We start from the raw sequence: 53,821 nt of genomic DNA, 5'->3' as shown, positions 1-53,821 counted from the left end.
CGCCTTCGGTGACGCGTGCGGTCACCAGCGTGCCACCCCGTCGCACGCCTTCGGCGTAGACATGGGCGTCTTCGGCGGGGACGCCGGAATCGGTCAATGCCCCGATGAGACCGCCCGTCGCACCGCCTGCGAGTGCACCGGCCGCAGCACCTGCGGCGGTCGCCGCCAGCCAGCCGGCTGCCACCACCGGGCCAACCCCGGGGATTGCCATGACGCCGAGGCCGGCGAGCAGGCCGCCTGTGCCGCCAACAAGGGCGCCGATGCCCGCGCCGGTGCCGGCAGCGTCTGCCGTATCCGACGAACGGGCGTCATATGAACCGTCGACATTGCTCGCCACGACACTGATGTCGTCATGCGAAATGCCGGCTCGGTGCAGCTCTTCGACCGCTGCCTGTGCGTCGGAATAATGGTCGAACAATCCTGTCACACTTACCATGGTGATCTTCCTTCTACGTCCTGAAATGGGGTGAAAATGTTGGGCCCGGATTACTGGGCGACGACGTTGCCCTGGTAGTCGAGCGAAACGGCTGTTTCCTTGCCGTCCTTGGTCGCCTTGCCCTGCCAGATGCCGCTCTCGGCCTTGACCAGCGCCGTCACGTTCTGAAAGCCCGCCTCTTCGATCTTGGCCTTGGCTTGCGCTTCGGTGAAGCTGTTGGCGCCGGCTACCGGAGCCGTCGGATTGACAGTATCAGGCGTGGCGATGGCCGGCGTCTGAGGGTCGCTCGACGGCTGGGTCTGCGCCTGGGCATGGAAAGCCGTGGCAGCCAGAATGGCCGCGCTAAGTATAAGATTTTTCATTATTTTCTCCTGACTTGCGACAATAAAACCGTTGGCAGGACGATTGGTTCCCAAAAAGTGCCGGCACAATTTCGGCGCGCCGGCTCAGTCGGCCGCCTGGCATCCATGGCCGCTCGGACATATCAGCGGGGCGGCTCGGCGGGGCGGCCGGGATGTGGCCAATGCCGGCTCAGCCGGCGGGCGGCAGTGCCCACGCCAATTTCATATGTTGCGGCCAGACTTCATTTCGCGAGCCCCCGTTTCATTTCGTGAGCCCCAACTTCATTTCGAGAACCAAGGGAACCGCACCGGCGTCGCGGCATTGAGGGTGATGTGCGCACCCGCACCCCCTCTCCAAGGAATGAGCAATGGCCAAGTCAACGAACCGCGGCAAGATTGCCACGATCCATGACCAGAAACTCCAGCGCGGCGAAGGCGGCGAGCTGCACCAGCTGGCCGAAGGCGCAACCCCCGTGCTGACCACCGCCCAGGGTGGCCCGGTCTCAGATGACCAGAATTCGCTGAAGATCGGCGCACGCGGACCCACCGCGCTGGAAGACTTCCACCTGCGCGAGAAGATCTTCCATTTCGACCATGAGCGCATTCCCGAGCGCGTGGTGCATGCCCGCGGCTACGGCGCGCATGGCTATTTCGAGACCTACAAGTCGCTGGCAAAATACACCCGCGCCGACATCTTCCAGCGTGCCGGTGAGAAGACCCCGGCCTTTGTCCGCTTCTCCACCGTCGCCGGCAGCAAGGGTTCGGTCGACCTGGCGCGCGACGTCCGCGGCTTTGCCGTCAAGCTCTACACCCAGGAGGGCAACTGGGACATCGTCGGCAACAACATCCCGGTGTTCTTCATCCAGGATGCGATCAAGTTTCCCGACATCATCCATGCGGTGAAGCCCGAGCCGGACAGCGGCTTTCCACAGGCGCAATCGGCCCACGACAATTTCTGGGACTTCATTTCGCTGACGCCCGAGAGCATGCACATGATCATGTGGGTGATGTCCGACCGGGCGATCCCGCGTTCGTTCAGGTTCATGGAGGGTTTCGGCGTCCATACCTTCCGGATGGTCAACGCCAGGGATGAATCGACCTTCGTCAAGTTCCACTGGAAGCCGAAGCTCGGCCTCCAGTCCGTGGTCTGGAACGAGGCGGTGAAGATCAACGGCGCCGATCCCGATTTCCATCGCCGCGACCTCTGGGACGCGATCAAGGCCGGCAATTTTCCGGAGTGGGAACTGCAGGTCCAGCTGTTCGACCAGGAGTTCGCCGACAGCTTCGACTTCGACGTGCTCGACGCCACCAAGCTCATTCCCGAAGAGCTGCTGCCGCCTGTCCCGGTCGGCCGCCTGGTGCTCGATCGCATGCCCGACAACTTCTTTGCCGAGACCGAGCAGGTGGCGTTCATGACGCAGAATGTGCCGCCCGGCATCGACTTCTCCAACGACCCGCTGCTGCAGGGGCGCAACTTTTCCTATCTCGACACCCAGATCAAAAGGCTGGGCAGCACCAACTTCACCCATATTCCGATCAATGCGCCCAAATGCCCGTTCCACCACTTCCAGCAGGACGGTCACATGGCCATGCGCAACCCGGTCGGCCGCGCCAACTACCAGCCGAATTCCTGGGGCGAGGGACCGCGCGAATCCCCGCAAGCCGGGTTCCGCTCCTTTGCCGACGTCGAGAGCGGGCCCAAGCAGCGGCTGCGCGCCGAAAGCTTCGCCGATCACTACAGCCAGGCCAGACAATTCTACCTGAGCCAGACCCCGCCGGAGCAGGCCCATATCGCAGCGGCGCTGACCTTCGAACTCGCCAAGGTCAAGACGCCGGTCATCCGTGAGCGCATGGTGTCGCATCTGGTCAATGTCGATCGCGGCCTGGCCAACGGCGTCGCCGCCAATCTGGGCTTGCAGTCGATGCCCAAGGCGGCCGACGCTGCAATGCCAACGCGCCAGGATCTCGAGCCGGCAGCCTCGCTCAGCATTCTCGCCAAGGGACCCGAGCGCTTCGAAGGACGAAAACTCGGCATTCTCGTCACCGACGGCACCGATGCCGCCCTGCTTTCGGCGCTCAAGGACGCGATCGCCAAGGCCGGGGCCAGCTGCGAGATCATCGCGCCGAAGGTCGGCGGGGCCAAGTTGAGCGACGGCAGCCTGGTGCCGGCGGACCAGATGATCGCCGGGGCGCCCTCGGTGCTCTATGACGCGGTCGCGCTGCTGCCGGACGAGAAGACGATGCCAGCCTTGTCGGACAATCCCGATGTTCGTGACTTTGTGTCCGATGCTTTCGCACACTGCAAGTTCATCGGCCATGTCACGGCTGCCAAGGGGCTGGTTGAGAAGGTTTGCGGCAACGGCGCACTGGAAGATGAGGGCGTCATCCGCCTTGCCACGCCGCAGGACATGCCGGCTTTCGTCGAGGCTCTGGGCAGATTGCGGGTGTGGAAGAGAGAAGCGCGCTGACGCATGTCAGACGCAGGCGAGCGCGCCCCGTTGGCCCGCTCGCCTTGGCCGCTGCCGGCGCGTATCCTCTAGAGCGTTTCCGCTTTTCTTCGAATCGCGGAATCTCTCTATCTTCTTGTTTTTGCGCAATTCCTGACGGAAAACCGCTGCACACTTTTCCTGGAATTGCTCTAGCGCAGAAGCCCGGCCGATCGCAGCGCATCCTCGATTGTCCTGGTGATCCCCTCGGCGCGGGCCGGCTTGTCGGGAGCCGCTGCTCTTTCTCGTTTTTGCGGCAGCAGGATCTCGACCTGCGGATCTGCGATTTGCCAGAATTGCGCGATGCGCTGCGTCGACGAGATGCCGGCGTCGATCATGAACGGGCCGGGGGTCCCGATGCCGTTTGCAGCCAGCGGCGTGCCGTGCCCCATGCCTTTGATGCGATACTGTTCGATCACCTCCCGTCCCGAGCCGTCTTTCCAGACGCGACGGCTGTGGCCGTCGACCATGGTCGTCGACGGCGGCGCTTCATCGTCGATGCCGTGAATGGTTCGCCATTGGCCGATGATGTCGTCGGCGTTTGATCCGACGACGATCTGGTCGGCCGAGCCGTGCCAGACGGAGAGCGTCGGCCATGGGCCCGTGTGGGGCGAGGCGGCGCGCAGCAGCTGCTGAAGCCGCGCCTGCGAGCGGCTGCCATGGCCGCGCATGCGGTCGAAGGCCGTCGGGATCGAATTGGCCGTGCCAAAGGGCAAGCCGGCGATGATGGCGCCGCCGGCAAACACCTCCGGGTAGGTCGCCAGCATCACCGACGTCATCGCGCCGCCGGCCGAAAGCCCGGTGATGAAGATCCGGCTGCGATCAAGCCGATGCGCCAGGACCATCGCCTCGATCATCTGGCGGATCGACAGAGCTTCGCCGCCGTTGCGCATCATGTCGCCCGGCTCGAACCAGTTGAAGCAGAGATTGGCATTGTTGGACCGCTGCTGCTCCGGAAACAGCAGCGCGAAGCCCTGGCTGTCGGCAAGGGCGGACCAGCCGGTGCCATGGTCGTAGCCCGACGCGGTCTGGGTGCAGCCGTGAAGCACGACGACCAGCGGCGCTGACCCAGGCAGGTTCTCCGGAACATGGCTTCTGGCTCGCAGGGCACCGGGGTTCGAGCCGAAGTTCACCAGATCCCTGAGCGGGTCGTCATGCCGCTCCGGCGCGACCGTTTGCGCACGGCGTGCTGCCAGGCGCGAGATCGTATCAGAGAGGTTTCTCATGGCGGTGTCCTGTTTCCGCAGCCCTGACCGGACCGCGCGCCCTCCACAACGCCGATGAGCGCCTATCGTTGCTGCACTGCACAATAAATCGCGCGGCGCAGTTTCCAGCCGGGCAGGCGCGACAAAGGCCTGCTGAGGCCGCCGCCTCAACAGGCCTTGGCCGGGCAGGCTGGCTGGCTGATGCTGATCTGGGTGGCGGGCAGGGCTGTTCGCGACCTCTGTCTCCCCGAACGCGCCCCGCACGATCCGGAATCCGAAGACCTTGTGGGCCTGGCCGCTGGTGGCAGCGGCCAGACGGCTTGGCGGTTTCTCAGGGTCTGGTGTTGTCGGCGCCTGCGCCACCTTCCGCTCGCGCTGGCCACGTCCACAGGTGGAAGTCGCCAGAAGACCTGTCCTGCACGATGCGCTGCCAGAGCCGGTCGACCGCCCGCTGGATGCGCGCTTGGGTCAGGCCGAGATGTTGTGCCGCCTGCGCCGGCGATGCCGGGTCCCAGGCAAGGCGGTCTTGCGTGTTCGACATCAGGACGTCGACGAGCGCGTCCCTGACTTTATGCATCGGTCATCCCAAGGCTTTGGTGACAAGCACCTGGGGCCAAGGCGCAGCCTCAGACCTGGGCCGACGCCCGGCCTCGCAGCCATGTGCGGCAACAGCTCCAACACAAGTCCGATTGCTCCGGCATCGGCAAAGACCAGGCCGATGTTCTCCACGATCCCAAAACCGCCGTCGAACGGCCGAGGGCGAAACAACGGTCGTTGCCCCCGGGGGCGCCGCCAGGCGGATCATGTCTCCGGCACCATTTCAGTTTCACGGCGGCGCCAGCCGATGCTGGCAAAGGCGATGGCCGCGGCGATGCCCAGCACAATGGCGATGGCCAGCGCAGGCCAGGTGCCGAAACGCGCCATCAGCACTGAAAAGACAAACGGAGCCAGTGCCGATACGATCAACCGGATCGACGATATCTTGCCCAGCAACGCGCCATATCCCTCGGAGCCGAACAGGGCGAGCGGCAGGGACCCCTGGACGATGCTGGTCAATCCCGACCCGAGGCCGAAAAGGATGGCGAAAGCCGCCGCACCCCAGATCCAGGGAGCCGACACCAGCAAGGTCGACAAGCCGGCGACGAGGAAAGCGGCGGAGATCACCGCCAGCACCAGCTGCGACAGCCCGCGGCCGGCCAGCATGTTGATGAAGCGGCTGAACACCTGGGCAGGGCCGAACAGCGTGCCCACCAGCACAGCACTCGCCCCAAGCCCGACGGCGCTGAGCAGCGGAACCATGTGGACGAGCAGCGCCGACAGGACGAAGCCTTCGAGCGCGAATCCCAGGCCCATCAGGGTGAACGCCCGGCGCCGATCCCAGGAGGCGACGCTTCCTGCGATCGCTGCCACGGCTCTGGCCCTGTCCTTGCCGCCGCGGCGATCGGCGTTCATCGCGCGTGCCAGCCAGCAGTGAAACGGCAGGCACGCCACCAGATGCAGGACGGCGAAGGCGAGATAGACCTGCCGCCATGTCAGATGCGCGTGCAGTTCGGTGGTGATCGGCCAGAACAGGGTCGAGGCAAAACCGGCAATCAATGTCAGATGGGTGATGCTCTTCTGGCCGCTTTGCGGCGTGATCTGCACCAGGGCCGCAAAGGCCGCGTTGTAGAGGACGAAGGCCGAGGCGATCTCCATGACGATCATGCCGGCGACGAAGGTCAGGCGATCGGGTGCGAGCCCGCACAGGACCAGCGACAAGGCCGCGACCAGCGAGCCCAGGGCCATCATCGCACCCGCGCCATGGCGATCGATGCGGCGGCCGATGGACGGCGCGGCGAGACCGCCGATCAGCAAGGCGGCGGAAAAGACTGCGAATACCCATTCCTGCGTCCAGCCGAAATCCCTGGCCATCCCGGGCGCGAGGATGCTGAAGCTGTAATAGAGCGTGCCGTAGCCGATGATCTGGGTCAGGCCGAGGCCCCAGATGACGGTGCTGCGGCGCTGTTCAGTTGAAACGGGCGGTGCCATTTTTCCATCTTTCCGGGATTATCGAAATAGCTGTCAAAAAACTATGCTGCGTTGTCTTTCGTCTGGGGGGAGCGAACGTCGGCGCAGCATTCGTCGGAGAGGAAACCGAGAAGGCCGTTCATTGCGGCGTAATTGGCACGGCAGATCAGTGTTGTTGCCTGGCGCTCCTGCCCAACGAGACCAGTGGCGATCAGTCGATGCAGATGATGGGAGAGGGTCGATGCGGCAATGCCGATCCTCTCCTGCAGATGGCCGACAGCGAGCCCCTGTTCGCCGGCGCGGACGAGGGCTCGGTAAATCCGTAGTCGCGTCGGGTTGCCGAGCGCTTCGAGCTGGGTAGCTGCTGTTTCGAGTTTCATGGAAATAGCTAGCGCCCACCGCGTGGCAACGTCAATGGGTATTTCGAGAATGATAGAAATATGCCGTTAGGACGACGACCTTGCCGACGACCCCAACGGCGGGACCAGATGCTCTAGATCGCCTTGAGCTTCATGCGCGCCTCGAGCTTTTCGGCATCTTCCTTGCGTTCGCTGTAGCGGCTGGTCAGGTAGTCCGAGACATCGCGGGTGAGCAGCGTGAACTTGACCAGCTCTTCCATCACGTCGACGACGCGGTCGTAGTAGGATGACGGCTTCATGCGGCCAGCCTCATCGAACTCCTGGTAGGCCTTGGCCACGGAAGACTGGTTCGGGATGGTGATCATCCGCATCCAGCGGCCGAGGATGCGCATCTGGCTGACCGCGTTGAACGACTGCGAGCCGCCCGAGACCTGCATCACCGCCAATGTGCGCCCTTGCGTCGGCCGGATCGAACCTGTGGCCAGCGGGATCCAGTCGATCTGCGATTTCATCACCCCGCTCATCGCCCCGTGCCGTTCCGGGCTGGTCCAGACCTGGCCTTCCGACCAGAGCGACAGCTCGCGCAGTTCCTTGACCTTCGGGTGATCGGTTGGCGCGCCGTCCGGCAGGGGAAGGCCGGAGGGATCGAAGATGCGGGTCTCGGCGCCGAAGTGCTCCAGCAGGCGCGCAGCTTCCTGGGTCAGGAAGCGACTGTATGAGCGTCCACGAAGCGATCCGTAGAGAAGCAGGATCCGCGGCTTGTGGGTCGACAATTCGACGGACAGCTTGCTGCGGTCAGGCAGGTCCAGCGCGTTGCTGGCGATGTTGGGCAGGTCAGGCAACGCGGTTTCCCCAGGCATCGATCAGCACCTCGCCGTCTTCCTTGTGAAACGGCCCTTTTTGCGGAAGCGGCAGGATGTCGAGCACGATCTCGGAAGGTCGGCTGAGCCGCACGCCCCAGGGCGTGACGACGAACGGCCGGTTGATGAGGATCGGATGCGCCAGCATGGCGTCCAGCAACTGGTCGTCGGTCAGCTTCGGATCGTCCAGGCCCAGTTCCGCATAGGGCGTGCCCTTCTGCCTGATGGCTCCGCGCACGCTGAGGCCGGCCTTGGCGATCATGTCCTGCAGCACGGCGCGCGCGGGCGGCGTTTTCAGATAGTCGATCACAGTGGGCTCGACCCCGGCATTGCGGATGAGCGCAAGCGTGTTGCGCGACGTGCCGCAGGCGGGGTTGTGGTAGATGGTGACGTCCATCAGGCGGATCTTTCAGCTTCGTTGGAGGATTTGACGGCCACGCCGCGCTCGTACCAGCCCTTGCTGCGGTTCACGATCCAGACGACCGACAGCATCACCGGAACCTCGACAAGCACGCCGACGACGGTTGCAAGTGCTGCACCCGAGCTGAAGCCGAACAGGCTGATGGCGGCGGCGACCGCCAGCTCGAAGAAATTGGAAGCGCCGATCAGCGCCGACGGACCGGCGACGCAATGCTGCTCGCCCGAGATGCGGTTGAGCAGATAGGCCAGGCCCGAATTCAGATAGACCTGGATCAGGATCGGCACCGCCAGAAGCGCGATGATCGCCGGCTGGGCGATGATCTGCTCGCCCTGGAAGCCGAACAGGAGCACAAGCGTCGCCAAAAGCGCCACCAGCGAGAGCGGCTGCAAGGTGTGCAGCAGTCGTTCGAGCGCGGCCTGGCCGCCTGAGGCGAGCAGCCGGCCCCGTATGACCTGTGCGATGATCACCGGAATGACGATGTAGAGCACCACCGACAGGACCAGCGTGCCCCAGGGAACGGTGATCGCGGACAGGCCGAGCAGCAGGCCGACGATCGGCGCAAAGGCAACCACCATGATGGCATCGTTGAGCGCCACCTGCGACAGGGTGAAATGCGGTTCACCCCTGGTCAGGTTCGACCAGACGAAAACCATGGCCGTGCAAGGGGCGGCTGCCAGGATGATCAGACCCGCAATGTAGGAATCGATCTGGTCGGCGGGCAGAAGCGGGCGGAAGAGCCAGCCGATGAACAGCCAGCCGAGCAGCGCCATCGAGAACGGCTTCACCGCCCAGTTGATGAACAGCGTGACGCCGATGCCGCGCCAATGCCTGCCGACCTCGCCCATGGCGGCGAAATCGATCTTCAGCAGCATCGGGATGATCATCAGCCAGATCAGCACGGCGACCGCAATGTTCACCCTGGCGATCTCGGCGCCGCCGATGGCCTGGAAGACAGCTGGCAGCAGATGGCCAAGCGCGATGCCCACGACGATGCACAGCGCGACCCAGAGGGTCAGATAACGTTCGAATGTCGACATGATTTCTGGCCGTCCCTTAACAGCAAGCGGGCGCAAGGGCCGGCTGGCAGATGGCCGGGTTGCCGGCGCAGCAGTCCTCCATCAGAAACCGGATCAGGCCGCTCAGCGCCTGGTAGTCGGCCGAGTAGACGATGGAGCGTGCGTCCCGGCGGGCGGTGACCAGCCCGCCACGCTCCAACTCCTTGAGGTGGAACGACACATTCGATGCCGTAACCCCTGCGGCCTCCGCAATGATGCCAGCGGCCATGCCGTCCGGCCCGGCCTTGACCAGCAGCCGGACGATCTTCAGCCGCGTTTCCTGGGACATCGCCCCGAAGGCGATCAGCGCTTGACGTTCATCCATATTTCAACAATCCTAGAAATGTCAAAATGAGGAATAACCGAGATGCCGACCCCTGACAACCGCGAATTTGCCGGCTCGAACGATTTCCCGGGCGACGACATATCGATCGGTGAGCTGTTGTCCGTCCTCGCCGGGCACAAGGACAAGCCGTTGCTGTTCAGCTATGGCGGCCGCACGGTGAAGCCGGGCTATCATGTCACCGAGGTCAAGGCGGGAGCCTTTGCAGCACTTGATTGCGGCGCAAACCCCGAGGCCTGGACCGAGCTCTTCATCCAGCTCTGGGATGTCGACGAAGACGGACGGACCCATATGACCGCGGGAAAATTCGCGGCCATCATCGGCAAGGTCGGCGCGCATGTGGCTCTTGATCCCGGGGCCAGGCTGACCTTCGAGGTCAGCGACGGCATCGCTGCGATACAGCTGCACAAGGCATCCATGCCGCTTGTCCAGGGCGGCGAGGTCCATATCCAGCTCTCCGCCCGGGCGTCGAGCTGCAAGCCGCGCGACCGTTGGCTTGTCGAGCAGGCGAAGGCCAGCTGCTGCGGCCCCGCCAAAGGCGATGGCCAGCCCTGCTGCGGCTAGGGCGGTTGCCTCTGTGCGGCCCTGAGCTCAGACCTTGCCCTCTTTTTGCGCCTTTTCGAGCTTTTCGTGGGTCTTCTCGAACAGCGTCTTTTCGACAGGCTCCGGCCGGAACTGCTTGTCCATCTCCTTGACCTGTTCCATCGCCTTCTGGTGCGCTTCGGCTGCACCGACGATCTTTCCTTCGTTGGCCATGGTTATTCCCCCTCTTCTCCGGTTGATGACATCGACGCGTCTAGCGAACGTTCCAGTTCGTGATGGCAAAATCCACGATCATCCATCCCATGGTCAAAACCAGCGCAGCGCCCAAAGCCGCATCGACATAGTCGCCATATTTGCCGGGCAGGATTTCATCGAGAAAAACGGCAACGAAAAAGCCGAGTATCGCCCCGAGCGCGCCCAGGGCAGCAGCGCCGCCTTGCCCCCAAAGAACATGTCCGGTCACGACCAGCAGTAAGAAAATCAGTATTCCAACGGCGCCGGCAGCGTGGTTCATTGTCTTTCGACCCGCGATCTCCCGTATAATACGGCACGAAATCTCGATTGCTGCAAGTTGTCGACAGTGTTGAGTGCGGCTAAGCTTTGCCACATGCTATCTCGTTTCAGATTCGCCTCGAGCCTTGGATTTGCGCTGGCCGTTCTCGCCTCCAGCGCGGCGCATGCCGCGGGCGCTTGCCCTCCCGTCAGCCGGGCGTCCGAACGCGGCAAGCTGCAACAGCTGCTTGCATCCAGGCGGAGAGCGAGCGGACCTTCCTGCTGGCTGGTGCCGAACAGCGGATCGAGCAGATCCCATCGAGCGCCCTCAACGCCGATGGCGCGATTTGCGGCATCTCAGCCGTTCGTGCCTATGTGCTCAGCTGCATGAACGCCACTCTTGGCGAGCCGTTGCGCGCGATGCCGGCGGACAAGGCCTCAGGCAAGGCGCTGTGGGGCCGGGCCGGGCTGTCGGCCCGCGGTGCCGTGTTCATCGGCATGTTCGAAGCCTGCCGCGGCGGCGCCGCGGAGGCGTTTCTGTCGCGGTGAGTTGATCCGTCGAGGTGCCCGGATCTGCCCAGCCGCCAAGATCTGCCCAGCTGCCATGCGCACGGGGCGAGCAACAAGCAGGATTTCCGCATGAGCCTCTTTGTCATCACCGGCGCGATGGCCGCCGGCAAGACCACCGTCGCCAAGGCGCTGGCGCAACGTTTCCCCCGCTCGGCCGTCGTCGGCGGCGATGTCTTCCGTCGCATGATCGTCAACGGTGCGGCCGTCATGGGGCCGACGCTCGACGCCGAAGCGCGCGCGCAACTGACGCTGCGCCAGGTGATCGCCACCGATGCCGTGCGTCGTTACCGCGACGCCGGCTTCACCGTGGTCTATCAGGACATTCTCATCGGGCAGGATCTTGTCGCCGCCGTCGAGCGCCTGGCCGACCTTGATCCGCGCGTCGTGGTGCTGGCGCCTTCGGCCGAGGTGCTGGCGCAGCGCGACAGGGACCGGGCGAAAACCGGCTATTCCGACCATTTTCCGCCCGCAATCCTCGCCGAGGCACTTGCCCGCGAGACGCAGCACCTCGGCCGGTGGATCGATTCATCCGCCATGGCTGTCGAACAGGTGGTCGACGCCATACTCGACGACTGACGCCTCAGGCCGCACCAGCGTTGCGAAAACGGCGTCCTGATCGTCGAGACCGGCGACATGGTGACGTTCGCGGTGCCGACAGTCCAGCCGGAGATCACCGACAAGCTCGTCATTGATAGGGCTGGACGCCTCATCACGGACCTGACGCCGATACAGCCGACCGGCACTGTCGTGGCGTACAAGGCTTGGTGTGCGGGTTAGTTTGCTGGCGGTGCCCCACATATTTTGTATGTGACCACCTGAAGCGCATGGGTAGCGGGTTTGGAGAGGTAGCCGGGATCTGACCTGATCTCTCGCATCACGCTGTCGTACAAGACTCTGGCAGTCATGCCAGCATCGTAAAGGCACTTGGCTCGGTGCATTGTCAGGCGATTTCCAACGTCATCGTTGAGGGCATAGTCCTCAACCATGTAATTCGCGGCTCCCCATACAAAGCCAAGCCCGTACATTTCATTGTCTTGGAGTAGCTCTGCGCCTGTTTTTGCATAGGCATTCGAGCCTTGAAGGAAGAGTATTACCAAGGTGGCTGTGAAACACCGAAGCATGCCTTCGTCTCCCCCTACGATGCGGCACTATCCCCATGCTTAAACGACTATCACCTCGCGAGCGCCTCGAACAGCTTGTGGCGGATCTCACGCCTGTGCTTCGCGCGGCCTTCATGGAGGCGATCGACGACATCCGCTCGAACATCGTCCTGCGGCGCGTTGTGGAGCGTCTGGAGCGCGGCGACATCAATGGCGCTATCGCCGCCATGCATCTCGAAGAGGCGGCATTCCGGCCGCTGGATGAGGCGATCCGGCACGCCTTCAACGGCGGCGGCGTGGCCACTATCGAACAGATGCCGACCCTGCGTGACCCGAACGGCCACCAGATCGTCATCCGGTGGGATGCGCGGAACCTGGCTGCGGAGGAATGGCTGCGCGAGCATAGTGCGACACTGGTCAGCAACATCGTCGCGGATCAGGAGGCGGCTATCCGGGCAGCCTTGGCCGAGGGGCTTGCTCGAGGCGACAATCCGACCAGGAGTGCGATAGACATCGTGGGTCGGGTCAACCGTGTCACAGGCAAGCGCGAGGGTGGCATCCTTGGGCTGACGGCTCAGCAGGCCGCCTATGTCGACACTGCGCGTGAGGAACTGCTCTCTGGCGATCCTGTGGCCATGCGGAACTATCTGGAGCGTGCTCGCAGGGATAAGCGCTTCGACCGGACTGTTCTCAAGGCGCTCGCAGAAGGGAAACCGCTGCCGGCTGATGCCGTGGCCCGGATCGTCGGAAGGTACTCGGACGGGCTGCTGAAGCTCAGGGCCGACACCATTGCCCTGCATGAGACCTTCTCGGCTCTCGGCTCATCCAGGGACATCGCTTTTCGCCAGCAGATCGAGGCGGGCAGGGTGCAGGCCCAGCACATCACCAAGACTTGGCGCCACACGCCGCAAGTGCATCCCAGGGCGCAGCACGTTGTCATGCATGGCCAGGTTGTCCCGTTCGATCAGCCGTTTATCGCGCCAGATGGAACGACGATTCGCTATCCGCATGCTCCGGGCACGCCAACGCGCCACACCATCGGCTGCAAATGCTTCGCCGAGTACAAAATCGACTATGTTGCTAAGCTCACAATATGATGGGCTTCTCTACGAAACCACACCAGCTCGCTATCTGATCCTTGGCTAGGTCGTACATGAGCACTGTCTCTGTGCGCAGATAGAACATGATGATTTGCAACCGAGCGCCTCCGTCCTCGTGAGCGACGCAGAAGTCTGCAACCTTGGAGCCCGACAAGTTTCGAAGCATGAAGGAAGCGCGGACGTGATAGCCGTAATATGGGCTGAAGGTTCGCCCAAAATCTCGACCAATCTTCCCCAGAAGACCGATCTCACGGAACGGGGGCTTTTCTGCTTCGACTTTTCTCGAAGCCTCAGTGAGAAACGCACAAAGGTTCGTAGCTTCGCTAGGGTTGATAAGGTCCTCGGTGTTCTCACGGTCGTGGCTGAAGAGATAGAGGAATTCTCCATCTTTCTGTACTGAGCTGAACGTCATGATCGGCTTGAGGGCGGGGATGATCGTGATGGTGTCGATGACATCGTATTGTTTCATACCCCACATGCCGAAGGTCTCATCAACAACTCGATATTGCGAACTGCTCTGAGATTTTGGTTCTGGTCAATCGAGAAATTCAACAGAGACACACGCGTGGCCAGCTTTTCAGCAACAGTCGGTCAGTGGGCCCAAAAGGTCGAAGGAGCGCTTGAGGCGGTGTTCAAGGAAGCCGCCCAAGAGTTGGTGTCACAACTGAACCAACTCGTACCTGTCGGCGAGACGGGGTTTCTCCGGTCCTCGCTGATGGCCTCGACAACAGCGATGCCGACCCTGACCCGTGCCAATCCAGGAATGTCAGTGCCTGCCGATATCGGGGATATCCTGCTGGTCATCAACAGCGCTGATCTCGGTGACACGATCTATCTCGGCTACACCGCGAACTACGCCGCATTCGTCCACTTCGGAGCGCAGGGCAGGACACCACGGCCATGGGTGACAATGGTTGCCCAGCGGTGGGAAATGATCGTGGCAGAGAAGGCCACGGAGGTTAGGCGCCGGCTCGGGCTATGACTGCGCCGGGGATCATTCGCCAGGTGGACTCTCTCGCCCTCGTCATCAGCTCGACGATTAAAGCCAAGCTTAAGATCGATCTTGCAGGCGTTGCAAAGCTTGCGCAATATCCGGCAATGTAACCCGGTGGAATTCGGTGTGAGAGGGTGAATTGCTTCGTAAAAGCCTTTCAGTTTTTTGCAACCTTTGTCTCTTCGCAATCATATTCTCAGTAGGGTCATTCGCTTTGGCTGGAGATCTCGCGAAAAATGAAGAGGTCCGAAAGGTTTTGCTCGAGCACGGCGATGATGGCCGATCGGTCAGACTGATCCAGCATTATGCGTATTTTGCCACAGCGGAAGCTGCATCGCAGTATCGTGAATTCGTGTCGGCGCGTGGCTATCAACTTGACCGGGAGGCAAACGATGCTTTTCAGCCAAGGCCGTGGAGCATCGTGTTTTCAAAGTTGCAGGCTCCAAAGGACATCGATAGTGAGACTGGGCTTCTCGATTTAAGTGCCGTGAAACTTGGTGGAGAATACGACGGTTGGGAGACCAAAGTGAATCGGAACTGATGTCCGGTTGGAACCTAGGAAGGTAACAACCCGCGCCACGACCAGTCAAAAGACTGATAGCTCCTCACCCAACCCGGTTGAAACAATGCCATCAATCGACACATCGATCTGGCTCGCTTTGAAGGCGAGGGTGCAGGCGCTTGTCCTGTCGCCTGTGCGGAGGTCGATCTTGCGGAAGTCACGACACCTCTATCCGATCTGAAAGACATGTCGTCGTTCGATAGCAACGTTGCCGACCCGCCGGTCCCGCTACGTCCACATCGAGCGCATCTTGCCCTTGATGTCGACCGAGGTGCGCGGCCGCGTCGCCTTGTCCTTCTGGAACGACTGGCTGGTCCAGGAGGTCGCCTCGAAATGGGTAAGCAGATGCTGCGCAATGAAGCGGCTGCGGGAAGCATAGACATGCCTGTCGCCGCGCGCCGCCTGGCCGGAGGTGAAGAAACGCTGCGGCGTGATCAGGTGCAGCGAATCCTTGGCCCGGGTCATGGCGACATAAAGCAGCCGGCGTTCTTCCTCGAGCTCCTTGCGCTCGCCGGCGCTGAGGTCGATCGGCATGCAGCCGTCGACCGCGTTCAAGACGAACACCTTGGTCCACTCCTGGCCCTTGGCCGAATGGATCGTCGACAGGATGAGATAATCCTCGTCGAGATGCGGCGGTCCGGCCTCGTCGCTGGTTGCCGAGGGCGGGTCGAGTGTCAGCTCGGTGAGGAAACGCTCGCGGCTGGGATAACCGGAGGCGATCTGTTCGAGTTGCAGCAGGTCGGCCCGCCGTGTCGTCGCATCCTCGTGCTTGCGCTCGAGATGCGGCTCGTACCACAGCCGCGCCCGCTCCATCTCGGCCGGCCAGCCGGGGCCGCGCCGGAGGTCCGAAAACAGCGCGACAAAACCGGGCCAGTCGCTTGCCGCCCGGGCCGGCGGGGAGAAGCGCGCCAGCCCCATTTCGAGGTCGAGCGACTGCTCCATGCTGTCGATGGCGTTCGACGCCGCCGACGGGCCGACGCCCGGCATCAGCTGCATCACCCGGAAGCCGGCGATGCGGTCGCGCGGGTTCTGGGCAAAACGCAGGATGGCCAGCACGTCCTTGACATGGGCGGCATCGAGAAACTTCAGCCCGCCGAACTTGACGAAGGGGATGTTGCGCCTGGTGAGCTCGACCTCGAGCGGCCCCGAATGGTGCGCTGCCCGAAACAGCACCGCCTGCTCCTTCAAAAGCGTGCCGGCCTCGCGCTCCTTCAAGACCTCGTCGCAGACATAGCCGGCCTGTTCGGCCTCGTCTGCAACCGTCACGATGCGGGGCTTTTCCAGCGACCGGCGTTCGGTCCACAGGTTCTTGGTGAAACGCTCCTCGGCCTCGCCGATGACGGCATTGGCGGCGTTCAATATGGCGTCGGTCGAGCGATAGTTCTGGTCGAGCGTCACCACCTGGGCAGGTTCGGCAAACAGGCCGGGGAAATCGAGGATGTTGCGCACTTCGGCGGCGCGGAACGAATAGATCGACTGGGCGTCGTCGCCGACCACCGTCAGGCCGCGGCCGTCGGGCTTGATCGCCGTCAGGATCGCCGCCTGCAGCCGGTTGGTGTCCTGGTATTCGTCGACGAGGATATGGTCGAAACGCTGGGAAAGATGGGCGGCGATGTCAGGCTCGGCGGCCATCTGCGCCCAGTAGAGCAGGAGGTCGTCATAATCGAGGATGTTCTGCGCCTGCTTGGCCTCGACATAGGCGCCGAACAGCGCCTTCAGCTCGTCGCTCCAGCCGACGCACCAGGGAAAGGCGTGGCCGAGCACCGCCTCGAGCCTGTCCTGGGAATTGACGACACGGGAATAGATGGCAAGGCAGGTCGCCTTGGTGGGAAAGCGCTTCTCCGTCTCGGAAAAGCCGAGCTGGTGGCGAACCAGGTTCATCAGGTCGGCCGAATCCTCCCGGTCATGGATGGTGAAGGCCGGCTCGAGCCCGATGTCGAGCGCATAGTCGCGCAGCAATCTCGCGCCGACGGAATGGAAGGTGCCGGCCCAGCTCAGCCCTTCCATCAGGCTCGCCGCGCGCTCCTGCAGCACGTCGGCGGCGATGCGCTCGACGCGCCTGCTCATCTCGGCCGCGGCACGGCGCGAAAATGTCATCAGCAGGATGCGCCGGGGGTCGGCGCCACGGACGATGAGATGGGCAACCCGGTGGGCGAGCGTGTTGGTCTTGCCCGAGCCGGCGCCGGCAATGATCAGCAAGGGGCCCGACACCGCGCCGTCGCCATGCAAGACGGCCGCACGCTGGCCCGGGTTCAGGCGGGCGAGATAACCGGAAACTGCTGCCGAATCACGGATGGCGATGTTCATGCCGGCATGAAGCATCGTTTCCGTTTCGTTCGCAACGGCCTGCACCGGCGGGGCGAAGCCTGCGGCGCGCGCCATTGCCCTTGCGTTGGCATTTTGTGAATTGACGCCAGGAGGTATTTGTTCCTATTTTGTTCTCATGCCGATGTTATCCGAATTTCCCTCCGACAAGATCATCGTCTCCTGCGACAAATGCGGGATGCGCAAGCAATACGACCGCGACGCGATGGTGCGGGCAGGCGGCGACCGCACGCTGGCGCTTCTGCTGGACGCGATCGTCGCGCGCATCGGCTGCACGCGGACCAACACGTTCAACATCTATGACCGCTGCGGCGCCAAATATGAGGAACTGGTGCGGCTGCTGGGGATGTCGACGTCGCATCGCGCGCCGGACCGATGAGCGTCGTGGATGGGCTCCCGTATCGCCTCGGCGATCAGGGGCGCGCGCCAGGCGATGGCGAGGGCGCCGGCCTGGTCGCATCGCGGCCGCGTCGCAGTCCGGTCAGACAGGAGCAAACATGTCGCGCAGGCACCACAGAAACGACAGACTGACCGAGAGCGAGATCGAGGCGATCGTCCTGGCGGCGATCCCTTTGCGTATGGCGATCCAGAAGTGCTTCATCAGCCTGAAGCCCTTCAACGAGACCTATTCGCTGCTGCATCACCACGTCGCCGGGCTGGACGCCGTTCTGGAGAGAATTACCGGCCGAAGCCTCGATTACCGCAGTCGGGATCTCGGCCTGGTGCCGCGTCGCGATGGCTAGGCACATAGCTCTCCGACATCGCTCTCACCGGCATCGCCCTCACTGGCAGGCTTGAGCAACGCGCCCGCATTCGGCCGGCCCGCGCTTCGCGTCATCGATGGCTATTTGAGCAGTTTCGCATATCATGGCAAAGGCCTTTCGGTTGATCAGGGGCGACGAGGCCTACGCCGCCTGGCGCGCCAGGATCCGGTCGGCGAAGCGGCGGAAGAATCGGAGATGGAGGCGCATCGCCTTGGCCTTGCGGAGCGCCTGGGCGTGGTTGTGCCGGCGCCATGTCGGCATGGCGCGGGTGCGGAGGATGAAGGCTTTGATGTCTTCGAGCGCCTCGTCGACCGTGTCGGCCGGATGGATCATCGCCTGACACAGCGCGGGATCCCGGGCGAGGGCGTCGGTGAGCTTCTTGCGGGCAAAATGCGCCGCCCGCGCCTCGGCGATGCCGGAGCGGCGGATGGTTTCGAAGGCGGCGAGCATGGCAGGGCTCTGGCCGGCATAACCGCATTGTTCGGCAAAGGCTCTGCTGGCGTTCATCGGTCGCTCCATCCCCTGGGGTGATGGAGCAAGTTTCCATTATGGAAACATCGCTGTCAATCAAAAGTTTCCAAAATGGAAATTCACCGGGTCATCATCTCCCGGATGTTCGAATCGCCCTGGCGTATCGCTGATCCGAACGCTGGGGCAGGGGCGCCGCTAGTTGGCGGCCAGGCCGTAGGCGATATCGGCGCGCACGCGCCGCCCGGCCGGCCCTTCGACTGCCAGCACGGCGCGGAAGAAGCGTATCGTTGCCCGGCACAGATTTTCGTCCTTGGGGTCGAGGGCGGTGAGCGACTGGAGATCGTCGCTCGTTCCGCCCTGGGCAATCAGGGCATTGCCGACTTCCTCCCAATCGGCGTCGGTGACCGCTTCGATCGGCTGCGGATTCTCTCGCGCCGCACCGATCGCCCCGAACACGTCGACGGCATTGGCATCGAAGGCCCTGAGATATTGCTTGTCCGGCTCGACCAGTGCTGCCGGCCCGCTGATGATGAAGCGGGCGCAGCTTGCCGCGGTCTCCCTGGCGGCGACAAGTTGCATCAGGTCGAGTTGCGAGGTGAGCGCAGCATGCAGGCTCTCGTCCGGCGCCTGATGCATCGATTTCGCGTGCTTCTTGCGGATCGCCGCGGTCGCCTGAAGGGCCTGGTCCCTGGCCTGGGCGGCTGTCGGCCGCCTGGCGACGATCGCCGCTATTTCCTGTGTCAGCGCGGCATAGTCTTCCGGCAGTTGCTGCTCCATCACGTCGTACATGCGGTAGCCCTGGCCTCGGAGCTCGGAGATGATTTCCGCGGCGGAGGGGCCGGCGGCGAATTGATCCACCAGATACGTGCCGCCGACAGCGCCGAAACCACCTGCCAGAAGCTTGACCAGAAGGAAGGACCCTGTGTGTTGCGCTTGGTGTAGAATGAATGCGGGAAGGAGGCCGTCAGGATCCTGGTCGTCGTGCTGAACACGACAGACCGCGGCTTGGCTCGGCTCCCTTCCCGCACCACCTGCCGTCAACCTGCACAGTTGCACGAGGCCGTTGGCGCGGACCTCGCACCACAGGAAGAGGTTCCATGACGATACACCACACTTATGTCGGTTGCGACATCGCCAAGGCGGTGATCGATGTCTTCGATCCGCTCAGCCGCCGTTTCAGCCGCGTGGCCAACGAGGCTGCGGCTCTGGCCCGCTTCGCTGCCGGCCTAGCGCCAAACAGCTTCGTCGTCCTCGAGGCGACGGGGCACCATGACCGGGCCTTACGCCAGGCGCTCGCCAAGGCCGGCATCGCTTGCGTCCGCATCAATCCGATGACGGTGCGCCGTTTCGCCCAGGCGCGCGGCCACCTGGCCAAGACCGACCGCATCGATGCCCGCATCCTGAGCGAGATGGGGGCGATGTTCTGCCCCGATGCCGACACGCCGCCATGCCCCGGGCGTGAGCGGCTTGTTGCCCTGGCCCGCCGCCGCGACCAACTGGTCGCAGCGCGCGCGCTCGAGCTGCGCCATCGCGACGAAACCACCGACATCACCGTGCTTGCCGACATCGAGGCTGCAATCGTTGGCCTGTCCCAGCGCATCTCGGCCCTCGAGGCCGAGATCGCCAGCCATATCGAAACCCTGGACGAGCTTGCCGAACAGGCCGAGCGCCTGACCTCCGCTCCAGGCATCGGCAAGGTGACCGCCATCACCCTCTTGGCCCACATGCCCGAACTCGGAACCATCTCGCCCAAGGCCATCGCCAGCCTCGCGGGCCTTGCGCCTTGCAACAACGACAGCGGCACAAGGACCGGCCGGCGCAGCATCCGGGGCGGCCGGCCAAGGCTACGCCGGGCGCTCTACATGGCAGCCCTCGGCGCAATCCGCGCAAACCAGCGCTTCAAGGCCTTCTACCAGGCCATCGCCCAACGCTCCGGATCAAAGAAATGCGCTATCATCGCTGTCGCGCGAAAGCTCATCACCATCCTCAACGCCATGATTCGCGACCAAAAACACTTCGCTTGAACACAGTTGCCAGGCCGGCCGCAACAACGATAACGCTCTTCCACCTGGACATTTCGAGCTTTGCCCTCAAATCAGCCGGCTCGATCCAATCACCTTTCCATATCAGTCACAATTGGGGGCAAGGGGAATATTTTCCTCTGATGTTCTTGACTCTGTCTCAAGGAAAATGTTCCTATCCGCTGATAAAGAGGAGCCGGGATGGCGATCAGACATCAGATCAAGGCGCGCTACCGATCCCGCAATGACGAGATCGTCGCCGGGCTGCGCGATGCCGCGCACGCCACAGCCCCGCTTGATCCGATGATGGTGGTCAAACGCAAGTCAGCCGAGATCTCTACCGCGATGGCTCTTTTGCACGGCGGCGACTGGCGGGTGCAGATCGATCACCGGGAAGGGCTTGTGCTGATCGTTCGCCGTCGTCATCGAGGAAACCCTTGACCACGGCAACCGCCTTGCCGAGGTCGTCCTTGTCGACACCGAAGGCCAGCAGGGCGGCGCGCAGCTTGCTCTCCGGCGAGGTCACGGCAGCAGCCGCCGTCGGATCGCGGTAAAGCTCGATCGGGCTCGCAAGCTCGAGCGCTGCCGCAAACTGCGCCAGCCAGACGCCGTCGATGTTTTCAGGCCTGGCGAGCTTCTTGCTGATGGTGCCGCCGGCGACCTTCATGCGCTCGGCCAGCCGCTTCCTGTCCAGGCCGGGAATGGTCGCCATCCATTCTTCGATATAGAGCCGCGGCGCCTCGAAATCCGTCATGGCTAACTCTTTCATGGCCAAAATGTAGCTTTCCAGAACGGAAAGCGCAAAATTTCCAAAATGGAAATAATTGCTTGACGAATGATTTCCGTTATGGAAATCATTCGCTCATGTTCACATCCAACAAAAACCGGCTCCGCGCGGCGCTGAAATCGGCCGACCGGGCAGCGCCGTCGCGCCGCCTGTGCCGCCCTCGGCACGCTGTCCGCCCCGCGGGCGGCTTCGAGATCGACACGCCGGCCGGCACGGCACGACAGGCGGAGACCGTCCGATGATCCGGCTCGAGCTGGACATCACCAGGGGCAGGGGCCGCGTGCCGTCAGCGCGCGACCGGCGCGCTGACCTCGAGGCCGCCCTGTCAGGCCAGCGGCCGCGCCGGCTCAAGGGGCCGGTCGCCGTCTATGTCCGCCTCGCGGCATCAGGCGCCCGCGCTGAGGCCAGCTGCGGCGACGCCGCCGATTTTGGCCGGTGCATCCTCGACACGCTCACGGCGCATGGCCTGATCGACGGCCTGGTTCGCCGGCTGACGGTTGAATGGGTTGCAGACGACAAACCGGCTGAAGACGGCCCGCGCTGCGTCGTGCTGGTCCAGCCGGAGGTGGCCGCATGAGCGACATGCCCTGGGTTCGTTTTTTTGCCTCGGACTGGCTCGCCGGCACACGTGGCATGAGTGCCGCTGAAACCGGCATCTACATCACGCTGGTGGCCTCGATGTATGAGCGCGGCGCGCCCGTGCCGGAAGACCATCTCCGCCTTGCCAGATTGTGCGGCGCCTCGAGCGCTGCCTTCAAGGCAGCACTCGAAAGCCTGATCAGTGACGGCAAGATCCGCCGCATCGACGGCGGGCTGTGGAACGGGCGTGTCGCCAGGGAATGCGCCATCCGTTCGGAAAAGTCGCTGGCCGGCAAACAGGCGGCCCGGGCGCGCTGGCGCAAAGCCGAGCAAGATCAAGGGGCCGCCGATGCCGATGCTGTGCCGCCGCACAGCGTTGGCACTGCCAGCCAGAAGCCAGAGACCAGATCCAGAGAAACGGAAGCTTCTTGCAAAAGGCGCGGCAGCCGGCTGCCCCGGAGCTTCAGCCCTGATTTCGACGACGCGGCCAAGGCAGGGCTTTCGCCTGATGAGGCGGCACGCGAGGCGGAGAAATTCCGCGACTACTGGAATTCGCAGGCCGGGCAGAGGGGCGTCAAGCTCGACTGGCCGGCGACCTGGCGCAACTGGTGCCGCAATGCCGCCGAGCGCCGCCCGCGCCCGCCACCCCAGCGCAAGCGCACCTTCGTCGACGTGGCAATGGACCGACTAGGAGCTTCCCATGGACCAGAGAGCCTATTTGGCACTCACCGCAATGTTGAATTCTTTCCCCCAGACATCGGGCAATGCCGACCTGACGATGCAGACCTATGAGGCGGTGCTGGCCGATGTCGCGCCGCAGGCGGTGGTCGAGGCGGCCCAACGCTTCACCACGGGCGCCGTCGACGGCCAGAACCGGACGTTTGCGCCGTCGGTGGCCGAATTCGTCCAGGAGGCGCGCCGCATCGCCGGCATCCTGCCGCATCGCGGCCGCAAGGCCCTGCCTGTGCCGTCCAGGGTGCTGCGGCGCGAACCCCGGCCGGACGAACGCGCCCGCATGTGCCTCAAGCTGCCCTTGCTGCAGGCCGCCATCCGCAACGGCCGCGCCGATCTGCTGGCCGAGGCCGAGCGTAACGGCCTCGATGAGCTGGTGGCTCTGGCCCGGAGCTGGCGCGTGCCGGTGTCGGAAACAATCCTGATGCAGCTGAAGAGGGCACAATGAAACACCAGCAAGCCGAGCCCATGACATCTCGACCCATGACATCCCGACCCATGGCCTGGGACCTCGATCTCGCCGGCCGGATGCGTGAATCCGGCATGAAGTTCAACCAGATCGCCGTGATCTTCGGCCTGTCGCCCGACACTGTGCATTGCCGGCTCGACCCTGATTACCGGCGCAAGCGCGCCGACGCCAAGCTTGCGCGCTGTCAACCGGTGGCCCCCGGCTTCCGCCGCCAGGACGACAGGGTGACCCGGGCCGAATTTGCCGCGCGCCTGGCCGAGCTGCCGGACGACGACCGCGACCTCACCGCCCGTGTGCTCGGCGACCCGGTCTTTGCCCGTTCCGCCGCCGCCAAGGCAGCACTGCGGCCGGCCGCAAGCAACAACATCACCCTGCCGCGCCTCTCGTTCCTCGGCGACAGGATCTGCGGAGAGAAGACCCCAGGAGACAAGATGCCCCGAGACGACATCCCCCGAGGCAATATGGCAGGAGGCAGGCGATGAACCATTTCCATGCCAAGGCCGAATGGATCGACGGCGCCTGGCGCGCGCTGGTCCGCTACAGCCACAAGGCCAACTACTGGCCGGTGATGTCGGGCGCGCGGCCGGCGGGCTACCCCTCGCACGACAAGGCGCTGATCGCCGCCTACCAGGCCCAGGAAAAACACCTCAACGGCACCATCCGCGGCTTCGGCGACAAGGTTTGCGCGGCCCGCGCCGAGGCGGAGCGGCTGTTCCGGCCCGGCCGCAAACCTGTCGTCGTCGAACGCGCCCGGGCAAGACCACTATGAGCAGGGCCAATATGAGCAAGGGAGGCGAGGCAGGCATGGGCAAGGCGGGCATGGCGGGTACGAGCATGGGCACGGTGGCCACGAGGAAGGGCACGGGCATGGGCCAAGCGGGCACCGGCAAGTCGGGCACCAGCAAGTCGGCCAAAAGCATTTCGGGCACGGGCAGGGCGAAAAAACAGCCGAAGCCGCCGAGCCCGCTGGTCACCGTCGAGGTCGAAAACCCCGACTGGCGGCCGGCGCGTGACGGCGAAAAGGCGTTTCCGCGCCTCATCACCGCCCAGAAAAACATCAGGGAAAGTGCCGTCGAGACCTTGTTTGCCCGCGGCTTCCTGGCGCGCGCGCAAAAACAGGCGGCCGACCGCTTCCGCGCCTGTTGGGAAAAGGCCGGCGGCACGGTGCGCAGCCTCGACCATGCGCTCGACCGCGTCGACGGCGGCCGCGGCGACCCGCTCGCCGCCCGCATCGTCGCCGCCAACGAACTTACACGCTGCCGCCATCTCGTCGGCCACCGCGGCTACCAGGTGCTCCAGCTCGTCTGCGCCGAGGGCCGGGCGCTCGCCGAAATCACCCCGCACAAACGCGAACGCCTGACCATGGCGGATAATTTGCGCGCCGACCTGGATGACCTGGCGGCGATGTGGGGGATCCAGACGGCGCGGCGGCGGGTGGGTGGGTGAGGGGGATGGCGGGGAGTTTGGGTTGGCCCCGGCGGGTCTTCGATCAGCCAACATAACGACAAGGGGCACGACAATGCACCTCCCCCGTGGTCGTCATGACGCCGGAGCTGAGCGGGTAAGGTATCACATAGTCAGGGACTTTAGTGCGGCTGTGTCCTTTAGCAGACCACTGCGATTGGCCGACTTCAAGGCGGGCAAATCTAGATTGGCTACCGCTGGTCGCGTGCGAAGTGGCTTTCTGCGCTCGCCGCATTAGGTAAAGGTGAGCACCTCGGATTCAGAAGCGGTCCTGCTCATTCAGTGGAAGCGCGTATGCGGCACTGGGTTGATCCCTCACAGAAAGCTGCGAAACTAGGCAATGCTCGACTTGGCTCTTGCTGCTGCTGAAGCCGCAGAGGGGGCAAGGAAATAGCCCTCGTACTTGCTGCGACCGAGCGAGAATTGGAACCTCCGTGGGGCTTCAGATGGATCACCTTTCGGCCGCCGCTCGCCGAGACTTGATGCGACGAATTCGGGGGCAGGATACCGCTCCGGAAATGCGGGTGCGCCGGGCGCTTCATCGACTAGGATTCCGGTTTCGGATTCACCGTCGCGATTTGCCAGGCACACCCGACGTGCTCCTTCCTCGATACAAGACCGCCATGTTTGTCCATGGTTGCTTTTGGCATCGGCACCCGGGCTGTAAGCGCGCTAGCCAACCTGCCACCAATGCAGAAAGGTGGAAACAGAAATTTGCACGAAATATCGAGAGAGACCGTATCGTGGAGCGTGAGCTTTCCGCTCTTGGCTGGACGGTTGCAGTCATTTGGGAATGCGAAGCAAGGAACGAAGAGGCACTATCAAAGAGAATTGTTGATCTGCTAAAAGGGAAGAGTTGACTGTCCGAACTTTCAGTTAAACAGTCGACAAACATCTCGACACTCATGGCCCGCGGCGCTAGTATGTGCCGCCGGGGATGGGGGATTTTGCGTGATGTTCAATATGTTGGCGGCAAAGCCACTACTTGGCTGGTCCGAATTTGATGCTTAGTTGCGTCGATCTGTTTGCTGGCGCTGGGGGGTTTTCGTTGGCTGCGAGGCAGGCAGGCTTCGCAATAAAGCTGGCAATTGAAAACAACCGGCACGCGGCATCCACCTATCGAAACAATCTTTGCGATGTTGAGGAACCTCCAGTTCTGCGCGAAGGTGACATTTCAACTATGCCGCCTGAGGCAGAGCGCGAACAGGTTTTTAAGGACGGGGAGAACTGCGATCTCTTGCTCGGGGGGCCTCCGTGTCAAGGATTTTCCGCACATAGAATTAAAGATGCTGGTGTTGCGGACGAGCGTAATGACCTCATACACATCTACTTCAATTCCATGCCGAATGTCAGGCCGCCGGATGGGACGGCGTTCAAGAACGTCTAGTTTTGTGCAGGTTGTTGGCGTCGATCGAGCAAAAACTCAAACGTGATTTCAGCAAGACTTTGTTTGAGCGTCTACATTGGGCCAGCGAAGGGGTGCACTGGATTAAGTCCGAATCCCTCTTCATTGCCTTCTCCAATAAGGCTGATCGCGAAGACCTAATCTCCGAGCTTCAGGCCGCTTTGTATGCTTGGAATCCGCAACCATCTAGACTGTTGTTGGCTCGCATACGCGCAGAGATGGATGAATTGGGAGTACTTGCGCAGACCAAGGCACTTAGCAATCAGCACGCTCTCGCTCATTGGTACAAGCGTCTGTTGACGGCGAATGGCGTAGAGCGGCGATGGCTTATTGCTGAGGCTGTGTCGCGCCATTCAGAGCGGCTAATGGGTGCTGTTCTGCAACCTGTCCAAAAATTCGCGGACAAGTTGATTGAGATGGAGGCCCAGAGGGACGCCGGAGAGATCTGCTTTGGTCATTTCAAGATCGACCTTACGGATGCAGCTACGCGATCAAAAGCCGAGCACGAACACAATGCTTTTGTGTGTAGCAAAGATCCTGAAGGATGGCATTTAAACACTGGTCATGTTTTTAAAGCCAAAGATGAATATTGGATCTGTCTATCTCCTGCTTGTGATATGGTTCCTGCGCAATTGTCGGAAGAACGTCGATCAGTATTTGGCGGGAGGCTTCCATTTGTTGCGGTAAAACTTGTACCATTGAAGGATGGTAGGTCTACGCCAAAGGATATTCAATCAAACAGGTATATATTTATTCAATCACAGAGTTCGGTTTCCGGCTTCTGTTTCAATAAGCCAGAAGGGGAAAATTCCGCACCTGATTGGCAAATACTCTATGCTGATAAGCTCGGTGAATTTGGTGTTGATTTTGAGTTTGACGTGTTCGTCACAAAGATGGGTAAGACACGACTTGTATCGGAAAAACAACATGCCAAGGTTGTTGGGCAACTTCGGTATGAATATGCATTGAATTTGACCCATCGACTTGGTGCCACAATGACCCGAGTTGGACTTGATTTTGCTGGAACGCCAGCCCCGCCAACAAAGCGAGATCGGTGACGCGTCGATGATTGATGTCTAACCAGTATGCCAAGCCATTGGTGGGTAAATCATAAGCAGACAGCTCGACAAGAAATCGAAGGTCGCTACTTGTGGTCACCGAAAACAGAGAGTGATGGAAAGCGGAGCGAATTCTACAATAATATGCGCCGTGCATCACCTGGTGATCTTGTGCTTTCCTATGCTAATCAGGAGATCCGCTACGTTGGTCGCGTGACCGAATTTGCGTTCACTGCACCTAAACCGGAGGAATTCGGCAACGCGGGCGTTTATTGGAATCGTGAGGGGTGGCTGCTCCCCGTCTATTGGGTTCCCCTCATTCCAGCCATACGGCCGAAAACACTCATTGGCGCTTTGGGGAGACATCTGCCCACCCGATATTCGCCAATTCACCCGATGACAGGAAACGGGAATCAAAAGGCGTACCTCGCCCAGATTCCCCAAGCTGCATTCGATGTGATTGTTGCCAGTGCTGTGTTCGACCAGATTGCCCTTGCGCGGGGTGGATCAAACAGCCTGAGTTTCGAGGTGGTGAGCGAACTACTCGATGATGTTGCAGAGCGAAGTATTGCGCTCGACTTGGCACTAGACGACACGGTACGGAGAAGTGTCGTCATGGCGCGTCGAGGGCAAGGTGTCTTCCGATCAAATGTAGAACGGATAGAGCGATCTTGTCGCCTCACGGGGGTTACTAACCCCTCGCTGCTTATCGCGAGTCACATAAAGCCGTGGCGTAACTGCAGCTCAGCGGACGAGCGACTTGATGGACACAACGGCCTTCTTCTCACGCCCGACGCCGACCTTCTTTTCGACCGCGGGTTCATAAGCTTCTCAAACGACGGCGGCATATTAGTATCACAGCGCGTAGATCACGCTGACATGCGTCGACTTGGCTTTGAGCATCTGGTTCACAAGCAATTTGGCTTTGCGGAGGCTCCCATGCCTTGGGGGAGCGCAGGACTAAATGAAGGGCAGCGTTGGTACATGGAGCACCACCGGGCCGAGGTCTTCATCACATAATTTTTCGACAGAGATGCCACGTTTTGACTAATCAGGTTTTGCAGGGAATGCCATAGCTGCCACATCCGGCACTACCTGGGAGGCTATCACGATGGGAGACGAGTTGGAGGACTGGAAACGCTATGAACGCTTGGTTGCTCGGCTGATGGCCGACCAGTTGTCGACGGAATTCTGCGTGACGCCAAACGCTTCGGTCCTTGGGCGCATTACGGGCATCCCGCGTCAGATCGACGTTTTAATCGAAGCGCGGCACGATACCGACAACAGTCGGCGGATCATAGTCGACGCAAAGCGACGGAAGCGGAAGATCGATGTAAAGGAGGTAGAATCCTTTCGAGGGATGATGGAAGACGTCGGGGCCACTCATGGCTATCTCGTTTGCCCCAATGGGCATACGGCTGCGGCGGAGAAGCGCGCCCAATCGGCAGTGAGCATCCGCCTTTTGCCGCTCGATCGTCTTGAGAGTTTCGATCCGAGAACTTGGCCACGCTGCGTTCGCCTCGGCTGTAAATATGGACGCGTCTTCTGGGACGGTTACCCGGAGATCTCTCTCGGTCTTGTGGCGCCTGACGGTACCCCAACCCGCATGACGTTCGTTCACAGCGTGGGCAAATGTGATCGTTGTCGGAAGTTTCATGTTTCTTGCGCTACCTGCCGTCAGATTCTCTACGTCCCCGAGGATGACGACAGCGACATAGGCCATCAGTGCGCGTGCCGCCTGCCCTGGTTCTGGCTGGCTTCGATCGAAGAGGATGAGCGAGGAGCGAGGTCTGCCGAGCTTCATCTCGCAATAGGTGTTAGCGAAGTTAGAACCGTGAACCGACGATCATTGTCGACGGCGTGATTGCACGACGCGTGTGTCGTGTGCCATGTATGCCGAGACATTCTAGCGTCACGCAGTTCGGGAGCTTCGCGCGAGTTGCGACGAGATGTTCAATCCGATCGAAGCAGGCCCCAACATTAGCATAATCGCAGGCCATGTGTGGAGGTCTCTGGCCGGCTTGGTGCGCGCTGCCGTCCCCGACAATGGTGGCAGTCTTCAAGACTGCACCGAGCGGTTTGCTCAGGATGCGGTCGGGTCACAGATAGACCACCGAACGTGGAACACTATCGACGTTCCATGCAGAGCGATCCCAGATGGCATAGCAGCCAAAATGCTGTGTCATTCAAAAACATAGTCCGACGTGGTGAAGTATTCGGGCGTCTCATAACTCACACGGGACAGCGAGGCGACAAGCGCCTGTGATCGGCCGGCTATCATCTCTGACTGTCTTGTCATGGCCTCGTTCATCGTCCGCAGCTGCGGTCTGGTAAGCTGCTCCAGGTGCACTGTCCTGGGTTGCCAAGAGTAACCGAGCGCAACGTCGCTCGCGATCGGCATGAACGAGAGCTTGCCACCAAACGCCCCTTCGGTTGCGGATCCAATCTTGGCCACTGCCGTGGGGTGATCGCCGAGCACGAAGGAGGCGGATCGAGGTGCTATGTATATCGCCAGTCCGCGGCCGCGCATCGCCTCAAGGAGCTCTTCCGTGGGACCAGTTGCTTGCGCGGCGATGCGAGAGTTCCTCTTGATCCTGTCGACATCCTTCGGGTTGGCCAACCACGCGCGGTCGGCATCCGTCACGTGCGGCTTATTGGCGACCTCTTCCAAGACGGCATTGAACTCCTCGTCGCTTAAGAAGCGCGAGTGCCAAGCTGCAGAGCGCTTGTCCGAGTAATATCGGAACAGCTGGAGGAACTCCCAGACGTCCTCTCCCATATGCGGTTTCTTGCCGGACCTGACGATATCAAGGAGTTGCCGGAGAAAGTGTGCGCCTGCAGCCTCCAGCTTCGAGAAGCCATGCTCCAAAGAAGAGTCACGTTCGCCCTCATCGCCGATGACGGTGTAAAGGTCATCTTCAAGGAACAGGTTCGCCGGTGTAGTGGTCCTTACGTGCCCAACAGGAAACTCACGACGCCAAAAGTACAGGCCACCGCGATCATTAAGAAAATTCTTCAGGATCATCCGGGGAATGTAATGGTGCCGGTGAGGTGCTCTGTTGCTGGACATTTCGATAGCTGAGCAGATTCGCGCCAGATCGCACAACGTTGTCTCAACGTTGAACCAGCGGAGAGCATTAGGAAACGGCAGCTTTCAGTAAGTGTCAGAGGCTGACGGAACATCCGAAATAGTGCGCAAAGCGTCCCCTCCGACTTCGATCCCCGCAATTTCGGCTTCCGCAAGCTCAGCGATCTCGTCCGCGGAACCAATGTCTTCGAGATCGAAAATCCGGAAGGGCGGGGCATGCGCATCCGCAAGAAGCCGGCACCAGCGAAGCCCAAGCAGAAATCGTGACAGCTTCCCATTTGAACTAGAGCGCCGCTTGCCGGCTGTCGGCTTACGGATCTGCATGTCGCCGCCGTCTGGACCGGCCATGCCGGTGACACACGGGCCGTTCGGGAAACCTGCAGCGCGTTCGCATTTCAGCCTGTCAGCCACTCACTTGCCGGGAAGCGGCAGCGGTGTCTCGCTCAGGGTGCGGAGATAGGCGATGAGATCGGCGCGCTGGTTTTCGTCGGCCAGGCCGGGGAACGACATGTCGGTTCCAGGCAAGGTGAGGGCGGGGTTGGCGATGAAGGAATTGAGCTCCTCGAAGCCCCAGACGCCTCCGGCCTGCTTCAGGCTCGCCGAATAGGCGACGTCGCTCTCCGAACCCTTCGGCCGTCCGACGATGCCCCACAGATTGGCGCGTTTCGGAATCTTGAGCCCAGGTGCTGCCAGATGGCAGGCCGCGCAGGTCGTGGCGAAAATGTCCTTGCCCGATTGCGCATTTGCCGAGGCAAGTCGTGGCGAAATCGCAGCGATATCAGGTCCGTGGGCGCCGTGACTGGTGAGATAGGCGACGACGTCGTCGTGGCCGGCGAGCTTGGCCAGATGGATGGGCGGACTGCCGTTCGAGGTCAGTGCATTGACCTCGGCGCCGGCCTCGACGAGCGAGGTCACGCAGGCAAGGCAGCCGGCCTCGGCCGCCACATGCAGCGGGGTCTGTGCTTTCGCCAACTGGTTGGGATCGGCGCCATGGCCGAGCAGCAGCTTGACGATGTCGGCAAAGCCGGCCTTGGTGGCGGCGTAGAGCGGCGTTCTTTGCCAGCTGACGGGGAGATTGACGTCGGCGCCACGCGTGATCAGCAGCTCGGCCAGCGCGGCATTTCCGGTTTCGCAGGCGATGTAGAGCGCTGTCACACCGTCGATTTCGTCGATGGCCGCACCCTTGTCCAGGGCCGAGGTCACCGCCGCGACGTCGCCGCTCCTGACAAGATCGCCCAGCTCGTTCGCCTGGGCCGGCAGCGCAACAAGCCAGAGGGCCGCCGAAGCCCCTATCATCCACATGCGTGCCTGCTTGATCATCGCATCCTCTGAGCTGAGGAGTTCCATGACGGGCTCATCTTAGGCCAAGGGCCTGCCGGCGACAACGCCGGTGCCGGCGGACGAGGTTGCCTGGAGAGCGACCGTTCCGGGGCCGCAAGCCGAACGACCACGCGTCTGATCCTGAAATGCGGAACTGGCCGGGCCTGCCGCGCGCTCGCCGGCATCCCGTCGCCGAACGAGCTGCCGGCCGGATGCTCATCGACCAGGCGTTCGGCCTGTCGGTCGCGACCGTCCCATTCCAGACAGGAACGTTTGCGCAAAGAGCGGCCCACCCGCTGAAAGGGGCTGTGCTGGCTCAAGCCGCAAACCCGCGCTGTCGCATTGGTTTTGCGCAAGGGGTGAGTGTCAATTCCGGCAAGCTGTTGCCGCCTCATGCAGGATCGAACCGAAGCGGCTATGGTCGTGAGGTGGGGAGCATGGTGGTCGCAGCCTCCGGAGCCGACCGGCCGTCATGACTAGCATGACCAGAAGCGGGAGACGTTCGAATTGACCCTGACCAATCACGACCTTGTCGAACTGACGGCCTGGCGCAGGCTTTTGCATCAGCAGCCCGAGATCTCCAACGAGGAAGAAGACACCGCAGCAGCGGTGGTGGCGTTTCTGCGCGACAGCGGGCCCGACACGGTGCTGACCGGGATCGGCGGACATGGCGTCGCTTTGGTCTATGACGGTGCAGCACCGGGGCCGACGGTGCTGTTTCGCTGCGAGCTCGATGCGCTGCCGATCGAGGAGCTGTCTGAGGTGGCGCATGCCTCGCTTGTGCCTGGCAAGTCGCATATGTGCGGCCATGACGGGCATATGGCGATCGTTGCCGGGCTCGGCCGGCGCTTCGGGCGGCAACGCCCGGCACGCGGCCGTGTCGTGCTGATGTTCCAGCCGGCCGAAGAAACCGGCGACGGGGCGGCCGCCGTCGTCACTGATCCGCGTTATCAGGAGATCGCGCCGGACTTTGCCTTTTCGCTGCACAATCTGCCCGGCGTGCCGCTTGGCGAGGTCCGCCTCAAGGCCGGCACCGTCAACTGTGCCTCGCGCGGCATGCGGGTGCGGCTGACGGGCAAGACCGCGCATTCCTCGATGCCCGAGACCGGCACCTCGCCGCGCCTCGCCGTGGCGGAGCTGATCACCGCATTTCCCGGCCTGGGCAGCGAGACATTTGCCGACGACGGCTTTCGCATGGTCACCGTCACGCATGCGACGATGGGCGAGGCGGTGTTCGGCATCGCCCCGGGCTATGCCGAGGTGTGGGCGTGCCTGCGGACCCGGCAGGACGACGCCATGGCGAGCCTGTGCCAGGCTGCCGAACAGCTGGTGGCGACGACGGCAGCGGCGTCTGGCCTCGACCACGCCGTCAGCTACCACGAGATTTTCGTCGCCAGCGTCAATGCCGAAGACGCCGTCGAACATCTCAGGCAGGCGCTGGACGAGGAGGGCATAAGCCACAGCGAAGAGGCGCTGCCGATGCGGGCATCGGAAGATTTCGGGCTGTTCGGCCGCTCGGCCAGTTCGGCGATGTTTTTCCTCGGCGCCGGCACCACCCACCCGTCGCTGCACAATCCCGACTACGACTTTCCCGACGATTTGATCCCGATCGGGGCGCGTGTCTTTGCCCGCGTCGCCGACAACCTGCTCGGCTAGGCGCAGGAAAAGCGCGCAGCGCCTTTCGCAGGAATTGCGTCAAAACAAGGAGATAGAGAGGTTTTGCGATTCAAGGCATGAGCGGGATGTCTGGATGACGAAGGGGTGGGGCACAAACTTGGTGATGATTGCCGAGCGCGTGCTATCCGCTTCGTCGCCGAGCACAGCCTTGGCCCGCAAGTAAAACGGTGCCGTTCGACATGGTCGTGGGGCAGAGGCTGCCGGCATTTCTTCTCGACTGTGGCCTGACCGGCCTTGCCGTTCGGCCGGGCCGTCATGCCGCTGCCCGGGATTGTCAGGCTCTTCTCCGTTGGCGCTGGGATCGGCGACCTAACGTTATGTTAAGCCGGTGCTGATATAGGCAGGCGGATCAATAGCCTGCGGACGCCATGGTCGTACAGAACCACCCCCGACCGCTGACCTTTCAAGTGACGCTGACGGTGTTGGCGCTTGCCGTTCTGGGCCTGGGCCTGGCGGCAGGTTTCGGATTGCTTGCCACCCTGCAGGTCGACCGCACAGCCCTCGACACTGAGCGCACTTTCCTCGTCAACGGCCTGAAGGAAGAAGGCCTGGCGCTCAGGCGCGAACAGGAAAGCGTCGCCGTCTGGGACGATGCCGTCACTTACGCCAAATCGGGCAACCAGCAATGGATGACCGAAAACCTCGGTGCCTGGATGTATTCCTATTATGGCCATGACCGCGTCTATGTCCTGGACGATCACGACCAGCCGGTTCATGCCATGCGCGATGGCCAGACAGTGGCGTCGGAGGTCTTTGCCGAGGACCGCAATGCGATCCTGCCCGTCGTCGGCCGTATGCGGCAAGTGCTGGCCGCCGGATCAGAAGACACAGCCAGTAAAGCTGCCGAAGACCTGATCACGATCGGCGACAGGCCGGCCATCCTCAGCGTCATGCCGCTGGTTCCGAGTTCAGATCGGGTCTCCCAGTCGCCCGGCAGCGAATTCGTCCACGTCGCCGTGCAGTTCATCGACGATGCCCTGACAGACAGGATTGCCGGGCGATACCAGCTGAAAAACCTCCATGTCCTGCCCCGCCTGACCCAGACGATCACCGACGCGACAGTGCCGCTGATCGGCAGCCATGGCGTGATCCTGGGTTATGTCGGATGGCAGCAGGCGCGCCCGGGCACCGGTCTTGTCCGCGAAGCCGCGCCGGCGCTGTTTGGCGCCATCGCGATATCGGCGGCGGTGCTGATCTATCTGTTGCGCCGCCTGCGCCGTGCCTCCGGCCAGCTGCAGATCAGCCAGGACAAGGCGCGTTATCTCGCCTTCCACGATACGTTGACCGGGCTGCCCAACCGCGCGCTGTTCGAGGACCGGCTGCGGCGCGCTTTGGTCAATGCCGACAGGGACAAAGGCCGCGTGGCGCTGCTCTATGTCGATCTCGACCGCTTCAAGCATATCAACGACACACTCGGCCATCCCGCCGGCGACGAGCTCGTGCGCCAGACCGCGGTGCGGCTGGTGCAGTCGGTGCGCGAGATCGATACCGTGGCACGCCTGGGCGGCGACGAATTTGCCATCATCCTGAGCGGCGTCAAGGACGCGCGCAATGCCGAAGATTTCTGCGACATCGTGCTTGCGCAGTTCTCCATCCCGTTCCAGCTGGCCGACGACCAGGTCTTTGTCAGCACCAGCATCGGGATCGCCCTTTCCCCCGATGTCGGGGCCGATCCCGACGACCTGTTGCGCAAGGCCGACATTGCCCTCTACGAGGCCAAGAAGAATGGCCGCGGCCGCTACCAGGTGTTTGCCGGCGACATGGACGAAATCCTGCTGCGCAAGCGCCGCATCGAAAGCGAATTGCGCGAGGCGCTGACCTCGGGCGACCAGATCAGGCTGACCTACCAGCCGATCTATGCCGGCGACTGCCAGACCATCCTCGGCGCCGAGGCGCTGCTGCGCTGGGCGCACCCCATCCACGCAGCGCTTCCGCCGGGCAATCTGGTGGCGATCGCCGAAGAGCGCGGCATGATCGGGCTGCTTGGCGACTATGTGCTGCGCCAAGCCGCCCGTTTTGCCGCCACCAGCACCTTGCCCTGGGTGGCGGTCAATGTCTCGCCGCTGCAGCTGCGCGACAAAGCGTTTCCCGAGCGCCTGGCGCGGCTGCTCGAGGAATGCGGACTGACGCCGTCGCGCCTGCAGCTCGAGATCACCGAAAGCGTGCTTCTGGCCAACAACGACACGACACGCGCCGTGCTGGCAGAGTTGCGCGCGACAGGCATACTTGTCGCCCTCGACGATTTCGGCACCGGCTATTCGGCGATCAGCTACCTCCGGCATCATCGCATCGACAAGCTGAAGATCGACCGCTCCTTCATCCAGACGATCGGCAACGACGCCGGTGCCGCGGCAATCGCCAAGGCCCTTGTCGACCTGGCGCTGGCGCTCGACATCCGCGTCACCGCCGAGGGTGTCGAGACGGAGGCGCAGAAGGACCGGCTGATCGCCATGCGCTGCCATGAATTCCAGGGCTTTCTCTTGTCACCACCGCTGGAGGCGACAGAGCTTTCCGCAGTGCTGGCGGGCGATGCACAGCCATTGCACATGGTCGGATCCAGGGACTAGCGCCGCTGTGACGACAGATGCTTCCGCCCCGGGCAGGCGCCTGACGGCACGGCAACGACCAAAACACGCCGGCCGCGTTTGCCTGATGTCGGGTCGATCCGGTGATCGCAAGCGGCGGTTCCCGGGGGGCCGCAGGCAGGCGGTCCCATGCCGCGCCGGCTGACCGGCCGCCGTCGCCCCCAAAAAAGGCATATCAGGGACGACGGCCGACTGCGATTGTTCAGTGTTCGATCGACAGCGCCTTGCCGTCCCATTTGATGAGGAAGACCTCGCGGCGCGGTGTGGCCTCGCCGTCCTCGCCGCCGACGACGAGCAGGCCGCCGGATACAGGGAACGAGGCGCCATAAGCGAGCCCGGTCGGCAGTTTTCCGACCTCCTGCCAATGCTTGCCGTCAGGGGCGTTGCCGTCATAGGCGTAGACTTCGTCGCGCCAGCCTTTCTTCAGCCCGTCATGGGCGAACCACTTGCCATCGGCGGCATTGGCCTGGGCGCCGACGAAATTGGCGCCGCCGGCAACGAGAACGGCACCGCCGACGTCGCCGGCAAAGGCCCCGGCAACCCCTTCCTGGCGGTCGTTTGCTTCAGGGCTGGGCAGGTCGGCCAGCTCAAGCCATGAGGCCGACTGGCCTGAGATGCTGACCTTTTTGACCTCAGGCGTGCGTAGGCCCGGCTTGATCTCGCCGCTGATGAGGGTGAAGGCGTCGTCGCCAAGCGCTGCCACCGCCGCGTCGCAATTGGGCAGGAACGGGCTGTCGCCGAGGCTGCTCCAGCTGTTCGCCTCGGGATCGTAGGACAGCAGCTCGGCATTCCAGCGATAGTCGCCGGGTTCCATGCCCATATAGGTCTCGACCAGCTTCCTGAAGCCTTCCGGGTTCGTCTCCTTGTCGGTGGCGGCGACCTTGGCGAGATAGCTGTCGAACAGCTCCTTGTTGTAGCCGCCGACAAGGGCGATGCGGCCGTCTTTCAGCCCCAACGCCTTGGCGCCCGACAGTCCGACAGGGGTGGTGGTGTCTAGCTTGCTCCAGCCGTCGGTAACAGTGTCATAGGCATAAACCGTGTCGAAGATGACGGGCGATTTTGCCTCGGCTGTTGCCTTGCCGTTGCCGGAGAAGACGAAAATTCTTGAGCCCGAGACGGCGGCTGCCGCACCATTGGTGGCGGGACCCGAAAAGGCGGCGCGCTTGGCCCAACCCGCGGCGGGATTGCCCAGATCGAGCGCATAAAGGTCGGTGCCGGCCGAGCCGAGGCCGACATAGACGCTGTCGCCGACACGGGCAGCAATGCCGCTCTTGATGCCGACCGGCAGGTCCGGCCAGGCATCGGCGGCCATGGCCGTGGAAAGGGGCGAGGCGAGGGACATTGCGGTGGCGGTCATGAGGGCTCTCAACAGGTATTTGCGGGGCAGGGAAGGTTTGCCGGGCAGGGCTGGTTTGGACGATCTGTTGGACATGTGGGCACTGCTCTCCTTGGTGGTGCGGGCATGGCGCGGCGGCGCGCAGACGGGCAGGGCCCTGTCTTGGGCTGCGGCTTCGCCCGACAAGCGGCGCAGCGTCGCCGGCGGTCGGTTCCGGTCGGGGGGGCGGCTTCGCGCCGGTCGGCCGGGGCGGGACGGTGCGGCTGATCGGGTGAACTGTGGACGGCGCGCCTGGGGCCGGCCTGCGGCAGTGAATGGACTTCGGTCGTCCGGGCATCTGCGCTATCCCTGAGGTGGAAATAAGCAACAAGTGGGCATTCCAATATCCTGTTGACAGATATCCTCCAAGTGGGTAATCACTTCACCGGTAGCTGTTTTTCGGAACGCCCACAGGCAACCGGAGACGAAGATGAGCCTGAAATCGATCAAGCCACTGAAGCGCGCGCCGCTTTTGCATGTGTCCGTGCAGGAGAGCCTGCGCGCCTATATCGACGACAACGGCCTTGCCGCCGGAGCACCGCTGCCGCCGGAAGGCGAGCTTGCCACCCAGCTCGGCGTCAGCCGCAACTCGGTGCGCGAGGGCATCAAGGCGCTGGAGTCGCTCGGCGTGCTCGAGTCCAGGCGCGGCATCGGCGTCTTCGTCAAGGCGTTCTCCTTCGAGCCGCTGCTCGAAAACCTCGCTTATGGCCTGGGCGATGCGCTGAAGCAGATCGAGGAGGTCATCACCATCCGGCGCACGCTGGAGGTCGGCCTCATCGACAGGACGCTGGAACTGATCGGCAAGGACGACATCGCCGAGCTGCGCGAGACGCTCGACAAGATGAAGGCGCTGGCCGAACGCGGCGAGAGCTTTCCCGACGAGGATCGGCACTTCCACTATCTGTTGTTCCGCTGCCAGGACAACGAGGTGCTGTCGCGCCTGATCGAGGTGTTCTGGCTCGCCTTCTACAAGGCCTCCGACTTCGTCAACCTCGACAATGCCGACCCTGTCCAGACCTGGCGCGACCACGCGGCCATCGTCGACGCGGTTGAAGCAGGCGATCTCGCCGCCGCCAAGGACCGGCTCGCCAACCATTATGCCGGCATCACCAAAGTGATCGCCGACAACAAGACACATCAGTCAAACGGGAGGAGTACATGAACTACAGGACGATGATCTCGGCGCTTGCCTTGTCGGCGGCGCTCTTTGCAGGTGCCGCCACCACGGCCGCGCCAGCCTTTGCCCAGGGGGCAACGATCTCGGGCGGCTTCGATGTCGGCCCCGGCGGCTTCCAGGGCAATTTCAACCCGCTGGCCGCCACCGGCGGCTTCACCTGGCTCGTCACCTATTTCGAGCCGCTGGTGATCTATGACGACAAGCTCGCCAAAATCATCGGCGCGCTGGCCGACAGCTACGAGGTCAGCGCCGACCAGAAGGCCTACACCTTCAAGCTCGTCGACACCAAGTGGCACGACGGCAAGCCGTTTACCGCAAAGGACGTGAAGTTCACCATCGAGCTCGCCAAGAACGACAAGGCAGGCTCGGTCTTTGCCGCCCGCCTCGGCGCCATTGAAACCGTCGAGACCCCCGACGACCGCACCGTGATCGTCAAGCTGAGCTCCGCCACGCCGAGCATGCTCGACACGCTGACCAAGCTGATGATGCTGCCCGAGCATGCGCTCGCCGCCATCCCTGTGGAACAGATCGCCAAGAATGCCTGGTGGTCGACGCAGCCTGTCGGCACCGGACCGTTCAAATTCACCAAATATGTCGCCGACCAGTATGTCGAGCTCGCCGCCAACCCCGATTTTCACGGCGGCAAGCCGGCGGCGGAAAAACTGATCAACCGCTATTTCGCCAATCCGGCAGCGGCCATCGCAGCGCTCCGCGCCGGCGAGATCCAGTTCACCTATGTCGATTCCAACGACGTCTCGACCTTCACCGGCGACAACGCCTTCACCGTCATCGAGGGCGATTCCTATGTCGTCAATTATGTCGGCTTCAACCAGGAAGTGCCTTTGTGGAAGGACCTCAAGGTCCGCCAGGCCTTCATGCATGCCATCAACCGCGACGCCATCATCCAGAGCCTCTATGGCGGCGCCGCAAAGCCTGCCAACTGCGTCTATGTCGCCGACCGGCTGGTGCCCCAGGGCATCGACCAATACGCCTATGATCCCGAGAAGGCCAAGCAACTGCTCGCCGAGGCCGGCTGGGACAAGATCAACGGCGACAAGCCGATCACCATCCTGACCTATTACACCTCGCCGCTCGCCACCAACGTGCTGGCCGCCATGCAGGCGATGCTGGCCCAGGTCGGCATCAACATCGTGCCGCGCGCTGTGGACACGCCGACCTACAATTCGGTCGTCTACCAGCAGTCGGGCAATGCCGGCGACTTCCCGCTGATCTATGCCGGCCTGCAGAACGGCCCTGATGCCTCCAACATCAATATCGGCCTCAACGAAAAGCAGATCCCGCCGGCCGGCGCCAATCTGATGCGCATCCGCATGCCCGAGGTGACCACAGCGCTCGATGCAGCACTTGCCGAGACCGACGCCGCCAAGCGCGACGCCCGCTACCAGGACGTCTGCAAGGCGACCAACGCCAACCTGCCCTGGGGCACGATGTGGGTCGCCAACCGCTACGGCGTGGCCTCGAGCAAGCTGAAGGACTTCGTCTGGACGCCGGCGCCTGCCGGTGGTCCCTACCAGGCCCACCCGGAAAAGTGGTCGATCGCCGAATAGGCCAACTCCCTCCCTCGGGGGGCGGCCATCCCAGTGGCCGTCCCCGCCTTTTTCCGGCTTTTTTCCTCCCGGAAGCTTGTTTCCATGGGGAAACCCGCTTCTTCAGGGGAAACCAGTTTCCCCTGGGGAAACCAGTTTCTTCTGGAAGCTTGCCGCCGCTGGCCTGGCTATCCCTAGACAGAGAGCCCCAATGCTCCGCTATTGCCTCAATCGCCTGTTGATCGGGCTCGGCATGCTGCTCGCACTGACAGTGCTGATCTTCGTCTTGCTGCAGCTGACGCCGGGCGATCCGATCGACGCCTATATCGACCCCAACGTCGCCATGTCGAAGGAGGCGATGGACGCGCTTCGTGCGCAGCTCGGCCTCGACCGGCCGCTGCCGGTGCAATATCTCGCCTGGCTGTCGCAGGCCGTGCAGGGCAATCTCGGCCACTCGCTGCAGCGTTTCAACGAGACGGTGTCAGGCCTGATCGTCTCGCGCATCGGCCCGACGCTGCTTCTGATGGGCGCCGGCTTGGCGATCGCCATCGTTGTCGGCATCGCCTCGGGCATCGTCAGTGCCGTGCGCCGCAACTCCTTGCCCGACTATTCCTTTTCGGTGCTGGCGCTGCTCGGCATTTCGAGCCCGGCCTTCCTGACCGCCTTCCTCGGCCTGTACCTGTTTTCGGTCAGGCTGAAATGGGCGCCGTCCGGCGGCATGCTGACGCCGGCCAGCGATTTCTCGATCGCCGACCTGTTGCACCACCTGATCCTGCCGGCCTGCGTTCTGTCCATCGGCCATGCCGCGCTGATCATGCGCTACATGCGCGCCTCGATGCTCGAAGTGCTGAACCAGGACTATGTCAGGACGGCCCGCGCCAAGGGCGTCAAGGAGTTCTGGGTGGTGACCAAACATGCGCTGCGCAACGCGCTTCTGCCCGTCGTCACGCTGATCGGCTCGACGATCGGCCTCGCCGTCGGCGGCGCCATCTTCATCGAAAGCGTGTTCAACTGGCCTGGCATGGGCCTGCTTCTGATCAGCGCGGTCGAAACCCGAGACTATCCCGTCATCATGGGCGCCACGCTGGTCATCGGCGCCTGCGTCATCGTTGTCAACATTCTGACCGACCTTGCCTATGCGGTCATCGACCCGCGCATCCAGGTGGCCTGACATGAGCGTTCTGACCCTGTCCTCGACCGGCCCGATGGCCCGCGCCTGTAACCGCTTCACCCAGAACCGGGCGGCCCTGTTCGGTGCGGCACTGCTTCTGCCGATGCTCGCTGCCGTGCTGAGCTATCCCCTGTGGCTGCCCTACAAGCCCAACGACATCGACCTTCTGGCGATGAACGGCGCCCCGTCGTGGAAACACTGGTTCGGCAGCGACGGTGTCGGCCGCGACGTGCTGGCGCGCACGCTGGAGGGCGGCCGCATCTCGCTTTTGGTGGCGGTCTCCTCGGTGGTGCTGTCGACTGCCATCGGCTTCCTCGTCGGCGCCGTCTCGGCCTTTGGCGGCCGCTGGGCCGACGCGCTGGCCATGCGCTCGGTCGACCTCGCCATGACGCTGCCGCCTGTCATCTTCCTGCTCGTGCTCGCCTCCATCGTCGGCTCGGGCATCTGGTCGACCGTCGTCGTCATCGCGCTTCTGTCCTGGCCGGTGCTGGCGCGCATGATCCGCGCCCGGCTCTTGGAACTGCGCGAGCGCGAATTTGTCATGGCCTCGCGCGGCATGGGAGCGGGCCTCGGCCATCTCTTGTTCCGCCACGGCCTGCCCAACTCGATCGACATTCTCGTCGTCTACGCCACGCTGCAGGTCGCCAACGCCATCCTGCTCGAAGCCGGCCTGTCCTTCCTCGGCCTCGGCGTGCCGCCGCCGGCCGCCAGCTGGGGCAACATGCTGAACGCCGCGCGCTCGACGGCGGTGCTCGAACAGTTCCCCTGGCAATGGCTGTTCCCCGGCGCGGCTCTGGTGCTTGTCGTGCTTGCCATCAACTTCATCGGCGACGGGTTGCGAGACGCCTTCGACCCCCGTGCCGACCTCAACTAACCCTCTGGAAGAGAAGCAGAAAATGTCCAAATTCTTCGGTGTCGTTCCGCCCGTCGTCACCCCGCTTTACGACGATTTTTCAGTCGACTACGCGTCCTACACCCGCGTGCTCGAACACCTCATCGACAATGGCTGCCACGGCCTGTTTCCGTTGGGGTCGACAAGCGAGGTGGTGTTTTATGACGACGCCGAGCGCCGCAAGATCCTCGAACACACGGTCAAGGTCGCCAATGGCCGGGTGCCGGTCATTGCCGGCGTCATCGACCCGACCACCGACCGCGTCATCCGCCATGCCCGGACTGCCAAAGACGTCGGCGCCGACGCCGTCGTCGTCACCGCACCTTTCTACACCATCACCAGCCAGGCCGAGACGCTCGACCACTTCCGCATCATCCGCGACGCCGTCGACATTCCTCTGATTGCCTATGACATTCCGGTCTGCGTCCACAGCAAGCTCGCCCGCCAGACGGTGGTGACGCTGGCCAAGGAAGGCACGATCGTCGGCCTCAAGGATTCCTCCGGCGACGACGGCAATTTCCGCTATGCGCTGAGCGACCTTGCCGACACCAAGGAGGTGTTTTTGATGACCGGCTCCGAGATCGTGGTCGACAATGCCTTGCAGATGGGCGCGCATGGCGTCGTGCCCGGCCTCGCCAATGTCGATCCGGCCGGTTATGTCAGGCTCTGGAACCACGCCCGGAAGGGCGACTGGGAGGCGGCGCGCAAGGAGCAGGAACGCCTCTGCCGCCTGTTCGAGATCGTCTGGGTCGCCGCCGGCCGCGTCAGCGGTGGCGCCACGGGCGTCGGCGGCTTCAAGACCGCGATGCGCAGCCTTGGTATCATTTCGACCAATGTCATGGCGCGCCCCCGCGCCCCGCTCAACGACGCCGAGGCCGCCAGGATCGACGAGATCCTGCGCTCGGTCGGCCTGCTCAACTGAGGCTTCCGATGCGCACCGAACCCATCCTCGAGATCAAGGGCCTCAGAACCGTCTTCCGGGTGCGCGGCCGCGAGATCGCCGCCGTCAACGGCATCGACCTTGTCGTGCATGCCGGCGAAACGGTGGCGCTGGTCGGGGAATCGGGTTCGGGCAAATCGGTCACCAGCCTGTCGGTGATGCGGCTTTTGGCCCGCGGCATCGGCGCGATCGACGCCGGCGAGATGCTGTTCCGCGGCAAGGACGGCACGGTCCGCGACCTGGCAGCCCTTGGCGAGGAGGAGATGCGGCGCATCCGCGGCAACGACATCGGCATGGTGTTCCAGGAGCCGATGACCAGCCTGAACCCGGTCTACAGCATCGGCGACCAGATCTCGGAATCGCTCAGGGTGCATCGCGGCACCGGCCGCAGCACAGCGCTGGAGGCGGCCGTCGCCCTGCTCGACAAGGTCGGCATTCCCGATGCCCGCCGCCGTGCCGGCCAGTACCCGCATGAGCTGTCGGGCGGCATGCGCCAGCGCGCCACCATCGCCATGGCGCTGGCCTGCGACCCGACATTGCTGATCGCCGACGAGCCGACGACGGCGCTCGACGTCACCATCCAGGCGCAGATCCTCGACCTGCTGCAGGGCCTGCAGCGCGAGCGCGGCATGGGCGTCTTGTTCGTCACCCACAATCTCGGCGTCGTCGCCGAGATCGCCGACCGGGTGGCTGTGATGTATGCCGGCCGCATCGTCGAATGCGGCCCGGTGGCCGAGGTGTTCCGCAACCCGCGCCACCCCTATACGCTCGGCCTTTTGAACTCGATGCCGCGGCTGGGTGCGGCGAGCGCGATGAAGCGCGCCGGCGAGAAGCTGAACGCCATTCCCGGCATGGTGCCGAGCCTCGCCGACATGCCCGCAGGCTGTGCCTTTGCGCCACGCTGCGGTTTTGCCATCGAGGCATGCCGCCAGAACATTCCCGCACTCGAAAGCGTCGCTGCCGGCCATGGCAGCCGCTGCATCCGCTGGCAGGAGATCGCCCGATGACCCCGCTTCTTTCGGTCCGTGGCCTCGCCAAGCATTACCAGACGCGCAGCACGACCCTGAAGATCCTCGAAGACATCTCCTTCGACGTCTTCAGGGGCAAGGTTGTCGGGCTGGTCGGCGAATCCGGCAGCGGCAAGACCACCATCGGCCGCTCGGTGCTCCGGCTGATCGAGCCGACGGCGGGCGAGGTGCGCTTCGACGGCACCGACATCACCAAACTGTCCAGCGCCGAGATGCGGCGCCGGCGGCCGCGCATGCAATACATCTTCCAGGACCCCTACGCCTCCTTGTCGCCGCGCATGACCATCGGCGAGATCCTGACCGAGGGCCTGAAAATCCAGGGCATCGGCAGCAGGGCGGAGCGGCTGGAGCGGGCGAAGACGGCGCTCGAACAGGTCGAGCTGCCGGCAGACGCCATCCACCGCTACGCCCACGAATTCTCTGGCGGCCAGCGCCAGCGCATCGGCATTGCCCGGGCGCTGACGCTGGCGCCTGAATTCATCGTCGCCGACGAACCGGTCTCGGCGCTCGACGTGTCGATCCAGGCGCAGGTGATCAACCTGCTGCGCGACCTGCAGCAGCGGCTCGGCCTGACAATGCTGTTCATCTCGCACGACCTCGCCGTGGTCGAATATATCTGCGACCGCGTCATCGTGCTCTATCTCGGCCGCATCATGGAGATCGCCGCAAGCGAGGATCTTTATGCCAGGCCCGAGCACCCCTACACCAGGGCGCTGATGTCGGCGATCCCGTCGCCGGACCCGGAGGCGAAGAGAGGGCGTGAGATTCTCAAGGGCGACATTCCGAGCCCGGCCAATCCGCCCAGTGGCTGCGTCTTCCGCACCCGCTGCCCCAGCGCGCTCGACGCCTGTGCAACAGCAGCACCGCAGCTGCGCGAGGTCAGGCCGGGCCATTTCAAGGCCTGCATCCGCGATGATCTCTAGCGCAGGAAAACTGCGCAGCGCTTTTTCCTGGGAGTTGCGCAAAGACGAAAGCGCAATTCCAGGAAAACTGCAGCGGCTTTGCCAAGGAAGTGCGCAAAAACAAAAGGTTAGACAGACGTCTGAACCCGTTTCCATCCGCTGTCCAGCCGCTGCCTTGAGCCGCCGTCCTGGGCCGGTATCCCGGGCAGCGCCGTTCAGGCGGTCGTATTGAGTGTGAGGTCCCCGATGAAATTGTCCTTCCTGGGTGTCGGCCATTGGCATGCGACCATGCATGGCGAAGCCGCGCGCGCCGCAGGCGCCGGCATTGCCTCGGCCTGGGACCCCGCGCCCGAGGCGGCGGCCGGTTTCGCCGATAAATTCGGCTGCCCTGTCGCACCGAGCCTGCAGGCCGCGCTGGAACATGCCGATCTTGCCGTCGTCATGGGCCGGCCGTTCGAAATCGTCGAACGCGGTCTCCAGGTCATCGCAGCCGGTCTGCCGCTGCTCTTGGAAAAACCGCTCGGCATTTCGGCTGATGCCGCCGACGCCCTGATCGCGGCGGCACAGCGCAAGGGCGTCTTCGCCGCCATGGCCTTGCCGCATGGCATGGCGATGCTGGCGGCGCTCCATGATCTTGATGCCGCCGGGCGGCGCGGGCCGGTCTCGCATTCGCATTTCCGCCTGATCAACGGGCCGCCGCAACGTTATGTCGATGACGGCGTCGCCTGGGTGCTGGATCCCGCGATCGGCGGCGGCGGCGCGCTGCGCAATCTCGGCATCCATGGCATCAATGCCTTCCTGATGCTGGCGGCCGGGCAGGAGGTCGAGATAACGAGCGCCTCCTTCGGCCGACCGCTTCACGGAACCAAGGTCGAAGACTACGCGGCAATCGTGCTGCGCGCCGCCGACGGCATGCTCGGGCTGATCGAAGCCGGTTACACCTTTGCCTCGATGAAACGCGGCCTCTTCGAATGGCGTGTCTCCGCTGCGAATGCCACGCTGAGCGACCTCGGCGACCGGCTGGCGCTGTCGACCCTCGATGACGAGAAACAGACCGACCTGCCGGCGACGCCGATCGCCCGCCGGTATCACGACGTCATGGCTGACACCCTGCAGCGCCTGGCCGCCGGCCGGCCGCCGGCGGTGTCGCTCGCCGACGCCAGGCGCGCCATGGCCATCATCGACCGCTGCTACGCATTGGGACGGGCGTGACCATGGCAGGCATGATCATCGCGGACATGACCGTGGGAGCAGACATGTCGGGCATGACGACGACAGCCATGGCGGCATGGGGGCAGACATGACAACGGCAGACGAAACCATGGCAGGCACGGGCAGGGCAGACATGACAATGGCAGGCACAGGCAAGGGAGCACGACCATGTCGAGCATGACTGGGGCAGGCATGACCGGGGGAGGCAAGACCATGCGGGGCATGACGATGCTCGGGATCGGCATCATCGGCGCCGGCCATTTTGGCGCGGCCCATGCGCGTGCCCTGCGTGACGTCGAGGGCGCGCGCCTCGTTGCCTCCTGCCGCAACGATGCCGACGGGCTCGCGGCCTTCACCGGGGAATTCGGCGGCAAGGGCCATCTCGACTATCGCGCGCTTTTGGCCGATCCGGATGTCGACGCCGTGGTGGTGGCGCTGCCGCACCATCTGCACACCGAGGTGGCGATCGCCTGCGCTCAGGCCGGCAAGCACATCATGGTCGAAAAGCCGATGGCGCCGACGGTCGCCGAGTGCCGGCGCATCATGGCTGCGGCAAAAGCCGCCGGTGTTGTGCTGATGCCCGGCCACACCATGCGTTTCACCTTGCCGTACCTCGCCGCCCGGCGCCTGATCGACGAGCGTGGACTGGGGGCCATGCGTTACGGCTCGAGCCGCATGATCAAGCTCTGGATGGAAGGCAACCGCCGCGACTGGCACCTCGACCCAGTGACCGGCGGCGGCATGCTGTTCACCGCAGGCATTCACGCCCTCGACCGGCTGCTGGCCTTTGCCGGCCGCCGCGCCACCCATGTCAGCGCCATCACCACAACCAGCTTCCACCAGCAGAAGGCCGACGATGTGGCCCTTCTGCTGCTGCGTTTCGGCGACGACGCCGTCGGCCAGGTCGCCAGCATCGGTTATGCCGACGGCGCCTTCATCTCGGGCGACGAACTGGCCTTCGATCGCGGCGTGCTCACTGTCGATTTCTTCAACGGCGTGACGCTCGGCCGCGACTTGAAATGGCAGAAGGTCGAAAACTCGATCGAGGGGGATGTCGCCGGCCGCGGCCTCGTCCGCCAATGGCAGGCCTTTATCAAGGCCATAAGCCGTGGCACCACCCCGCCCGTCACAGCCGAAGACGGCCTGCACGTCGTCGCCTGCATCGAAGCTGCGTTCAGGGCCTCGCGCGAACGCCGGGAAGTGGCGGTGGAGTAGGGCGGCGTCGAAGCAATCCGGCGAGCCCCTCATGTTCGCGCTGCCATCCGGTCGTCGTGCCACTGGGGTGGTTACGCATAGCGATCGTGGCGGCGCACCCAGTCCATTCCCTCGGCCTCGTTGCGCCCCTTCGGCGCGAGATCGAGCATGTTGTAGGTGCCCATCATCACCTCGACGCCGCGCCCGTAAGTGGAGTAGGTGCGGAAGATCTCGCCCGCCTCGTCCTTGTAGAAGGCGCTGACGCCGGGCCATTCCTCGCCGGTTTCCCGCCATTCGCCGAAATTGTAGTCTATATGTCCGCTGGCGACCTCCTCGGCCGTGAAGCTGACGCGGAAGTCGAAGTTGAAGTCGTTGCCTAGGGACGACACCCATTTGAACTGCCAGCCCATGCGTTTGCGGTAGCGCTCGATCTCGGCAAGCGGCGCGCGCGAGACGGCGATCATGGTGACGTCGTGATGCGCCAGATGCCTGTTCATGCCATCGGTGTGGTCGGCCATGTAGGAGCAGCTCGGGCAACCTTCCTTCCATCCCGGCGCGAACATGAAATGCTGCACCAGGAGCTGCGACCGGCCGTCGAACAGATCGGCCAGCCTGCGCGGACCCTCCGGCGTGTCGAACACATAGTCCTTGTCGACGCGCACCCAGGGGAGCGAGAGCCGCTCGCGGGCGACCTTGTCGCGAAGACGCGTGAGCTCCTTCTCCGCTTTCAGGAGGTTTCGGCGGGCAGTCAGCCAGTCATCGTGCGAAACAACGGCGTGTTGCACAGAGTGTTGCATTGTCAGTCTCCTTCGGTTTGGGTGACGGGTGTAGTGGTGTGCTGCGAACGGGCGGAAAGGAGCTTCAGCCACGGCGACAGGTGAAACAGGCTCATCAGCACGTACATGAGGGCCATGTCGTTGATCGGCGCGAAGGCCGAGGCTGCCGAGCACATCGTCATGCCGGGCGAGCCGACGGCCGAAATCCAGGCCATCAGCGCGCAGGTCGGCGCGACGGCAAGCCCAAGCCAACCGGCAGCGTCGATCGTTGCCCTCGGCGACGAAGCGGCCTTTTCTGGTGCTGCGCTGATCGTCATGACAGGTCCTCTCATCCAATTCGCCGTTTCAGCGGTTGCGATACGAACAGGCTAGCGCGGGCACGGGGCGGGTAAGAGTTACAAAGGTGACGGGATTTTCATGGACCAGCTGATCACTGAAGCCGCACAGGCTCTTTCGGCTGGCGACCCTCTCGCTGCGCTGAAACGGGTCGCCTTGCGCGACGACCCGCCGGCGCTGGCGTTGCGTGGCATCGCGATGGCGCAACTCGGCGACCTCGCGCGCGCCAGGGAGCTTCTGCGCAGCGCGGCGCGCAGCTTCGGTCCGAAAGAGCCTCTGGCCCGTGCGCGTTGTGCCTTGGCCGAAGCCGAAATCGCGCTTGTGTCGCGTGATCTCGGCCGATCCCTGCAAACGCTCGATGCCGCACGGACGGTGCTCGAAGCATCAGGTGACCGCAGGAACGCAGCCCATGCCGGCTATCTCCAGGCCCGGCACCTGCTCCTGATCGGCCGCCTGGATGACGCCGAAAGGGTGCTCGCTGCGTGCGACGCCGGTGCCCTGCCGCCGGCGTCGCGGATCGGGCGCGAACTGGTGGTGGCGGGCATAGCCATCCGACGCATCGAAACCAGGCCGGCGAGAATCGCGCTGGAACGGGCAAGGCGGGCGGCAAAAGAGGCGCGCATTCCGGCGCTCGTGGCCGAGGTCGACCAGGCCGTGCGGGCATTCGCAGCACCAGCGGCGCGCCTGGTCAGCCGCGGCGTCGGGCGGCTCCTCGATCTCGAAGAGGTCGAAAATTTACTGGCCTCCGAAACGCTTGTCGTCGACGCCTGCCGCAACGTGGTGCGCAGAGGGACAAAGCTGGTGCCGCTCGCCAGCCGTCCCGTCTTGCTCGCGCTTTTGCGTGCGCTCGCCGAGGCATGGCCGGACGATGTGGCGCGCGAAACGCTGCTCAGACGCGCGTTTGGGGCACGGCAAGCCGACGAGGCGCACCGAGCGCGGCTGCGCGTCGAAATCGCCCGGCTGCGCGAGGCGATCAGGCCGCTGGCGGCGCTGAGCGCGACCCGGGACGGCTTCGTCCTGCGGCCTCACGCAACAGCCGATGTCGCCGTGCTGGCGCCGCCCGTCGAAAGCGATCACGGCGAAGTGCTCGCCCTGCTCGGCGACGGCGAGGCCTGGTCGAGTTCGGCACTGGCGCTGGCCTTGGGCGTGAGCCCGCGCACGGTTCAGCGGGCGCTCGAAGAGCTTGGCCATGACGGCAAGGTCGAGGCCTTCGGACGCGGGCGGGCCTGCCGCTGGATCGCGTCAGGCGTGCCCGGTTTCCCGACAAGCTTGTTGCTCCCCGCCATGGGCATTTCCGGCTAGTGTGAGGCCATGAAACAGTCGACCGCCGAAATCATCCGGGAATATGGTCCCTTTGCCGATGTGGACGACGTCGCCGGGGTCAGCTTCGACAGCAATCAGGTCTGGTTCGCAAGCGGCGACAAGCTGAATGCCCTCGATCCCGAAAGCGGAAAGATCCTGCGATCGCTTGACGTCGCAGCCCATGCGGGAACCGCATTCGACGGCGAGCACCTGTACCAGATCGGCGATGCCGTGATCCGCAAGATCGATCCCAGGACCGGCGCGGTGATCGCCACGATCCCGGCGCCCGGGGAGGGCGGCGACTCGGGCCTGGCCTGGGCGGAGGGTGCGCTCTGGGTCGGGCAGCATCGTGGCCGCAGGATCCATCAGCTCGACCCCGTAACAGGAAAAGTGCTGCGCACCATCGAATCCGATCGCTTCGTCACCGGCGTCACCTGGGTCGATGGCGAGCTTTGGCATGGCTCCTGGCAAGACAGCGGCAGCGATCTCCGCCGCATCGACCCCGAAACGGGCGACGTGCTCGAGCAACTCGACATGCCGGCCGGCATAGGCGTTTCCGGGCTTGAATCCGATGGCGGGGAACGCTTTTTCTGCGGCGGCGGCAACAGCGGCAAAGTGAGAGCCGTTCGCCGGCCCAGGTAGGGGCTTGAGTGAGCGTCGGCCAAAGCCGGCAACCCGGAGACTGGCGACTGGCGGCGGCACGCTGTTCACCGCGGGCATCCACGCGCTCGACCGGCTGCTGGCCTTCCCGGCCGTAGCGTCGCCCATGTCGGGGCCCTGACCGCCACCAGCGGCCACCGGCAGATGGCGGACGACATCTGCTCCTCCGCTTCGGCAACGACGCCGTCGGCCAGGTCGCTAGAACAGGTCGTACCGACGGCGCTTTCATCTTGGGCGACGAACTGGCCTGCGATTGTGGTGTGCTTTATGGGGATGTCTTCTACGCGCTCGGCCACGCGCTGCAAGGGCAGCCGGGAGAACATGCGATCGAGGATGTAGCCGGTTGCGGCCTCGTCCGGCAGTGGCAGGCCAGCCGCGACGGCACCAACCCGCCGGTGACCGCCGAAGACGGCATTCATGCCGTCGCCTGCGTCGAACAAGGCCTCGCTGGAACGCCGGGACGTGGCGGTGGGTTAGGGGCTGGGGGGCTGTAGGATTGTCCGGAGCGGCTTGGGGTCGGGAGCGGACTGGCAGCTTTACGCGTCCAAGAAATGCGAAAATGGACATTTCCGCTTTGCCGCGCCGGTTTGAAAGCTCAGTTACATGGGTCTATTGATGAGGTTTTCGCAAACCTTTGCATGCGCGGTGCGATTAGCCCGTCGCGGGAGTAGATCATGTTGAAAGCTACCGAAGAGGAAGTCGAAGAAGTCCGAGAATATTTTGAATGGCAGGCGCCCGACCTCGAAGTGAATTTCATGCAGAAGGTCTACTCGGAGACCGTCCTCAACACCCGCCACGACGTGTGGGACATCCACACCAACAAGGATCGCTGGTGGGTCATCACGGGCGGCACAAATCTCTACTCTCAGCAGCAATTCCCTAATATGGACCTTGCTCTGACCTTCCATATTGGCCTGATGCTGCGCATCCCGCGTACGGAAAAACAACAAGAAGGCGATCTACACATCGTTCCATTCGGTCCTGTATTCGAGCGGATGGAAGAAGTCGCCACCGCCGTGACACAGGCGAGAAACCTGTCCGACTATCAGGCCGTCGGCGTTCGCTGCCGCGAGACGCTACTCGAGCTGATCGGCGTCGCGCAGGACGCGGCAATTTGGTCAGACACACCGCCCCAGCGTGCGAACTTCCGAGCGTGGATGGAGATCATCTGCAACGATCTTATGGCGGGCGACACCAACAAGGAGCGTCGCGGGGCCGTCAAAAGTGCGCTCGAGTCTGCATGGACGGTTTCAAACTGGCTGACGCATTCAAAGTCGGCCACATGGATTGATGCCGACATGGCGCAATCGTTGATCCAACACGCCATCGGCATGGCGACATCTTTGATCATTCGCGAGTTGCGCGGGGTGCCTTCCGAATGCCCGAACTGCGGCTCGCCCCATCTCGAACCCGACCACGGCGAAAATACTGAGGCACCGGGTATACTCTGGGAACGGCCACTCTGCGGCGATTGCGGATGGGCCGGCAGACCCGTTCCAATCCTCGACCTCGAAGATGGGCAACCCGTCATCATACGCGAAGGTGAAGAGTCCGACGAGTGCAGCATAATGACAGTACCGCTGCGCACGATTCTGAAGCCGGGAAATCCCACCATCGAGCCGCTTAAGACAGAAGCCGGACCTCCGGAGCACGTCGTCTATTTTGCCTATGGGTCCAACATGTCGACCGCCCGGCTGCGCGAACGCATGCCGAGCTGCAAGCCACTCGGCATCGCTACCTTGCCGGGTCATGCGCTCCGTTTTCATAAGCGCAGTACGGATAAGTCCGGGAAGTGCAACGCATTTGCCAGTGAAGACAATAGGAGTGTGATCGGGGTCCTGTTCAGCTTCGATCCTGCCGAGCGTACCAAACTGGACAAGGCCGAAGGCGTTGGCAGCGGCTACGAACACGCGACGGTCACGGTCATTAATGAAAAAGGTCGCAGGCAAAAGGTCCTTACCTACTTCGCCACTCCCGACTACATTGACGACAGCCTCAAACCCTATAGTTGGTATAAGGATTTTGTGCTTGCAGGTGGCAGGGAACACGGTCTGCCGTCAGCGTATATTGCTGAATACATCCAGTCGATTGAGGCGATCGAAGATCCAAACAAGAGGCGGGACAAAAAGCAGCGGGCCAAGCTAGGAAGCCCCGGGCAGTGAGACTTTGGTGTCGGAGCAGACTACGGACACGGTTTAGGTGGCGCTATACGGTACAGTAACCTCGGGCGGAAGCAGACCAAGCGCAGCCTGATCACATCTCTCACCCAGCTGCTGAATGTGGTAGATTTTCATCATGGCAGATGACGATCACGACTTTGACGACGATGAAGAACGCTGCGTACCCAAGTTGGACGAGATTGACTGGAGCGCGCTGCGCAGCGCGTTGACCTCGCTGCAGATGTTCAACGACCCCTATTTGCAGATGCAGGCCACAAATCTCGGAATCGTCGATCAGTTTCTGACCGAACTCGAATTCCAAGTGCTCGAAGAGAGCTTTAAGGATGACCGCGACATCGGCAGCATGATGTTCCTGAACGCGCAAAGCCAAATGTGGATGTTCAGCGCCTACGAGCTGCTACGCACTTGGCGGCAGCGGATCCGGGAACCCCTGGACCTTCTCAGCGCTGGCAAGGTTCCCAGTCGAATTGACGAGCTGCTGAGGGATCAGGGCTTTCGACACTACGGTATGGAAATGCGCGCACATCAGTTGCAGCGGGTCTTAGAAGCGCCCGACACTCGTAGACTGATGGAAGAAGACCTACGCATAACACATGTGTTGTACAAGCAACTCGACTACCTTCGGGTCGCTTTGGCCAAGCATGAGGTGAAGGGTCGCCGGAAGTCTGTCGCGCTCGCGCCGGGCTATGGAAGGATGGACCCATGGTCGGGCTCACTTCAGTACGAACTGGAAGCTGGCCAGTTAAGCCTTGGCACCCTTAGCAGGCGGAACGTCGCAGACGGCATAAGAGCCTTTGCCGACAGATCGGAAATCCCATCCCCCGAGAGCCTGAGGTCCTTCGACGAATACATGAAGGCGGACATCCCTGACGTGTCCGAGAACTTCAAGGATAGAAATAAGGAAGTGTGAGGCGAAGAGTTACCACCCTGGCCCATTGGCTAGAGAGGACGGCCGACACGCTCAGGTCGATAAACCCTATCGCAACTTTGTTCAGTCAGGTCGTGGCACCTGGACAGCACGGGACGGATTTCTCGGCTACCCACCCTCATTCTTGAGTGGCAGCGAACCGGCAGGTTCTGGCAAACGCTTGGAGCTGGCACTCCACTACTTGAGGCGGCACTGTCCATGACGGCGCTGGATTGCCGCGAAGGTGGCGTTGGAACGCGGTCAAAGACGTGCATGGCCTACGGCCGATTTGAGGTATCGATTTTGCCTCTTGAGCGGCCTCAAAGGGGCGCTAGCAGGTCGCGGCCCACGGGAACGGTGGAGCTGCCTCTTGCTCAGACTTCGGTCGCCTCAACTGGCTCCAGGGAAGTAGGCCCCACACTGGCCGCGGCTCGTGGTTTTCAGCTTCTCGTGGATCTGCCATGCGCTCAAGAGTCTATCTCCACTTCTCACGTCTGCCGCGAATTCGACTAGGTGACCGACTCATAACTACGCAACCAGATGCGGATTGAAGCAAGCTGGACGGAAGCGAGGAAGTTGTCGTCGCGCTTGTCGTAGCGGGTG

General features: G+C 63.1%; 60 protein-coding genes and 2 pseudogenes (1 of these 62 cut by a window edge). 40 read left to right on the top strand and 22 right to left on the bottom strand.

Annotated elements, in window-relative coordinates:
• Positions 1-436, bottom strand: partial view of a general stress protein gene (locus tag HNQ95_RS23095; protein ID WP_115732747.1) — the 5' portion only. 182 nt of this gene lie to the left of the window's left edge; the window shows 436 of its 618 coding nt (coding positions 1-436); its start codon is at positions 434-436; its stop codon lies beyond the left edge, outside the window.
• Between the two features lie 50 nt (positions 437-486).
• Entirely contained in the window at positions 487-798 is a 312-nt protein-coding gene (locus tag HNQ95_RS23090) for a PepSY domain-containing protein (protein WP_115732746.1), read from the bottom strand.
• Between the two features lie 347 nt (positions 799-1,145).
• Between HNQ95_RS23090 and katE the strand changes: the two genes are divergently transcribed.
• Positions 1,146-3,245, top strand: a complete 2,100-nt coding sequence (gene katE / locus HNQ95_RS23085) for a catalase (protein ID WP_182575334.1) — start codon at positions 1,146-1,148, stop codon at positions 3,243-3,245.
• A 170-nt stretch (positions 3,246-3,415) separates the two neighbouring features.
• On the opposite strand, the gene HNQ95_RS23080 is transcribed toward katE, so the two are convergent.
• The 8 genes from HNQ95_RS23080 to HNQ95_RS23045 form a co-directional block, all read right to left on the bottom strand.
• A complete protein-coding gene (locus HNQ95_RS23080; RefSeq protein ID WP_182575335.1) occupies positions 3,416-4,489 on the bottom strand; it encodes an extracellular catalytic domain type 1 short-chain-length polyhydroxyalkanoate depolymerase in 1,074 nt (357 codons plus the stop codon).
• 310 nt (positions 4,490-4,799) lie between these two features.
• Positions 4,800-5,045 carry a hypothetical protein gene (locus tag HNQ95_RS23075; protein WP_182575336.1) on the bottom strand — a complete coding sequence of 82 codons (246 nt, stop codon included), beginning with the start codon at positions 5,043-5,045 and terminating at the stop codon, positions 4,800-4,802.
• A 224-nt stretch (positions 5,046-5,269) separates the two neighbouring features.
• Positions 5,270-6,496: an arsenite efflux MFS transporter ArsK gene (gene arsK, locus HNQ95_RS23070; RefSeq protein ID WP_182575337.1), complete on the bottom strand. Its 1,227-nt coding sequence runs from the start codon at positions 6,494-6,496 to the stop codon at positions 5,270-5,272.
• A gap of 41 nt (positions 6,497-6,537) precedes the next feature.
• A complete protein-coding gene (locus tag HNQ95_RS23065) occupies positions 6,538-6,855 on the bottom strand; it encodes an ArsR/SmtB family transcription factor (protein ID WP_067963858.1) in 318 nt (105 codons plus the stop codon).
• A 113-nt stretch (positions 6,856-6,968) separates the two neighbouring features.
• Positions 6,969-7,694: an arsenical resistance protein ArsH gene (arsH, locus tag HNQ95_RS23060; RefSeq protein WP_067963856.1), complete on the bottom strand. Its 726-nt coding sequence runs from the start codon at positions 7,692-7,694 to the stop codon at positions 6,969-6,971.
• Positions 7,669-8,091 (bottom strand): arsenate reductase (glutaredoxin), encoded by a 423-nt coding sequence (gene arsC / locus HNQ95_RS23055; protein WP_182575338.1) that lies wholly within the window; start codon positions 8,089-8,091, stop codon positions 7,669-7,671. Before arsC ends, arsH begins: the two co-directional genes overlap by 26 nt.
• Positions 8,091-9,152 (bottom strand): ACR3 family arsenite efflux transporter, encoded by a 1,062-nt coding sequence (gene arsB / locus HNQ95_RS23050; RefSeq protein WP_182575339.1) that lies wholly within the window; start codon positions 9,150-9,152, stop codon positions 8,091-8,093. The genes arsC and arsB overlap by 1 nt, the downstream gene beginning before the upstream one ends.
• A 16-nt stretch (positions 9,153-9,168) precedes the next feature.
• Positions 9,169-9,495: an ArsR/SmtB family transcription factor gene (locus tag HNQ95_RS23045; RefSeq protein ID WP_115732728.1), complete on the bottom strand. Its 327-nt coding sequence runs from the start codon at positions 9,493-9,495 to the stop codon at positions 9,169-9,171.
• A 42-nt stretch (positions 9,496-9,537) separates the two neighbouring features.
• Here HNQ95_RS23045 and HNQ95_RS23040 point away from each other — a divergent pair, with 42 nt between their 5' ends.
• Positions 9,538-10,077, top strand: a complete 540-nt coding sequence (locus HNQ95_RS23040) for a DUF6428 family protein (RefSeq protein WP_182575340.1) — start codon at positions 9,538-9,540, stop codon at positions 10,075-10,077.
• Between the two features lie 27 nt (positions 10,078-10,104).
• On the opposite strand, the gene HNQ95_RS23035 is transcribed toward HNQ95_RS23040, so the two are convergent.
• Positions 10,105-10,269: a hypothetical protein gene (locus HNQ95_RS23035; RefSeq protein WP_182575341.1), complete on the bottom strand. Its 165-nt coding sequence runs from the start codon at positions 10,267-10,269 to the stop codon at positions 10,105-10,107.
• 40 nt (positions 10,270-10,309) lie between these two features.
• Positions 10,310-10,570 carry a hypothetical protein gene (locus HNQ95_RS23030; RefSeq protein WP_067963846.1) on the bottom strand — a complete coding sequence of 87 codons (261 nt, stop codon included), beginning with the start codon at positions 10,568-10,570 and terminating at the stop codon, positions 10,310-10,312.
• Between the two features lie 365 nt (positions 10,571-10,935).
• Here HNQ95_RS23030 and HNQ95_RS23025 point away from each other — a divergent pair, with 365 nt between their 5' ends.
• The 3 genes from HNQ95_RS23025 to HNQ95_RS23015 all read left to right on the top strand — a co-directional run bounded on the left by HNQ95_RS23025 (position 10,936) and on the right by HNQ95_RS23015 (position 13,315).
• On the top strand, positions 10,936-11,097 hold the full coding sequence (locus HNQ95_RS23025) for a hypothetical protein (RefSeq protein WP_154385175.1): 162 nt from the start codon (positions 10,936-10,938) through the stop codon (positions 11,095-11,097).
• A gap of 90 nt (positions 11,098-11,187) precedes the next feature.
• Positions 11,188-11,694 (top strand): AAA family ATPase, encoded by a 507-nt coding sequence (locus HNQ95_RS23020; protein ID WP_182575342.1) that lies wholly within the window; start codon positions 11,188-11,190, stop codon positions 11,692-11,694.
• Positions 11,695-12,274: 580 nt separating this feature from the next.
• Positions 12,275-13,315 (top strand): putative phage head morphogenesis protein, encoded by a 1,041-nt coding sequence (locus HNQ95_RS23015; RefSeq protein WP_182575343.1) that lies wholly within the window; start codon positions 12,275-12,277, stop codon positions 13,313-13,315.
• Here the strand turns inward: HNQ95_RS23015 and HNQ95_RS23010 are convergent.
• A complete protein-coding gene (locus HNQ95_RS23010; protein ID WP_182585828.1) occupies positions 13,305-13,787 on the bottom strand; it encodes a hypothetical protein in 483 nt (160 codons plus the stop codon). The genes HNQ95_RS23015 and HNQ95_RS23010 overlap by 11 nt on opposite strands.
• Positions 13,788-13,883: 96 nt before the next feature.
• On the opposite strand from HNQ95_RS23010, the gene HNQ95_RS23005 reads away from it, so the two are divergent.
• Together HNQ95_RS23005 and HNQ95_RS23000 are read left to right on the top strand one after the other, a co-directional pair.
• Complete coding sequence (locus HNQ95_RS23005; protein WP_182575345.1) at positions 13,884-14,300, top strand: HK97 gp10 family phage protein; 417 nt, start codon at positions 13,884-13,886, stop codon at positions 14,298-14,300.
• A 226-nt stretch (positions 14,301-14,526) separates the two neighbouring features.
• Positions 14,527-14,853, top strand: a complete 327-nt coding sequence (locus HNQ95_RS23000; protein ID WP_182575346.1) for a ribonuclease E inhibitor RraB — start codon at positions 14,527-14,529, stop codon at positions 14,851-14,853.
• Between the two features lie 249 nt (positions 14,854-15,102).
• Here the strand turns inward: HNQ95_RS23000 and HNQ95_RS22995 are convergent, their stop codons facing one another.
• Positions 15,103-17,181: an ATP-dependent helicase gene (locus HNQ95_RS22995; RefSeq protein ID WP_182575379.1), complete on the bottom strand. Its 2,079-nt coding sequence runs from the start codon at positions 17,179-17,181 to the stop codon at positions 15,103-15,105.
• A 136-nt stretch (positions 17,182-17,317) separates the two neighbouring features.
• On the opposite strand from HNQ95_RS22995, the gene HNQ95_RS22990 reads away from it, so the two are divergent.
• Both HNQ95_RS22990 and HNQ95_RS22985 read left to right on the top strand, forming a co-directional pair.
• Entirely contained in the window at positions 17,318-17,578 is a 261-nt protein-coding gene (locus tag HNQ95_RS22990; protein ID WP_182585827.1) for a hypothetical protein, read from the top strand.
• A gap of 118 nt (positions 17,579-17,696) precedes the next feature.
• A complete protein-coding gene (locus HNQ95_RS22985; RefSeq protein ID WP_067963833.1) occupies positions 17,697-17,942 on the top strand; it encodes a hypothetical protein in 246 nt (81 codons plus the stop codon).
• A 162-nt stretch (positions 17,943-18,104) separates the two neighbouring features.
• Here the strand turns inward: HNQ95_RS22985 and HNQ95_RS22980 are convergent, their stop codons facing one another.
• Both HNQ95_RS22980 and HNQ95_RS22975 read right to left on the bottom strand, forming a co-directional pair.
• Entirely contained in the window at positions 18,105-18,470 is a 366-nt protein-coding gene (locus HNQ95_RS22980) for a hypothetical protein (RefSeq protein ID WP_182575347.1), read from the bottom strand.
• Positions 18,471-18,629: 159 nt separating this feature from the next.
• Positions 18,630-19,292: a hypothetical protein gene (locus HNQ95_RS22975; protein WP_182575348.1), complete on the bottom strand. Its 663-nt coding sequence runs from the start codon at positions 19,290-19,292 to the stop codon at positions 18,630-18,632.
• Positions 19,293-19,531: 239 nt separating this feature from the next.
• Between HNQ95_RS22975 and HNQ95_RS22970 the strand changes: the two genes are divergently transcribed.
• Positions 19,532-20,458, top strand: a complete 927-nt coding sequence (locus tag HNQ95_RS22970) for an IS110 family RNA-guided transposase (protein WP_067963782.1) — start codon at positions 19,532-19,534, stop codon at positions 20,456-20,458.
• 334 nt (positions 20,459-20,792) lie between these two features.
• On the opposite strand, the gene HNQ95_RS22965 is transcribed toward HNQ95_RS22970, so the two are convergent.
• Positions 20,793-21,209: a hypothetical protein gene (locus HNQ95_RS22965; RefSeq protein WP_115732705.1), complete on the bottom strand. Its 417-nt coding sequence runs from the start codon at positions 21,207-21,209 to the stop codon at positions 20,793-20,795.
• 74 nt (positions 21,210-21,283) lie between these two features.
• Between HNQ95_RS22965 and HNQ95_RS22960 the strand changes: the two genes are divergently transcribed.
• From HNQ95_RS22960 to HNQ95_RS22905, 12 genes are all read left to right on the top strand, one after another.
• Entirely contained in the window at positions 21,284-21,484 is a 201-nt protein-coding gene (locus HNQ95_RS22960; RefSeq protein WP_182575349.1) for a hypothetical protein, read from the top strand.
• Positions 21,481-21,819, top strand: coding sequence for a hypothetical protein (locus tag HNQ95_RS22955; RefSeq protein WP_182575350.1), 339 nt, complete (start codon positions 21,481-21,483; stop codon positions 21,817-21,819). The genes HNQ95_RS22960 and HNQ95_RS22955 overlap by 4 nt, the downstream gene beginning before the upstream one ends.
• Complete coding sequence (locus tag HNQ95_RS22950; protein ID WP_182575351.1) at positions 21,816-22,613, top strand: YdaU family protein; 798 nt, start codon at positions 21,816-21,818, stop codon at positions 22,611-22,613. The genes HNQ95_RS22955 and HNQ95_RS22950 overlap by 4 nt, the downstream gene beginning before the upstream one ends.
• Positions 22,555-23,001 (top strand): hypothetical protein, encoded by a 447-nt coding sequence (locus HNQ95_RS22945; RefSeq protein WP_182575352.1) that lies wholly within the window; start codon positions 22,555-22,557, stop codon positions 22,999-23,001. The genes HNQ95_RS22950 and HNQ95_RS22945 overlap by 59 nt, the downstream gene beginning before the upstream one ends.
• A 50-nt stretch (positions 23,002-23,051) precedes the next feature.
• Positions 23,052-23,504, top strand: a complete 453-nt coding sequence (locus tag HNQ95_RS22940; RefSeq protein ID WP_182575353.1) for a helix-turn-helix domain-containing protein — start codon at positions 23,052-23,054, stop codon at positions 23,502-23,504.
• The gene (locus tag HNQ95_RS22935) at positions 23,501-23,791 is read left to right on the top strand and encodes a hypothetical protein (RefSeq protein WP_182575354.1); all 291 of its coding nucleotides are present in this window, start codon (positions 23,501-23,503) and stop codon (positions 23,789-23,791) included. The genes HNQ95_RS22940 and HNQ95_RS22935 overlap by 4 nt, the downstream gene beginning before the upstream one ends.
• Before the next feature lie 35 nt (positions 23,792-23,826).
• Complete coding sequence (locus HNQ95_RS22930; RefSeq protein ID WP_182575355.1) at positions 23,827-24,468, top strand: hypothetical protein; 642 nt, start codon at positions 23,827-23,829, stop codon at positions 24,466-24,468.
• A 464-nt stretch (positions 24,469-24,932) separates the two neighbouring features.
• A complete protein-coding gene (locus HNQ95_RS22925) occupies positions 24,933-25,346 on the top strand; it encodes a very short patch repair endonuclease (RefSeq protein WP_182575356.1) in 414 nt (137 codons plus the stop codon).
• 125 nt (positions 25,347-25,471) lie between these two features.
• Positions 25,472-25,873 carry a DNA cytosine methyltransferase gene (locus HNQ95_RS22920; RefSeq protein WP_246719265.1) on the top strand — a complete coding sequence of 134 codons (402 nt, stop codon included), beginning with the start codon at positions 25,472-25,474 and terminating at the stop codon, positions 25,871-25,873.
• Positions 25,874-25,887: 14 nt separating this feature from the next.
• Positions 25,888-26,949, top strand: coding sequence for a hypothetical protein (locus tag HNQ95_RS22915; RefSeq protein ID WP_182575357.1), 1,062 nt, complete (start codon positions 25,888-25,890; stop codon positions 26,947-26,949).
• Positions 26,950-27,093: 144 nt separating this feature from the next.
• Positions 27,094-27,969 carry an HNH endonuclease gene (locus tag HNQ95_RS22910; RefSeq protein ID WP_182585826.1) on the top strand — a complete coding sequence of 292 codons (876 nt, stop codon included), beginning with the start codon at positions 27,094-27,096 and terminating at the stop codon, positions 27,967-27,969.
• 91 nt (positions 27,970-28,060) lie between these two features.
• Complete coding sequence (locus tag HNQ95_RS22905; protein WP_182575359.1) at positions 28,061-28,813, top strand: restriction endonuclease; 753 nt, start codon at positions 28,061-28,063, stop codon at positions 28,811-28,813.
• Positions 28,814-29,131: 318 nt separating this feature from the next.
• Here HNQ95_RS22905 and HNQ95_RS22900 read toward each other — a convergent pair whose 3' ends face one another.
• Positions 29,132-30,019 carry a DUF4238 domain-containing protein gene (locus tag HNQ95_RS22900; RefSeq protein ID WP_281381278.1) on the bottom strand — a complete coding sequence of 296 codons (888 nt, stop codon included), beginning with the start codon at positions 30,017-30,019 and terminating at the stop codon, positions 29,132-29,134.
• A gap of 129 nt (positions 30,020-30,148) precedes the next feature.
• Here HNQ95_RS22900 and HNQ95_RS22895 point away from each other — a divergent pair.
• A pseudogene (locus HNQ95_RS22895) lies at positions 30,149-30,304 on the top strand (OST-HTH/LOTUS domain-containing protein); the annotation flags it as partial.
• A gap of 144 nt (positions 30,305-30,448) precedes the next feature.
• On the opposite strand, the gene HNQ95_RS22890 reads toward HNQ95_RS22895, so the two are convergent.
• Positions 30,449-31,384 carry an ankyrin repeat domain-containing protein gene (locus tag HNQ95_RS22890; RefSeq protein WP_182575361.1) on the bottom strand — a complete coding sequence of 312 codons (936 nt, stop codon included), beginning with the start codon at positions 31,382-31,384 and terminating at the stop codon, positions 30,449-30,451.
• Between the two features lie 185 nt (positions 31,385-31,569).
• Here HNQ95_RS22890 and HNQ95_RS22885 point away from each other — a divergent pair, with 185 nt between their 5' ends.
• From HNQ95_RS22885 to HNQ95_RS22875, 3 genes are all read left to right on the top strand, one after another.
• On the top strand, positions 31,570-31,833 hold the full coding sequence (locus tag HNQ95_RS22885) for a hypothetical protein (protein WP_182575362.1): 264 nt from the start codon (positions 31,570-31,572) through the stop codon (positions 31,831-31,833).
• 31 nt (positions 31,834-31,864) lie between these two features.
• Positions 31,865-33,013, top strand: a complete 1,149-nt coding sequence (locus HNQ95_RS22880) for an amidohydrolase (RefSeq protein WP_182575363.1) — start codon at positions 31,865-31,867, stop codon at positions 33,011-33,013.
• A 389-nt stretch (positions 33,014-33,402) separates the two neighbouring features.
• The gene (locus tag HNQ95_RS22875) at positions 33,403-35,601 is read left to right on the top strand and encodes a putative bifunctional diguanylate cyclase/phosphodiesterase (RefSeq protein WP_182575364.1); all 2,199 of its coding nucleotides are present in this window, start codon (positions 33,403-33,405) and stop codon (positions 35,599-35,601) included.
• A gap of 220 nt (positions 35,602-35,821) precedes the next feature.
• Here the strand turns inward: HNQ95_RS22875 and HNQ95_RS22870 are convergent, their stop codons facing one another.
• Positions 35,822-36,976, bottom strand: coding sequence for an N-acetylneuraminate epimerase (locus HNQ95_RS22870; protein ID WP_182575365.1), 1,155 nt, complete (start codon positions 36,974-36,976; stop codon positions 35,822-35,824).
• A gap of 448 nt (positions 36,977-37,424) precedes the next feature.
• Here HNQ95_RS22870 and HNQ95_RS22865 point away from each other — a divergent pair, with 448 nt between their 5' ends.
• The 9 genes from HNQ95_RS22865 (at position 37,425) to HNQ95_RS22825 (ending at position 47,078) form a co-directional block, all read left to right on the top strand.
• Positions 37,425-38,156: a FadR/GntR family transcriptional regulator gene (locus HNQ95_RS22865; protein WP_182575366.1), complete on the top strand. Its 732-nt coding sequence runs from the start codon at positions 37,425-37,427 to the stop codon at positions 38,154-38,156.
• Complete coding sequence (locus HNQ95_RS22860; RefSeq protein WP_182575367.1) at positions 38,153-39,739, top strand: ABC transporter substrate-binding protein; 1,587 nt, start codon at positions 38,153-38,155, stop codon at positions 39,737-39,739. The genes HNQ95_RS22865 and HNQ95_RS22860 overlap by 4 nt, the downstream gene beginning before the upstream one ends.
• Positions 39,740-39,929: 190 nt before the next feature.
• Positions 39,930-40,889, top strand: a complete 960-nt coding sequence (locus tag HNQ95_RS22855) for an ABC transporter permease (protein ID WP_067963766.1) — start codon at positions 39,930-39,932, stop codon at positions 40,887-40,889.
• A complete protein-coding gene (locus tag HNQ95_RS22850; protein ID WP_182575368.1) occupies positions 40,855-41,763 on the top strand; it encodes an ABC transporter permease in 909 nt (302 codons plus the stop codon). Before HNQ95_RS22855 ends, HNQ95_RS22850 begins: the two co-directional genes overlap by 35 nt.
• A 22-nt stretch (positions 41,764-41,785) precedes the next feature.
• Positions 41,786-42,703 carry a dihydrodipicolinate synthase family protein gene (locus tag HNQ95_RS22845; RefSeq protein WP_182575369.1) on the top strand — a complete coding sequence of 306 codons (918 nt, stop codon included), beginning with the start codon at positions 41,786-41,788 and terminating at the stop codon, positions 42,701-42,703.
• Between the two features lie 8 nt (positions 42,704-42,711).
• Positions 42,712-43,728, top strand: coding sequence for an ABC transporter ATP-binding protein (locus HNQ95_RS22840; protein ID WP_182575370.1), 1,017 nt, complete (start codon positions 42,712-42,714; stop codon positions 43,726-43,728).
• The gene (locus tag HNQ95_RS22835; RefSeq protein ID WP_182575371.1) at positions 43,725-44,672 is read left to right on the top strand and encodes an ABC transporter ATP-binding protein; all 948 of its coding nucleotides are present in this window, start codon (positions 43,725-43,727) and stop codon (positions 44,670-44,672) included. Before HNQ95_RS22840 ends, HNQ95_RS22835 begins: the two co-directional genes overlap by 4 nt.
• A gap of 225 nt (positions 44,673-44,897) precedes the next feature.
• Positions 44,898-45,863, top strand: coding sequence for a Gfo/Idh/MocA family protein (locus HNQ95_RS22830; RefSeq protein WP_182575372.1), 966 nt, complete (start codon positions 44,898-44,900; stop codon positions 45,861-45,863).
• Between the two features lie 228 nt (positions 45,864-46,091).
• Positions 46,092-47,078 carry a Gfo/Idh/MocA family protein gene (locus HNQ95_RS22825; RefSeq protein ID WP_182575382.1) on the top strand — a complete coding sequence of 329 codons (987 nt, stop codon included), beginning with the start codon at positions 46,092-46,094 and terminating at the stop codon, positions 47,076-47,078.
• A gap of 71 nt (positions 47,079-47,149) precedes the next feature.
• Here the strand turns inward: HNQ95_RS22825 and HNQ95_RS22820 are convergent, their stop codons facing one another.
• A complete protein-coding gene (locus tag HNQ95_RS22820) occupies positions 47,150-47,842 on the bottom strand; it encodes a DUF899 domain-containing protein (RefSeq protein WP_182575383.1) in 693 nt (230 codons plus the stop codon).
• Between the two features lie 14 nt (positions 47,843-47,856).
• The gene (locus HNQ95_RS22815; RefSeq protein WP_182575373.1) at positions 47,857-48,150 is read right to left on the bottom strand and encodes a hypothetical protein; all 294 of its coding nucleotides are present in this window, start codon (positions 48,148-48,150) and stop codon (positions 47,857-47,859) included.
• 100 nt (positions 48,151-48,250) lie between these two features.
• Between HNQ95_RS22815 and HNQ95_RS22810 the strand changes: the two genes are divergently transcribed.
• From HNQ95_RS22810 to HNQ95_RS22790, 5 genes and pseudogenes are all read left to right on the top strand, one after another.
• The gene (locus HNQ95_RS22810) at positions 48,251-49,471 is read left to right on the top strand and encodes a helix-turn-helix domain-containing protein (RefSeq protein ID WP_182575374.1); all 1,221 of its coding nucleotides are present in this window, start codon (positions 48,251-48,253) and stop codon (positions 49,469-49,471) included.
• A 9-nt stretch (positions 49,472-49,480) separates the two neighbouring features.
• Entirely contained in the window at positions 49,481-50,113 is a 633-nt protein-coding gene (locus HNQ95_RS22805) for a Vgb family protein (protein WP_182575375.1), read from the top strand.
• 43 nt (positions 50,114-50,156) lie between these two features.
• Positions 50,157-50,608, top strand: a pseudogene (locus tag HNQ95_RS33755) (Gfo/Idh/MocA family oxidoreductase); the annotation flags it as partial.
• Between the two features lie 197 nt (positions 50,609-50,805).
• Positions 50,806-52,293: a gamma-glutamylcyclotransferase family protein gene (locus HNQ95_RS22795; RefSeq protein WP_182575377.1), complete on the top strand. Its 1,488-nt coding sequence runs from the start codon at positions 50,806-50,808 to the stop codon at positions 52,291-52,293.
• Positions 52,294-52,426: 133 nt separating this feature from the next.
• Positions 52,427-53,221, top strand: coding sequence for a hypothetical protein (locus HNQ95_RS22790; RefSeq protein WP_182575378.1), 795 nt, complete (start codon positions 52,427-52,429; stop codon positions 53,219-53,221).
• Positions 53,222-53,821: the final 600 nt, after the last annotated feature.

It is taken from the genome of Aminobacter ciceronei (genome assembly GCF_014138625.1).
Classification (GTDB): Bacteria; Pseudomonadota; Alphaproteobacteria; order Rhizobiales; family Rhizobiaceae; genus Aminobacter; species Aminobacter ciceronei.
This window is presented reverse-complemented; position numbering and strand designations above follow the sequence as displayed.

Bases quoted from the DNA above. Each gene is read 5' to 3' on its own strand.
- arsC (WP_182575338.1), bottom strand. From the start codon at position 8,091: ATGGACGTCACCATCTACCACAACCCCGCCTGCGGCACGTCGCGCAAC.
- HNQ95_RS22805 (WP_182575375.1), top strand. From the start codon at position 49,481: ATGAAACAGTCGACCGCCGAAATCATCCGGGAATATGGTCCCTTTGCC.
- HNQ95_RS22990 (WP_182585827.1), top strand. From the start codon at position 17,318: ATGCCGATGTTATCCGAATTTCCCTCCGACAAGATCATCGTCTCCTGC.
- HNQ95_RS22865 (WP_182575366.1), top strand. From the start codon at position 37,425: ATGAGCCTGAAATCGATCAAGCCACTGAAGCGCGCGCCGCTTTTGCAT.
- HNQ95_RS22900 (WP_281381278.1), bottom strand. From the start codon at position 30,019: ATGTCCAGCAACAGAGCACCTCACCGGCACCATTACATTCCCCGGATG.
- arsH (WP_067963856.1), bottom strand. From the start codon at position 7,694: ATGCCTGGGGAAACCGCGTTGCCTGACCTGCCCAACATCGCCAGCAAC.
- HNQ95_RS22970 (WP_067963782.1), top strand. From the start codon at position 19,532: ATGACGATACACCACACTTATGTCGGTTGCGACATCGCCAAGGCGGTG.
- katE (WP_182575334.1), top strand. From the start codon at position 1,146: ATGGCCAAGTCAACGAACCGCGGCAAGATTGCCACGATCCATGACCAG.
- HNQ95_RS23065 (WP_067963858.1), bottom strand. From the start codon at position 6,855: ATGAAACTCGAAACAGCAGCTACCCAGCTCGAAGCGCTCGGCAACCCG.
- HNQ95_RS23010 (WP_182585828.1), bottom strand. From the start codon at position 13,787: ATGAAACAATACGATGTCATCGACACCATCACGATCATCCCCGCCCTC.
- HNQ95_RS22910 (WP_182585826.1), top strand. From the start codon at position 27,094: ATGCGCCGTGCATCACCTGGTGATCTTGTGCTTTCCTATGCTAATCAG.
- HNQ95_RS22905 (WP_182575359.1), top strand. From the start codon at position 28,061: ATGGGAGACGAGTTGGAGGACTGGAAACGCTATGAACGCTTGGTTGCT.
- HNQ95_RS22855 (WP_067963766.1), top strand. From the start codon at position 39,930: ATGCTCCGCTATTGCCTCAATCGCCTGTTGATCGGGCTCGGCATGCTG.
- HNQ95_RS22980 (WP_182575347.1), bottom strand. From the start codon at position 18,470: ATGAACGCCAGCAGAGCCTTTGCCGAACAATGCGGTTATGCCGGCCAG.
- HNQ95_RS22955 (WP_182575350.1), top strand. From the start codon at position 21,481: ATGATCCGGCTCGAGCTGGACATCACCAGGGGCAGGGGCCGCGTGCCG.
- HNQ95_RS23015 (WP_182575343.1), top strand. From the start codon at position 12,275: ATGCTTAAACGACTATCACCTCGCGAGCGCCTCGAACAGCTTGTGGCG.
- arsB (WP_182575339.1), bottom strand. From the start codon at position 9,152: ATGTCGACATTCGAACGTTATCTGACCCTCTGGGTCGCGCTGTGCATC.
- HNQ95_RS22875 (WP_182575364.1), top strand. From the start codon at position 33,403: ATGGTCGTACAGAACCACCCCCGACCGCTGACCTTTCAAGTGACGCTG.
- HNQ95_RS22845 (WP_182575369.1), top strand. From the start codon at position 41,786: ATGTCCAAATTCTTCGGTGTCGTTCCGCCCGTCGTCACCCCGCTTTAC.
- HNQ95_RS22815 (WP_182575373.1), bottom strand. From the start codon at position 48,150: ATGACGATCAGCGCAGCACCAGAAAAGGCCGCTTCGTCGCCGAGGGCA.
- HNQ95_RS22940 (WP_182575353.1), top strand. From the start codon at position 23,052: ATGGCCTGGGACCTCGATCTCGCCGGCCGGATGCGTGAATCCGGCATG.
- HNQ95_RS22835 (WP_182575371.1), top strand. From the start codon at position 43,725: ATGACCCCGCTTCTTTCGGTCCGTGGCCTCGCCAAGCATTACCAGACG.
- HNQ95_RS22795 (WP_182575377.1), top strand. From the start codon at position 50,806: ATGTTGAAAGCTACCGAAGAGGAAGTCGAAGAAGTCCGAGAATATTTT.
- HNQ95_RS22850 (WP_182575368.1), top strand. From the start codon at position 40,855: ATGCGGTCATCGACCCGCGCATCCAGGTGGCCTGACATGAGCGTTCTG.
- HNQ95_RS23035 (WP_182575341.1), bottom strand. From the start codon at position 10,269: ATGGCCAACGAAGGAAAGATCGTCGGTGCAGCCGAAGCGCACCAGAAG.
- HNQ95_RS22945 (WP_182575352.1), top strand. From the start codon at position 22,555: ATGTTGAATTCTTTCCCCCAGACATCGGGCAATGCCGACCTGACGATG.
- HNQ95_RS23020 (WP_182575342.1), top strand. From the start codon at position 11,188: ATGAGCCTCTTTGTCATCACCGGCGCGATGGCCGCCGGCAAGACCACC.
- HNQ95_RS22825 (WP_182575382.1), top strand. From the start codon at position 46,092: ATGCTCGGGATCGGCATCATCGGCGCCGGCCATTTTGGCGCGGCCCAT.
- HNQ95_RS22860 (WP_182575367.1), top strand. From the start codon at position 38,153: ATGAACTACAGGACGATGATCTCGGCGCTTGCCTTGTCGGCGGCGCTC.
- arsK (WP_182575337.1), bottom strand. From the start codon at position 6,496: ATGGCACCGCCCGTTTCAACTGAACAGCGCCGCAGCACCGTCATCTGG.
- HNQ95_RS22885 (WP_182575362.1), top strand. From the start codon at position 31,570: ATGCTCATCGACCAGGCGTTCGGCCTGTCGGTCGCGACCGTCCCATTC.
- HNQ95_RS22950 (WP_182575351.1), top strand. From the start codon at position 21,816: ATGAGCGACATGCCCTGGGTTCGTTTTTTTGCCTCGGACTGGCTCGCC.
- HNQ95_RS22935 (WP_182575354.1), top strand. From the start codon at position 23,501: ATGAACCATTTCCATGCCAAGGCCGAATGGATCGACGGCGCCTGGCGC.
- HNQ95_RS22965 (WP_115732705.1), bottom strand. From the start codon at position 21,209: ATGACGGATTTCGAGGCGCCGCGGCTCTATATCGAAGAATGGATGGCG.
- HNQ95_RS23040 (WP_182575340.1), top strand. From the start codon at position 9,538: ATGCCGACCCCTGACAACCGCGAATTTGCCGGCTCGAACGATTTCCCG.
- HNQ95_RS23080 (WP_182575335.1), bottom strand. From the start codon at position 4,489: ATGAGAAACCTCTCTGATACGATCTCGCGCCTGGCAGCACGCCGTGCG.
- HNQ95_RS22870 (WP_182575365.1), bottom strand. From the start codon at position 36,976: ATGACCGCCACCGCAATGTCCCTCGCCTCGCCCCTTTCCACGGCCATG.
- HNQ95_RS23025 (WP_154385175.1), top strand. From the start codon at position 10,936: ATGAACGCCACTCTTGGCGAGCCGTTGCGCGCGATGCCGGCGGACAAG.
- HNQ95_RS22830 (WP_182575372.1), top strand. From the start codon at position 44,898: ATGAAATTGTCCTTCCTGGGTGTCGGCCATTGGCATGCGACCATGCAT.
- HNQ95_RS22890 (WP_182575361.1), bottom strand. From the start codon at position 31,384: ATGGAACTCCTCAGCTCAGAGGATGCGATGATCAAGCAGGCACGCATG.
- HNQ95_RS22925 (WP_182575356.1), top strand. From the start codon at position 24,933: ATGGATCACCTTTCGGCCGCCGCTCGCCGAGACTTGATGCGACGAATT.
- HNQ95_RS22995 (WP_182575379.1), bottom strand. From the start codon at position 17,181: ATGAACATCGCCATCCGTGATTCGGCAGCAGTTTCCGGTTATCTCGCC.
- HNQ95_RS23075 (WP_182575336.1), bottom strand. From the start codon at position 5,045: ATGCATAAAGTCAGGGACGCGCTCGTCGACGTCCTGATGTCGAACACG.
- HNQ95_RS22985 (WP_067963833.1), top strand. From the start codon at position 17,697: ATGTCGCGCAGGCACCACAGAAACGACAGACTGACCGAGAGCGAGATC.
- HNQ95_RS23030 (WP_067963846.1), bottom strand. From the start codon at position 10,570: ATGAACCACGCTGCCGGCGCCGTTGGAATACTGATTTTCTTACTGCTG.
- HNQ95_RS22930 (WP_182575355.1), top strand. From the start codon at position 23,827: ATGGGCAAGGCGGGCATGGCGGGTACGAGCATGGGCACGGTGGCCACG.
- HNQ95_RS22810 (WP_182575374.1), top strand. From the start codon at position 48,251: ATGGACCAGCTGATCACTGAAGCCGCACAGGCTCTTTCGGCTGGCGAC.
- HNQ95_RS22790 (WP_182575378.1), top strand. From the start codon at position 52,427: ATGGCAGATGACGATCACGACTTTGACGACGATGAAGAACGCTGCGTA.
- HNQ95_RS23090 (WP_115732746.1), bottom strand. From the start codon at position 798: ATGAAAAATCTTATACTTAGCGCGGCCATTCTGGCTGCCACGGCTTTC.
- HNQ95_RS23045 (WP_115732728.1), bottom strand. From the start codon at position 9,495: ATGGATGAACGTCAAGCGCTGATCGCCTTCGGGGCGATGTCCCAGGAA.
- HNQ95_RS22840 (WP_182575370.1), top strand. From the start codon at position 42,712: ATGCGCACCGAACCCATCCTCGAGATCAAGGGCCTCAGAACCGTCTTC.